39 protein-coding genes (1 of these 39 only partly in view) are annotated in these 57,671 nt (G+C 72.7%); 24 read left to right on the top strand and 15 right to left on the bottom strand.

Going from position 1 to position 57,671, the window contains the following annotated elements:
* Window positions 1-48 precede the first annotated feature (48 nt).
* The 4 genes from DQ384_RS31525 (at window position 49) to DQ384_RS31510 (ending at window position 4,238) form a co-directional block, all read left to right on the top strand.
* Window positions 49-1,575 (top strand): golvesin C-terminal-like domain-containing protein, encoded by a 1,527-nt coding sequence (locus tag DQ384_RS31525; RefSeq protein ID WP_114032524.1) that lies wholly within the window; start codon window positions 49-51, stop codon window positions 1,573-1,575.
* A gap of 322 nt (window positions 1,576-1,897) precedes the next feature.
* The gene (locus tag DQ384_RS31520; protein WP_114032523.1) at window positions 1,898-2,311 is read left to right on the top strand and encodes an enediyne antibiotic chromoprotein; all 414 of its coding nucleotides are present in this window, start codon (window positions 1,898-1,900) and stop codon (window positions 2,309-2,311) included.
* A 434-nt stretch (window positions 2,312-2,745) separates the two neighbouring features.
* The gene (locus DQ384_RS31515) at window positions 2,746-3,288 is read left to right on the top strand and encodes an RNA 2'-phosphotransferase (protein WP_114032586.1); all 543 of its coding nucleotides are present in this window, start codon (window positions 2,746-2,748) and stop codon (window positions 3,286-3,288) included.
* 215 nt (window positions 3,289-3,503) lie between these two features.
* Window positions 3,504-4,238, top strand: coding sequence for a ferritin-like domain-containing protein (locus tag DQ384_RS31510; RefSeq protein WP_114032522.1), 735 nt, complete (start codon window positions 3,504-3,506; stop codon window positions 4,236-4,238).
* Between the two features lie 55 nt (window positions 4,239-4,293).
* On the opposite strand, the gene DQ384_RS31505 is transcribed toward DQ384_RS31510, so the two are convergent.
* The 8 genes from DQ384_RS31505 to DQ384_RS31470 all read right to left on the bottom strand — a co-directional run bounded on the left by DQ384_RS31505 (window position 4,294) and on the right by DQ384_RS31470 (window position 19,609).
* Complete coding sequence (locus tag DQ384_RS31505; protein ID WP_114032521.1) at window positions 4,294-6,579, bottom strand: tetratricopeptide repeat protein; 2,286 nt, start codon at window positions 6,577-6,579, stop codon at window positions 4,294-4,296.
* Window positions 6,580-7,180: 601 nt separating this feature from the next.
* Window positions 7,181-7,666, bottom strand: a complete 486-nt coding sequence (locus DQ384_RS31500) for a hypothetical protein (RefSeq protein ID WP_220183245.1) — start codon at window positions 7,664-7,666, stop codon at window positions 7,181-7,183.
* A gap of 76 nt (window positions 7,667-7,742) precedes the next feature.
* On the bottom strand, window positions 7,743-10,289 hold the full coding sequence (locus tag DQ384_RS31495) for a lantibiotic dehydratase family protein (protein WP_114032520.1): 2,547 nt from the start codon (window positions 10,287-10,289) through the stop codon (window positions 7,743-7,745).
* 303 nt (window positions 10,290-10,592) lie between these two features.
* Window positions 10,593-11,957, bottom strand: coding sequence for a TldD/PmbA family protein (locus tag DQ384_RS31490; RefSeq protein ID WP_114032519.1), 1,365 nt, complete (start codon window positions 11,955-11,957; stop codon window positions 10,593-10,595).
* Window positions 11,954-13,354: a TldD/PmbA family protein gene (locus tag DQ384_RS31485; RefSeq protein ID WP_114032518.1), complete on the bottom strand. Its 1,401-nt coding sequence runs from the start codon at window positions 13,352-13,354 to the stop codon at window positions 11,954-11,956. Before DQ384_RS31485 ends, DQ384_RS31490 begins: the two co-directional genes overlap by 4 nt.
* Before the next feature lie 154 nt (window positions 13,355-13,508).
* Window positions 13,509-16,034, bottom strand: a complete 2,526-nt coding sequence (locus DQ384_RS31480) for a lantibiotic dehydratase (protein ID WP_147268963.1) — start codon at window positions 16,032-16,034, stop codon at window positions 13,509-13,511.
* On the bottom strand, window positions 16,031-17,125 hold the full coding sequence (locus DQ384_RS31475) for an NAD(P)/FAD-dependent oxidoreductase (protein WP_114032516.1): 1,095 nt from the start codon (window positions 17,123-17,125) through the stop codon (window positions 16,031-16,033). The genes DQ384_RS31480 and DQ384_RS31475 overlap by 4 nt, the downstream gene beginning before the upstream one ends.
* 24 nt (window positions 17,126-17,149) lie before the next feature.
* The gene (locus tag DQ384_RS31470; protein ID WP_114032515.1) at window positions 17,150-19,609 is read right to left on the bottom strand and encodes a lantibiotic dehydratase family protein; all 2,460 of its coding nucleotides are present in this window, start codon (window positions 19,607-19,609) and stop codon (window positions 17,150-17,152) included.
* Window positions 19,610-20,155: 546 nt separating this feature from the next.
* Here DQ384_RS31470 and DQ384_RS40585 point away from each other — a divergent pair.
* The 5 genes from DQ384_RS40585 (at window position 20,156) to DQ384_RS31450 (ending at window position 29,268) form a co-directional block, all read left to right on the top strand.
* The gene (locus tag DQ384_RS40585; protein ID WP_147268962.1) at window positions 20,156-20,290 is read left to right on the top strand and encodes an ammosamide/lymphostin RiPP family protein; all 135 of its coding nucleotides are present in this window, start codon (window positions 20,156-20,158) and stop codon (window positions 20,288-20,290) included.
* A 73-nt stretch (window positions 20,291-20,363) separates the two neighbouring features.
* On the top strand, window positions 20,364-22,256 hold the full coding sequence (locus tag DQ384_RS31465) for a hypothetical protein (RefSeq protein WP_114032514.1): 1,893 nt from the start codon (window positions 20,364-20,366) through the stop codon (window positions 22,254-22,256).
* Window positions 22,253-24,658: a lantibiotic dehydratase gene (locus tag DQ384_RS31460; protein ID WP_114032513.1), complete on the top strand. Its 2,406-nt coding sequence runs from the start codon at window positions 22,253-22,255 to the stop codon at window positions 24,656-24,658. Before DQ384_RS31465 ends, DQ384_RS31460 begins: the two co-directional genes overlap by 4 nt.
* A gap of 77 nt (window positions 24,659-24,735) precedes the next feature.
* Complete coding sequence (locus DQ384_RS31455; RefSeq protein WP_147268961.1) at window positions 24,736-26,859, top strand: hypothetical protein; 2,124 nt, start codon at window positions 24,736-24,738, stop codon at window positions 26,857-26,859.
* Window positions 26,860-26,928: 69 nt separating this feature from the next.
* Window positions 26,929-29,268, top strand: coding sequence for a lantibiotic dehydratase (locus DQ384_RS31450; protein ID WP_147268960.1), 2,340 nt, complete (start codon window positions 26,929-26,931; stop codon window positions 29,266-29,268).
* A 390-nt stretch (window positions 29,269-29,658) separates the two neighbouring features.
* On the opposite strand, the gene DQ384_RS41700 is transcribed toward DQ384_RS31450, so the two are convergent.
* The 3 genes from DQ384_RS41700 to DQ384_RS41690 form a co-directional block, all read right to left on the bottom strand.
* A complete protein-coding gene (locus DQ384_RS41700) occupies window positions 29,659-29,994 on the bottom strand; it encodes a hypothetical protein (protein ID WP_114032510.1) in 336 nt (111 codons plus the stop codon).
* Between the two features lie 621 nt (window positions 29,995-30,615).
* Window positions 30,616-30,837, bottom strand: coding sequence for a hypothetical protein (locus DQ384_RS41695; RefSeq protein ID WP_181871532.1), 222 nt, complete (start codon window positions 30,835-30,837; stop codon window positions 30,616-30,618).
* 336 nt (window positions 30,838-31,173) lie between these two features.
* Entirely contained in the window at window positions 31,174-31,773 is a 600-nt protein-coding gene (locus tag DQ384_RS41690; RefSeq protein ID WP_181871531.1) for a hypothetical protein, read from the bottom strand.
* Between the two features lie 125 nt (window positions 31,774-31,898).
* Between DQ384_RS41690 and DQ384_RS31425 the strand changes: the two genes are divergently transcribed.
* Both DQ384_RS31425 and DQ384_RS31420 read left to right on the top strand, forming a co-directional pair.
* Complete coding sequence (locus DQ384_RS31425; RefSeq protein ID WP_114032507.1) at window positions 31,899-33,149, top strand: MFS transporter; 1,251 nt, start codon at window positions 31,899-31,901, stop codon at window positions 33,147-33,149.
* Window positions 33,150-33,292: 143 nt separating this feature from the next.
* Window positions 33,293-34,453 carry a carboxylate-amine ligase gene (locus DQ384_RS31420; protein ID WP_114032506.1) on the top strand — a complete coding sequence of 387 codons (1,161 nt, stop codon included), beginning with the start codon at window positions 33,293-33,295 and terminating at the stop codon, window positions 34,451-34,453.
* 70 nt (window positions 34,454-34,523) lie between these two features.
* Here the strand turns inward: DQ384_RS31420 and DQ384_RS31415 are convergent, their stop codons facing one another.
* Window positions 34,524-36,119: an NAD(P)-binding domain-containing protein gene (locus tag DQ384_RS31415; protein WP_114032505.1), complete on the bottom strand. Its 1,596-nt coding sequence runs from the start codon at window positions 36,117-36,119 to the stop codon at window positions 34,524-34,526.
* 386 nt (window positions 36,120-36,505) lie between these two features.
* A complete protein-coding gene (locus tag DQ384_RS31410; RefSeq protein ID WP_114032504.1) occupies window positions 36,506-37,057 on the bottom strand; it encodes a carboxymuconolactone decarboxylase family protein in 552 nt (183 codons plus the stop codon).
* 288 nt (window positions 37,058-37,345) lie between these two features.
* Here DQ384_RS31410 and DQ384_RS31405 point away from each other — a divergent pair, with 288 nt between their 5' ends.
* Window positions 37,346-37,735 carry a nuclear transport factor 2 family protein gene (locus DQ384_RS31405; RefSeq protein ID WP_114032503.1) on the top strand — a complete coding sequence of 130 codons (390 nt, stop codon included), beginning with the start codon at window positions 37,346-37,348 and terminating at the stop codon, window positions 37,733-37,735.
* Window positions 37,736-37,971: 236 nt separating this feature from the next.
* On the opposite strand, the gene DQ384_RS31400 is transcribed toward DQ384_RS31405, so the two are convergent.
* On the bottom strand, window positions 37,972-38,664 hold the full coding sequence (locus tag DQ384_RS31400; protein WP_245966910.1) for a carboxymuconolactone decarboxylase family protein: 693 nt from the start codon (window positions 38,662-38,664) through the stop codon (window positions 37,972-37,974).
* Window positions 38,665-38,900: 236 nt separating this feature from the next.
* Here DQ384_RS31400 and DQ384_RS31395 point away from each other — a divergent pair, with 236 nt between their 5' ends.
* From DQ384_RS31395 to DQ384_RS31355, 9 genes are all read left to right on the top strand, one after another.
* Complete coding sequence (locus DQ384_RS31395) at window positions 38,901-39,113, top strand: acyl-CoA carboxylase subunit epsilon (protein ID WP_114032502.1); 213 nt, start codon at window positions 38,901-38,903, stop codon at window positions 39,111-39,113.
* 176 nt (window positions 39,114-39,289) lie between these two features.
* A complete protein-coding gene (locus DQ384_RS31390; protein WP_114032501.1) occupies window positions 39,290-40,282 on the top strand; it encodes a DUF1702 family protein in 993 nt (330 codons plus the stop codon).
* A 223-nt stretch (window positions 40,283-40,505) separates the two neighbouring features.
* A complete protein-coding gene (locus DQ384_RS31385; RefSeq protein ID WP_114032500.1) occupies window positions 40,506-41,489 on the top strand; it encodes a DUF1702 family protein in 984 nt (327 codons plus the stop codon).
* Window positions 41,486-43,450, top strand: coding sequence for a CRTAC1 family protein (locus tag DQ384_RS31380; protein WP_114032499.1), 1,965 nt, complete (start codon window positions 41,486-41,488; stop codon window positions 43,448-43,450). The genes DQ384_RS31385 and DQ384_RS31380 overlap by 4 nt, the downstream gene beginning before the upstream one ends.
* Window positions 43,451-43,455: 5 nt before the next feature.
* The gene (locus DQ384_RS31375) at window positions 43,456-44,442 is read left to right on the top strand and encodes an RnfABCDGE type electron transport complex subunit D (protein WP_220183244.1); all 987 of its coding nucleotides are present in this window, start codon (window positions 43,456-43,458) and stop codon (window positions 44,440-44,442) included.
* Window positions 44,439-50,249: a type I polyketide synthase gene (locus tag DQ384_RS31370; RefSeq protein ID WP_114032498.1), complete on the top strand. Its 5,811-nt coding sequence runs from the start codon at window positions 44,439-44,441 to the stop codon at window positions 50,247-50,249. Before DQ384_RS31375 ends, DQ384_RS31370 begins: the two co-directional genes overlap by 4 nt.
* Window positions 50,250-50,252: 3 nt before the next feature.
* Complete coding sequence (locus tag DQ384_RS31365; RefSeq protein WP_114032497.1) at window positions 50,253-50,681, top strand: acyl-CoA thioesterase; 429 nt, start codon at window positions 50,253-50,255, stop codon at window positions 50,679-50,681.
* A gap of 33 nt (window positions 50,682-50,714) precedes the next feature.
* The gene (locus DQ384_RS31360) at window positions 50,715-51,254 is read left to right on the top strand and encodes a flavin reductase family protein (RefSeq protein ID WP_114032496.1); all 540 of its coding nucleotides are present in this window, start codon (window positions 50,715-50,717) and stop codon (window positions 51,252-51,254) included.
* Window positions 51,251-52,660 carry a cytochrome P450 gene (locus DQ384_RS31355; protein WP_114032495.1) on the top strand — a complete coding sequence of 470 codons (1,410 nt, stop codon included), beginning with the start codon at window positions 51,251-51,253 and terminating at the stop codon, window positions 52,658-52,660. The genes DQ384_RS31360 and DQ384_RS31355 overlap by 4 nt, the downstream gene beginning before the upstream one ends.
* A 510-nt stretch (window positions 52,661-53,170) precedes the next feature.
* Here DQ384_RS31355 and DQ384_RS31350 read toward each other — a convergent pair.
* Window positions 53,171-53,935 (bottom strand): helix-turn-helix domain-containing protein, encoded by a 765-nt coding sequence (locus tag DQ384_RS31350; RefSeq protein ID WP_114032494.1) that lies wholly within the window; start codon window positions 53,933-53,935, stop codon window positions 53,171-53,173.
* 475 nt (window positions 53,936-54,410) lie between these two features.
* On the opposite strand from DQ384_RS31350, the gene DQ384_RS31345 reads away from it, so the two are divergent.
* The 3 genes in view from DQ384_RS31345 to DQ384_RS31335 are tightly spaced (at most 14 nt apart) and all read left to right on the top strand, a layout consistent with a single transcriptional unit that may run on beyond the window.
* Complete coding sequence (locus DQ384_RS31345) at window positions 54,411-54,980, top strand: DUF5987 family protein (protein WP_114032493.1); 570 nt, start codon at window positions 54,411-54,413, stop codon at window positions 54,978-54,980.
* A complete protein-coding gene (locus tag DQ384_RS31340; RefSeq protein ID WP_114032492.1) occupies window positions 54,977-56,632 on the top strand; it encodes a GMC family oxidoreductase N-terminal domain-containing protein in 1,656 nt (551 codons plus the stop codon). Before DQ384_RS31345 ends, DQ384_RS31340 begins: the two co-directional genes overlap by 4 nt.
* 14 nt (window positions 56,633-56,646) lie before the next feature.
* A protein-coding gene (locus DQ384_RS31335) for a carboxymuconolactone decarboxylase family protein (RefSeq protein WP_114032491.1) crosses the window boundary here: on the top strand, window positions 56,647-57,671 show its 5' portion. Its footprint extends 145 nt past the window's final position; only the first 1,025 of its 1,170 coding nucleotides appear in the window; its start codon is at window positions 56,647-56,649; the stop codon falls past the right edge of the window.

Genomic DNA, 57,671 nt, shown 5'->3' with positions numbered 1-57,671 from the left:
CAAAGTTCCTACTGTGCAGCCGTTGGCACCCTCTACCGAGGAGTTCCCATGACACCCCCCGTCGTCAGGCCGGCCACGGCCGCACACCGCCTGCTCACCGCCCTGCTCATCTCCTGCTCCGTCCTGGTCTTCGCCGTCCGCCCGGCCCACGCCACGGCGGCCGCGCCCCTGCCCGACGCGTTCGCCCGCGCCGCGGCCGCCCAGGAGGTGCCCCGCGACCTGCTCGTCGCGCTCGCCTACTCCGAGACCCACCTCGACGGCCACGGCGGCAAGCCGAGCGCCAGCGGCGGGTACGGCGTGATGCACCTCGTCAGCAACCCCACCACCCACACCCTCGAACGCGCGGCCGAGCTCACCGGCCTCTCGGTGGACGCGCTGCGCGCCGACACCGACGCCAACATCCTCGGCGGCGCCGCCGTGCTTCGCGCGTACGCCGACAAGGCCGGACTCGACGCCGAGGCACGGAAGGACGCCGGCCGGTGGTACCAGGCCGTCGCCGCGTACGCCAACGCGTCGTCGCCCGAGATCGCCCGGCTCTACGCCGACACCGTGTACCAGCTCCTCGGCACCGGGTTCCGGGCGGCCGGGGTGACGGTCGCCCCGCAGGAGGTCACCGCCGACCGCGGCTCCTACGCCCGCACGCGGGACCTCAACGCGTCCCTCGCCGCCAGCCCCGACTACCCGAACGGATCGTGGGTCGCGGCGAGCAGCAGCAACTACACCGCCTCCAGCCGCCCGTCGAGCTACGCCATCGACCGGGTCGTCATCCACGTCACCCAGGGCTCGTACGCCGGCACCATCTCGTGGTTCCAGAACCCGAGCGCCCAGGTGTCGGCGCACTACGTCGTCCGCTCCTCCGACGGCGCCGTCACGCAGATGGTGCGTGACAAGGACGTCGCCTGGCACGCCGGCAACTGGAGCTACAACACCCGGTCCATCGGCATCGAGCACGAGGGCTACGTCGACAACCCCTCGTGGTTCACCGACGCGATGTACCGCGGCTCGGCGGCGCTGACCCGCTACATCTGCGACAAGTACGGCATCCCCAAGGACCGCGCCCACATCATCGGGCACGTCGAGGTGCCGGGCGCGACGCACACCGACCCGGGCCCGCACTGGAACTGGACCACCTACATGTCGTACGTGACCGGCGGCGGCACCCCGTCCTGGTCCACGACCCTCGACAACACCACCGCCGGGCGGTTCACCGCGAGCGCGAACTGGGGCACGTCCACCTACTCCGCCCAGCGGTACGGCGCCGACTACCGGTTCGCCAACCCCGTCGCGTCGAGCGACCCCGCCTGGTACAAGGCGGCCATCCCCAGCGCCGGCAACTACAGGGTGGAGGTCTGGTACGCCTCCGACCCCGGCTACAACAGCTCGGCGCCCTACATCGTCGCCACATCGAGCGGCAACCAGACCGTGTACGTCGACCAGCGATCGGGCGGCGGAGGCTGGCGCAACATCGGCACCTTCGCGCTCAACGCCGGCGACTACAACGCGGTCGCCGTGAGCCGCTGGACCTCGGGCGTCGGCTACGTCATCGCCGACGCGATCCGCATCTCGCGCGTCTGACGGGCACGTCCGCCGGCGCCGCGTCCGGCGGCGCCTGACGGTACGCCCGTAGCTCCACCCCTGTGGCCCGCGCCTCCGCCCGGAGGCGCGGGCCACGCGCGTTCCGCCGGGCGTCCGGCGCCGTCCGTCCAGGCCCAGTGAGCGCTCCGGCACCCTCAGTAGCTCATACACCATCACCACCAATGTCCGCCACCCCGTTCTTGACAATTAGTTGCCGTGCGCCTGACAACATGATGACTTCGATTCCCCTGTACCCGGACAGGCGAAATGACTCGGAGTTTGCTGTGCAGTCAGCAATCCCAACCAGGAAAAGGAGTTAGTAATGAGGAACAAGGCCGGAATTCTCGCCAAGCTCGGTGTCGGCGCCGCCCTGGTGTTCGGAGTGGCCGCCGCCGTGCAGCCCGGCGCCCACGCGGCCGCCGCGCCGTCGTTCACCGCGGCGCCCACCACGGGGCTCAGCGACGGCTCCGTGGTCACCGTGACCGTCACCGGCGCGGCCGCCAACACGGCCTACAGCATCGCCGAGTACGCCCACCTGGCCGCCGGTGTGCTCGCCTGTGACGCCGGGACCGGCACCACTTTCACCACCGACGCCGGTGGCGCCGCGACGTTCCCGTTGACCGTGCGCGCCTCCTTCGACGCGGTGACCTACGAGGGCGTGCCCGTGGGCAAGGTGAACTGCAAGGTTGACGGCTGCTACCTCGGGGCCGGCAACAACGACCTGGTCCTCGGGTAGGTCGCGCTCTCCTTCGCCTGACCCGCGAGGAGTCCGCCCGCCGCCGGCCGCCCCAGCGCGGCCGGCGGTGACCTGGTCCGGCCGTGCCGGGCGCGCCATCCCTCATAGTGGCGGGGGAGGCGGCGCGCCCGGCACGGCCTCGTCATGTCCGGGGGCGGGCCGGAGCCGGGAACCCAGGAACCCAGGAATATGGAATGCGCCGGGGAATCCCCGCGTTTATGCTGGTGTACGGTGATCTTTCGGCGGGCGTCGTGGGGGGCGGGTGCGGGGGCCATTTCACAGTCTCGGACAATCCACTGTGAATATACCTGTCAACCTCTTGTCAAGACCCACCGGAAAGACGGTCACGCGCCTGGGGAGCACACTCCGCCGGGCGGACGGGCGTGGCCGCCGGGAACCGCACCCGCGCGGCGGCGGCTTCGAGGGAGGCCCTGATGGACGAGCGGCGGCTGGTGAGGGTCTCCAAATACCTGTCCAAACACCTGCGGCACGCGCCCGAGCGCATCGGGATCGAGCTGGACGCCCACGGCTGGGTGCCCGTCGACACGCTGCTCGCGGCCGCCGCCGCCCACGGCTTCCCGATCTCGCGCGACGAACTGGAACGGGTCGTCGCCGCCAACGACAAGTGGCGGTACGCCATCGACGGGGACCGCATCCGCGCCAGCCAGGGCCACTCCGTGCTGGTCGACCTCGCCCTTCCCGTCACGACGCCGCCCGCGCTGCTGTACCACGGCACCGTCGCGGGCAGCCTCGACGCGATCCGCACCGAGGGACTCAAGCCGATGAGCCGCCACGACGTCCACCTGTCGCCGGACCGCGAGACCGCCACCCGCGTGGGAGCCCGGCGCGGCAGGCCCGTGGTGCTGGTCGTGGACTCGGGGGCGATGCACGCGGCGGGACACGAGTTCCGGGTCAGCGCCAACGGGGTGTGGCTGGCCGGGCACGTCCCGGCCGAGTACATCCGCTTCCCCGGCTGACGGGTCCTCCGCGCCATGGCCGTTTCTCCGCTCGCGGCCGTTTCTCCTCGGCGGGGCCTCTTCTCCGCGGCGCGGCCGTCGGGACCGTGCCGTCGCGGGCCGGTGAGCGTCGCGGGCCGGTGAGCGTCGCGGCGCGGCGTACTCGCACAAGGCTCCGGCAAAGCCCCCACAACGGCTGCGCTGTTTCTGCACAGGCGCCCCGTACGTTCGCTGACATGGCGGACAGGCATGATTTCGACGACTGGCTGCGCGACTTCGAGGCCGAGGCGCGGCGGCGCGAACTGCGCGGCGATCCTGACTGGACGGCGGGCGCGCGCCTGCACGGCTCGGTGCTGCGCAGCCTGCAACGCTTCCAGGTCGGCGAGGACGGCGACGGCGCCAACCTAGTCGCCAAGGCGGTCGCGGCCGGCGACGACCGCTACACGCGGGCGGTGCGCCTGTTCGTCGCCGAGGAGCGTGATCACGCGCGGCTGCTCGCGCGCCTGCTGGCCGCCGCCGGCGCGCCGATCATCAGCGGGCACTGGAGCGACGCGGTCTTCGTCCGGTTGCGCCGCATGCTGGGGCTCCGGCTCGAACTGATGGTGCTCATGATCGCCGAGGTCGTCGCCCTGCGCTACTACCGGGCGCTGCGCGACGGGAGCGGCGATCGGCTCACCGCGGAGGTCGCGGGCCGGATCTTCGACGACGAGCGGCGGCACGTCCCCTTCCACTGCGACCGGCTGCGCGACGGCTTCCGTGACCTGCCCCGGCCGGCGCGGGCGGTCGTCCGCTACGGTTGGTGGGTGCTCACGCTCGGCGTCTGCGCGGTCGTCGCCCTCGACCACGGCCCCGCGCTGCGCCGCCTCGGCGTCCCGGCGAAGGTCTTCGTCACCGATGTGACCGCCCTCTTCACGACTGTGACCCACAAAGTCTTCTCCGCGGCACCACGCCACCTGGCTAATCGCATGTGACCATGCGGCCAGAGGGCGGTGGCAACCAGAACAGCGCGTCGCCCTCGCCTCACGCTCATGGCGCCGGCCCCTCCTCGGAGGCCTCACGCGCTGTGGCCGTCGCCAGCAGGCCGTTTCTCGCGGCCTTCGCGGTGGGACTGTCGCTGCCCACATACCGCGAGGACAACTCCAGCGAGAGGCCGTACAGCCGTTCCGCCTCCGTCACGTCGCCTTGCTGGAGCAATATGCGGGCCAGGTTGTTCGTCGAGATCAACGTTGCCGGATGCGTGGCGCCCAGGACGCGGGTTCGCCGCTCCAGGTTGTCCTCATGAATGCTCCGCCCGGTGGCGAGATCACCGAGGAGCCGGTGGACTTCTCCCAGATTGTTCGTCCATACGAACACATCGGGATGGTCGGGACCCAGGGCAGCGGTTCCCAACCGCACGGACTTCTCGGCCAGGCGAAGCGCGCCTTCGAGATCTCCCCTTCTGCGCAGGACCTTTCCCAGGTTGTTCGTGGCGATGATCGTGGATATGTGACGTTCGCCGAGGACTCGGGTGTATACGGCGAGTACATGCTCGTACAGTTCCTGAGCCCGCCCGAGTCCGGCTTCGAGGTCCATCATGACGCCGCCGAGGTCGTTCATCGCCTTCAGCGTGTCGGGGTGGTCGGGCCCGAGCTTGGCCGTCCTGAGGGGCACGATCTCGTCGTAGAGGTCCCGTGCCTCTTCGAGACGTCCCAAACCGTGCAGCGTCATCGCCAGATAGTTCATGATGAGCTGCGTGTGCGCGTCGTCTTTGGCGAGCTTCTGGCGGCACATGTCGAACGCGTGCCGGCACAAATGCTCGCCGACCAGGTAATCACCTCTGCGGAACATGCGTATGCCGATCTCGGCCTCGACTCCCGAGAAGGTCCTGATCTCTGCCGCGTTCAGGGGAGCATCGAGTTCGTCGAGCCCTTCGAGCAGGGCCTGCAGGTGTGGAAGCAGGGATGACGCTCTGGTCCAGCTCTCGTGATCACGGGGATCTTCCAAAGGGAGATTGCGTGCTAGGACGGCCAGGCCGGTCTTGGTCCAGCGGCCCGGCGACCAATGGGCGGCCGGATCCGCCCTCGGCCAGCGGACCACGCCGAGCAGTAGGCGCGTCGTCCGCCGCCACACGTCGCGACGGCGTGCCACATGGTCTCGCATGATGTCGGAGACGAGCTGGTGGATGCGCAGGTGACTTGGCGCCGCTGAGGTGATGAGCGAGGTCTGGCGCAACGCCGAGACGACCTCGTCGAAGGCGAGGTCGTCGAGGACGGCTCGCGCGAGCGGGCGAGGTAGCAGGTCGGATGAACCGGCCAGCAGATCCCGGGGTATGTCCGCCGGCGCCATGAACGAGCACAGTCGCAACCACTGGGACGCGGCGAGGTTCAGCTCCGCGGCTCGGTCGAAGGACAGCCTGAACGTCGCCTCGACTCCGAGCCGATCGCCCGAGGTTCCCCGGTCCAGAAGTTTCCCCTTGTTCACCTGGAAGCGGTGGAGGTACTCGTCCAGGCCAATGCCCGTATCCCGACAGTAGGCTCCGGCCTGCTCCAGTGCCAGAGGCAGCCCCGCCAGGTTCGTGGCCAGCCGCCGCGCGAAGAGGTCACTGAAGTCGCCGCTGCGGCCCTTCAGGAACTTGGCCGCGTCCTCGTCCGGAAACGGCTCCAGGAGCAGTGCCTCGGCGAGTTGCTCGAACTGGGGGTTCCTGGACGTGATCAGGACCTTGCCCTTCTCGGTGATGGGGAGCAGCCCGGAGAGGTCCTTGACGTCGTGGGCGTCATCGAAGACAAGGAGCCAGCCCGTATGCTCGTTGAGGTACTCGACCACCAGCATCGACGTGGCCTCCTGGTTGGAGGTGTCGATTCCGAGGCGCCTGCCGAGATCCGTCAGGGCCGTCATGATGGCCACGCGGCTCCGGGACGGGACGAACCAGCCCATGGTCGCGTCTGGGCGTTGCCGCCGGGCGTACTCCAGGGCCATCTGTGTCTTGCCGATTCCCCCCATCCCGTGGATGAGCAGCGTTCTTCCGGCGCCACGCATCAGCAGGCTTCCGATCCGCTCGAAGTCCTGTTTCCTGTTGCTGAAATGCCGCACCGGCGATGGAATGTTCCATATTTCCTTCTCGATCTCCTTGGGGGGAGCGGCATGGTAGGGGACGGCGCTGTCGGAGGAGCGGCGACGCGCTTTCATCTCCAGCGCGAACACCGGGACGGCCAGGAGCAGCGAGATCGGCCAGGAAATCCAGAGAATGGACCGCCATGCGTCGGGAAGGCTGTTCGCCGCCACGTTCGTCGTGATGGGAAGAAGGAGGATCGCTATGACGGAGGCGAAGGTCACCCATGTGTGACGCCGACGCACCTGTTCGCCTTTCGACGTATGGAATGGTGACCGAGCACCGTGGTCGGGAGCATCAACCCTACTGCCATCTCCTGCGGAGTCTCCAGTATAGGTAAGCGGCTCCCGTTCGATATGTGCGCCTTCCTAACTGCAATATAGGACGGCCGGTTTCGGGGTGAACAGATAGCGTCTTGGCGGCGTTGGCGTAGTAATCGGTGGAGCGCCGGGTGTCATCCCCTCATTGAGGGGATGATTGGGGCTATTTGCCCCAAAAAGGATTGTTGATCCGGCTCTCGGCCATGCCACCCACGGTGCAGGTGCGTACCGCGAGGGCGTAGGAGGGCGGGCACACTAGAAGCGGCCGGGAACACGCGGACATCCTCGGTGAACAGGTGCGGTTCCTCCGTCGCAAGGTGGTGAGGTGGAGGCCGGCGACATGCCCGCCATCATTGACGTCGAGCTCCCGGTGATCACGTGCCCTCGGTCGTCGTCCTGGGCGCCGTACGTCGGTTTTCAGGCGCCGCAATGTCGACGCGGAAGGGGCGCGATCGTCGACCGTCTTCGATTACGATGCCTCCTCCCGAAGGGTCTTCCTTCGTGGCTATTCCTCGCGGTCGGTGTCGCGGTGTGGGGCGTGGGCATGGCGACCGTTCAGGTCCACGTTGGAGTCGGTTTCGGGCTTGCCGGCGAGGACGCGCGCGGCCGCGGTGTACCGCTCGTCCATGCCGGAGTAGCCGTCACGGCGATGGCGTTCGGCCTGGTCGTCGATCCATCGGCTGTGCGCCTCCCAGGCGGCCTGCTTGCTCGTCCCGAGGGCCGCCCCGATCTGTGACCAGGACGCTCCCGCCGCCCGTGCCGACCGCACGGCGAGCTGCCGCCCGTACGCGGCCTTCCGCGCGATCACCTCTCCGAGCGCGAGCGCCTCCAGTGCCTCCTCCTTCGTGAGGGGAGGTGGCGCGTACGGATCGGCTTCGCCGGACTCGTCCCGCGCCCAGGACGCGAGCGCCTCGCGGGCGCGGAGGTTGTCGTACCGCGCGGTGGCTGTCAGGAGCGTGAATCGCTTCTCAAGGTCGTCAGGAGTAGCCATGTCCCGAGTGTCGCGTCAGGCCACCTTGACGTCAAGGTGGCCTGACGCGAGACGTTTCCGCCTAGGGAGGAACCGGTCAGCGAGGGGCGTGGCCGCGGTCGATCCGCCAGCCGGGGCCGGAGGGCGTCGTCGCCTTCTCGCCCGGGTGGATGGCGAAGGCGCGGAGTTCGAAGGTGTGGCGGCCGTCGGGGGCCGGGAGCCAGATGCCGTCGGGGGACGGGAGCATTTCGGTGACCGTCACGGGGCCCGTGCTGCGGGCGACGTGGCGGTGGAACACCTCGATCAGATGGCGGCTGGTGAAGTCCAGAAGCAGCGGCTTGGGCTCCTCGGGAGTCCGGTAGTAGACCTGCTCGGGCATCCCGGCGCGGTGCCGCCACTCGCGTGCCGCCCTCAGCAAGGGCCAGCCGCTGAGCGACGCGTCCCACGGCAGGCCCGGCTCCTGCCAGCGTTCCCGCTGGTAAACGACGCCGTCCACGGTAAGCCGGGGCGTGTGGCCCGGCAGCAGGAACGGGTGGTCCTCGACGGCGGGCAGCGTGAACGCGGCCAGCGGGTCGAACCCGGGGGCGCGCTTGAGCTGCGGGTGCAGCAGCAGCGGGCCGTCGTCGTCGTGCAGCGCCACCCCCGCGCCGTCGCGGAGCACGCGGAGCGCGGCGGCCGGGACCGCCTCGCCCGCCCGGGGCAGGTGCGGGCGCAGCTCGACCAGGATGTCCGCCACCCGGTACGGGAAGATCTTCGTACCGCGCCCGATCACCACCTGGGCCACGCGTACGCCCGCGTCGGCGAACACGTTGTCCATCAGCGCGGCGATGCGGTCAGGCCTGCCCTCCTCGCGGCGGAAGTGGTCGGTCGGGAACACCGACAGCAGCGCCGGGGCGTGCCCCTCGCCGACGACGATCTGGAAGTCGCCCTCGGCCGGCGCGTGCTCGTCGCGTGCCGCGATGAGCAGGTCGACGGAGGTGAACGCGGGGGAGTCGGCGCCGGGCACGGCGACGTCCACGAACTCCGTACGCGCGCGGGCGGCCAGGGCGGCGACCTCCTCGCCGCGCAGGTCCACCCGGGCCTCGCTCTCGCGGCCCTCAAGCAGCCCGCGGACCAGGCCCTCGAAGCGGGCCAGCGCCGTGCCCTCGTCCGCGGACGTCTGGGCGGCGGGCCGGTGCTCCGCCGACGCGCGCAGGTAGGTGAGCAGCGGGACCGACGCCTCCGCGGCGACGGCGTCGAGGACGGTCCGGGCGCGTACCTGCTGGTCGTGGCGGCGCAGCAGCGCGGCCGTGCGCCACAGGTCGAGGACGGGGACGAGGCCGTCGCCCACCCGGGCGGCCACGGGTCCGCCCAGCTCGAACCGGGTCAGGTCGCCGCGGCACTCCTCGAAGACGAGCGTGCGGTCCACGTACATGCGGCCCGCGCCGCGCCGCGCGGCCTCGCCGGTGAGCGCCTCGTAGCGCTCCTCCAGCAGCTTCGTCGCCGTCACCCCGTCCGCGCGCGAGCCGGCGCCGCACGCCTCGACCAGCGCCGTGAGCTCGGCGGTCGTCGCCCGCCACACGCGGACGGCGTCGTCGGGGTCCGGCAGCGCGTCCAGCCAGGCGGCGACGGCGTCCAGCGGCCGGGCGGTGTCCGGGGCCGCGAGCGGGGCGTAGGCGAGCAGGCGCCTGCGGACCAGGGCGTCCACGCGGCCGGCGACGGCCTGCCCGTCGTCCTCGGGGGTGACCGTATCGGCCAGTTCGCGGGCCAGCTCCCTGACGGTCAGGCCGGTCTCGGACAGGGCGATCAGCCGCGCGTCCGTGGCGTCCAGGGCGACCGGCTTTCCGGTAAGGGCGCTGACCGCCCGCCCGTCGGTGAACCGGTGGGCGACCGAGGGGCGGGGGCGCAGGTGGGCGCGCATCCTCGGGTCGGCGCGCACGCCGTCGGACACGGCCTCGGCCAGGCGCGCGGAGGCGAAGACGGTGCGGGTGACTACCGACGGATCGCGCTCGATCCGGACGGCGGCGGGCAGGTCCGGGTCCAGCGTGCCGTAGTTGACCGGGCCGAAATGGCTGTTGGTCTCGTTCTTGGCGGCGAGCCGTTGCAGGTAGGTGACGAGCCTGCGCTCGATCTGGCGGCTCTCGCGGCCACCCCTGCCGTCGGGGCTCTCGGCGTAGCGGCGCAGCCCCTCGTGGAAGGCGGGGCTGAGCAGGAGCACCGCGTCCCGCAGCACGGGGTCCTTCGCGCGCTCCCCGAGGCGCTTGCGGCACAGCTCCAGCTCGGCGGGATGCTCGGCCGACGCCCCCGCGGCCAGCTCGGCGGCCTCGGCCAGGAGCCGGTTCCAATCCTGGAGAAGGCCTACGAGGGCCGGGTCGGGGGCGGCCTCGGGCCGGGGCGCCGGGACGCGGCGGCCCACCGCGGCGCGCTGCTTGCTCAGCAGCCGTCCCGTCGCCGGGTCGCCGTCACCGGAGGCGTCACGGGCCGCGCGCACGGCCTCGGGGAACACCTCGCGCAGCAGCCGGTCCCGGTGCGCCTCGGCGGCGCGTTCGGCGGCCAGGACCGCGTCTATGTCGGCGGCGGTACGGGGGAGCCGGATCTCCTCGAGCACCTCGTAGGGGAATCCTGTCGTGCGTACCACGAGCTGGTCGTGCAGAAGCCAGCTCATCGGAGCGCTCCCCGGACGCGCGGGGTGGATGACGCCATTGCGTTCGCCATTTCTCCGGCCTCTTCGTCGTGCCGTGGATTACTCGGGTCGCACGAGAAACTCGCTGCTTTCCGTGTCCTCCGAACCAGGGAAACGCGATGCGGCGAGTTGCCGGGGGCATCCGCTTCTCCCGTACGCTCACCGGGGCCGGGCGCCGCACAGGGCGAACATGGCATGCGAAGGGGCCTTTCTGACAGGAGGGCGGGCGCTTCGTCGTCGTGGGTGTGCCGCCGGCTTTGCCGGCAGACGGGTGAGGTTCCGCGGTCAGCCGGTTCGCATGTGGCTGAGCAAGATGCTGGGGGATCGGGCGCCCGCGGCGAGGTAGGAGTGGGCCGGGTCGTCGGCGGTGGCCTGGATCGAGCGGAGAAGTTCGAAGACGCCGAGGGAGACGCGCACGGGCCCGAGGGCCTCGGTGCGGCGGCCGTCCCGTACCCTCCAGCCGAGCACGACCGTGGTGAACGTGCCGCGCCGCCCCCGGATACGGCCGGGCTGGACGACGCCGACCGCCTCGATGCCGTCGCCGAGCCGGGCGCGCAGCGCGTCGCGCGAGTCCTCACCGGCCGCGAGTGAGATGTGGGACGGGCTTTCGACGGCGGGCTGGTCGGGCGCGGAGCGGCGGGCGGCGCCCGAGGGGGTCACGCCCAGCTCGGACGCGTTCGCGCGGCCGGTCAGGAAGCCTTTCAGCACCCCGCGCTCCAGCAACACCTGACGGCGCGCCGGGGTGCCCTCGGCGTCCACGGGGCTGACGGGGTCGTCGGCGAGCGTGACGGCGGGGGAGGCGATGCGGCGTCCGACGCGCTCCAGCAGCGGCCGCATGCCCGACAGCACGTTCCCCGCGCAGAGCAGGAACCCCAGGCTGCGGACGAGGTGCGCGGCGACGTCCGGGTGCAGCAGGACCGGCAGTGCCCCGTCGTGGTCCAGGGGGCGAGGCCCCGCCAGGTGCACCGCGCGGAACTCGCGGGCGCGCGCCGCCAGCGCGTCCCAGCGCAGCTCGTCGAACCGGGAGGCGGCCAGGCCGTCGACCATGTGGCCGCCGAGACCTTCGAGCCAGTGCCAGGCGTGATGCCCCGCCTGCTCGTAGGCCACGGCCGAGCCCACGCCGTCGGCGACCACGGTCCAGCTCCGCGTGTGGACGTGCTCCGCGCCGAGGGCCACGGGCCCGGCCTCGGGCGGGGTCAGCAGCTCGGCGAGGAACCGGCGGGAGACCTCGAACGGAGCTTCGGGCTCCGGCACGGCGGGATGGACGGCCGCGCCCACCCCGATGGGGGCCAGGGGCCGGTCGCCTTCGCCGTGCGAGCGGCGGGCCAGCGCCACCGCGAGACGCGCGACGTCTCCGGGCGACGCGGGCGGGGCGCCCAGCAGCAGCGTGGCGGCCCCCTCTCCGGCGCGAACCCGCAGGCCGGTGGTGACGGTCACGCCCTGGCGTCCGGCATGGGCGCCGTCGGCGAAGGCCTGGACCGCGCGCACGGACGTGGACACGCACTGCACGTCGGCGGCGTCCCCGCCCTCCGCCGCGACGGCGTCCAGCAACGCCCGGCAGCCGTGGAGCAGCTCCTCGGCCCCCACCGAGGCCGTGGTGCCAGAGGACTCCGGGGCGGCGGGCGGGGTCGTGAGGGCAGGGGGGTTCACGGGCCGGTCACCGTCATTCGCGCTACTCGCAGGGTGGGCTGGCCGACCGACACCGTCACCGGGAACTGGCCCAGCTTGTTGCACTGGTAGCCGTAGGGCATGAAGCGCAGGTCGTCGCCGATCAGGTCGATGTCGCGCAGCACTCCGAGGCCGGTGCCCGCGAGGGTGGCCTCGCGTACGGGCGCGGTGAGCCTGCCGTTCTCGATCAGCCGGCCGGACGTCATCCGCACGCTGAACCGGCCCGAGCTCATGTCCGTCTCGCCGGACACGATGGACTCGACGTACAGCCCGAACGCCGTGGCCGCGATGATCTCCTCGGGCGGCGTCGTGCCGGGGGCGACGTAGGTGCAGCTCATGCGGGGCAGCGCCGGGTAGGCGTAGCCGAGCCGCCGCCCGTGGCCGTGCGGCGGGAGCCCCGCGGCCCCCGAGGTGCGCCGGTCGTGCAGGTAGGAGCGCAGGACGCCGTCCTCGAGCAGCGCGACCTCCCCGGCGGGCTCGCCCTCGTCGTCGAAGTGGTAGAGGCCCGCGCCGTGCGGGGCCCGAGGCGAGTCCAGCAGGGTGAGCCGTGCGGGGGACAAGGCGTGGCCGAGCAGGCGCCCGTACGCGGCGCCGGGCTGGAGGGCGACGTCCGCCTCCAGCCCGTGCCCGCACACCTCGTGCAGCAGCGCGCCGGGGCCGCCCGCCGCGAGGACGACGGGGATCTCGCCGACCGGCGGATCGACCGCGTCCAGGTCACGGACGGCGTGCTCGGCGGCGGCGCGGGCGGCGGCGCGGATGGCGTCCTCACCGGGCGCGTCGCCGAGCGGGCCGTCCACCTCGGCTCCGGCCACGCGCAGGGTACGGGCCATGGCGCCGTCGCGCCGCGCCGTGGCGTGGATCCGCAGCTCCAGGTGCCGGTGCAGGCCGTGGCGCAGCAGGCCGTCCTCGCGGGCGACCAGCGTGGCGCGCTCGACGAACTCGCCGGTCACCCGGGGGGTCACGAGGCCGGGGAAGGCGGCGCCGACCTCGTCGGCGGCGAGCGCGACCATCCGGGACAGTACCTCGGCGGTGGCGAGGCCGGCGTCCCCGGGCGTGCCCTGGGCCGCGCCGGAGAGCGTCGGGTCCGCCGGCGCCGTGGGCGGGAGTGGACGGCCGGGCGCGTCGCCGGCGAGCAGCGTGCGCAGGTGGTCCGCGTCCAGGTAGGGCAGGTGGCGGTGACGGACGCCGTCCGCCGTGACCAGCGACAGCCCGACGCCCTCGCGGCGGCGCTGCGCGAGCCGCAGCCCGAGCGGGTCGGCGACCGCCCGCGACAGCACCCACGACTCGGCGAAGACCTCGGCCCGCCGCCCCGGCCCGGCTCCGTCGGCCGCCGTCCGCAGCGCGGCGTCCGGGTCGATGAGGGGAGCGACGGTGGGCATCTCTTGTGCCGTGGCGGGACTCGTCCGTGGTGCCCGGTGTGTCGGGGGGGCGCTCATAGGTCTTCTCTCGGGTCGATCAGACGTACGCGGGTGCGGGAGGCCGCCTCGGGGAGGTGGCTCGTCCGCGGCCCGGGGTGAGGCGGGAAGGGCGGTTTCATGGGACGGGGTCCGTGGTGGTGCGGACGGCGCTCAGGCGCAGTTCGGTGCAGTGCGCGCCCTCGGGGCCTTCGAGCCAGAGGTGGCCCGGGCCGGGCAGCATCTCCGACAGGGTCAGGTCCGTGCCCGGCTCGCTGAGGTGGGCGAGCAGTTCGGCCAGGAACAGCCCCTCGGTGTCCAGGAGGACGGGCTTGCGCTCCCCCGGGATCTTCGCGAACACCCAGCGGGGCAGGCCGTGGCGGCGCGCGGCTCTGCGCAGCGCGACCAGGAGGGCGAAGGACGTGTCCTCGCCGGCGGCTCCCCGCGCGGGCTCGGGCGCCAGCTCGTCGCGTGCCACGACCCACCGCTCGCGCTGGACGACCGTACGGCCGATCGAGACGCGCGGGGTGTGGCGCGGGCCGCCCCGCCCGAACGCCACCGGCCGTACCCGCGGGGGGGCGAGGACGTTGTGCGCGGGGGAGTCCAGCTCGCCGTTGTATAGCAGGAAACCGTCGTGTCCCGGCGCCGACAGCATCAGCCGGCCGTCGCGGACGACGACGTCCACCTCGCCGACCGGGATGGTGCGCCCGCCGGCGCGGTGGCTCGGCTGGGACGCCTCGACGGTCGCGCCGGGGAACTCGAACGGGACGATCTTGGCCCGCTTGGAGGTGAGCATGTTCGCGAGGGGGTGTTCGCTGTCGACCCTGGTCAGCAGGGCTCCGATCTCGTCCTGCGCCGCGGCCGGGTCGTCCAGGAACTGCAGGGCCCAGCCCCACAGCAGCACCGTGTCGTGCGACTCGGCCAGCACGAGGGTGAAGTCTCCGGCGCGGACGGCGTCCAGGTCGCGGGCCACGATCATGACGTCGGGCGAGCAGATCAGCGCCCGGCCGGCCAGCGTGCCGGGATCCACGGCGACGTCGGCGGCGCCGAGCGCTACGGGCCGGCCGTCCCCGAGCAGCCGGTCCTCGATCTCGGCCCGCCAGAGGGGACGGGCCTCGACGGCGGTCCGGTCCGATGTGGTGGCGGGCCAGGGGCGGGTCAGGTAGGTCGGGAGGGGGAGGCGGTCGCCTTCCTTCAGGTTCAGTGACTTCAGCGCGGCGGCGGTGAGGTCGGCGTGTGTGGTGACGGCTTCGGCGGCGAGCAGGTCCAGCACCGGGCCCAGCTCGGCGGTCAGCAGGCGCAGCACGTCCTCGCCGAGCTGTAGGGGGGTGGCCGCGCCCAGGCACTCCTCGGTGATCACCAGCCGGTCGGCGTACAGCTGACCGCCCGCGCGGCGCGCCTCCAGGCCCGTGAGCTCACCGGTCTCCCGTTCGAGCACATCCAGCAGCTCGCGCCGCCTGCCGAAGTCCGCGGACGCGAACTCCTCCTGCAGGTCGCGCAGCCTGTCCAGCCGCCTCAGCCACGTCTCGCGCGCGGGGCAGTCGTCAGGAAGCTCGGCGACGCGGTCGCGCAGGGCTTCGAGCGCGCGGGGCTCGGTGACAGGCAGGTCGACGCCGTACGCCACGATCCGGGCGCGGGCCAGCCGTTCCAGCTCGGCGACCACCTCGCCGACCGGCGCGCCGACCTCCTGCGCGAGCGTGGTCGCGGTGCGCTTGCCGTCCACGAGCGGCAGCAGCTCGGCGGCGCGGCCCCTGAGCGCGACCTTGCGGGTACGGGCCAGCGTCACCGACGAGCCGTCGGCGGCCGGCCTGGCCAGCGTGGACACCCGCGGCCGCAGATGCGGCCGCACCTCCGCGTCCGCCCCCAACCTCGCCGCCAACGCCTGCACCACCCAATACGCGACGTACGCATGCCGCCGCGTCACGACCCCGGCCCTTGGCGCATCGGCCGTAGCGGGTTCTGTCCGCTGCGCCTCGGGCTCGGGGAGGTCCGCAGGGGGCACGGGTGAGCTGGCGGGGGTGGGGCGAGGGGTGAAGGTGCCGTAGTTGATGGGGCCGAAGAACGAGGCGGTCTCGTTCTTGGCGGCTACGCGTTGGAGGTAGCCGGCCAGTTGGCGTTCCAGCGAGCGGACGCGGCCCGTGCGCGTCTCTTCGAATCCCGCGGCCAGGTAGCCGCGCAGCCCGCGTTCGTACATCTGCGGGCTCGACAGCCACACGGCCTCCTGGAAGCGCTCGTCCGCCACGAGGTCGCGCAACGCCCTGCGCCGAACCGGGAGCTCGGCTCCGAACTCGGCGCGGGCGTCCCGCTCGGCCTCCGCCAGCCGCTCCAGCGTCCGCCCGTACCGGTCCAGCAGGGCCCGCGTCTCCGCCGGCAGCTCGCCGACGGAGACGGGCGACGCTTCGGCGGGGGTGGAGAGGGGGCGGTGGCGCGAGAGGATCTTCCAGAGTTTGCGGCGGAGGCGGCCGTCCGTGACGTGGTCGGAGTCCTTGAGGTGGGCGATGGCGGCGTCGGCGGCCGTTGTGAGCGCTTCCTCCGCGTCGAGCAGGGCGTCGATCCTGGCCGACGTCAGCGGGAAGGAGATCCGCTCCAGCAGTGCGAACGGGAATCCGGTGCTGCGGAGGATGAACTGGGGGTGCAGTTCCCAGCGCGCGGGCCGCGCGGTCATCGTGCCGGCTCGGCCTTCGGGGCGAACGCGGTGGCCCACTCGTCGTCCTCGCCGGCGACGAGGGCGGAGACGGCGAGGCCGGTGAGCCCGCCGGTGAGGATGCCCTGCCCGCCGTGCCCGGTGGCGACGACGACGCGGTCGTCGCCGGGCAGGACGCCGAGCAGCGGCCGTCCTCCGGGGGCGGCGGCGCGCAGCCCGCTCCAGACGTCGCGCAGGGCGCCGGCGCCGAGGCGGGGCAGCGTCCTGCTGAGGAACGCGGTCAGCACCATGAGCCCCTCGGGGGTGACGGTCTCGGTGAAGCCGGTCTTCTCCTCCGTCGCGCCTACGACGACGGTGCCGGACCTGCTGGGCGCCGCGTACAGCGAACCGGAGACGACGTGGCGCAGGGTCACGGGCGCGTCGACCCGGAGCATCTGGCCGCGCAGGGGCCGGATCGGCAGGGTGGGCAGCCCGGGGATGTTGCCCGACCACGCGCCCGCCGCCAGCACGACCCGATCGGCCGAGACGGGGCCGTCGTGGGTGGCCAGCTCGACGCCGTCGGCGGTCCGCTCGACGCCGAGCACGGGGGTGGCGAGGCGGATCCTGGCCCCGGCCGCGGTGGCGGCCTGCTGGAGCATGCTGACGTACCCGTCGGCGTCCATCACCAGGCCCGACGGGTCGAAGTACGCGCCGTGCAGCTTGTCGGTGGACAGCAGCGGCTCGACCGCGGCGAGCCCGGGGCCGTCGTACCAGGTGCCGAGGTACCCGGGGTGGGCCGTGGCGGCGGTCTCCAGCTCCTCGCGCTGCTGCGGGGTGCGGACGAGCCGGATGACGCCCGCCTCGGTGCGCAGCCGTCCCGGGTCGCCGCCGGTGATCTCGTCGAGGTCGGCGAAGAGCTGCTTGCGCCCCGCCTCGGCGAAGGAGAGCATCAGCGGGTCGGCGAGCAGCCGCACCGACGGGACCCCCACGCCCGCCGCCGCGCGCGAGCCGCGGCCGCCGACCCCGTGGGCGTCCAGCGCCACGACGGAGGCGCCCTGCGCGGCGAGACGCCGGGCCGTGGAAGCGCCGACGACTCCGGCGCCGATGACGGCGATGTCGTATCGAGGTGCCATGGGTGTTCCTTCCGGTGCTGCGCCCTAGGGGCCGGTGATGTAGGTCATCCGTAACTCGGAGCTGTAGGTGCCGCGGTCGTCGGCCAGCCACCATCCGGCCGGGCCGGGCAGCAGCTCGCTCAGCCGCAGCGGCCCGCCGGTCGACGCCCGGACCATGTGCGTCAGGTGTTCGAGGCTCAGCGGCTCGGCGAGGTCCGCGTAGAAGGGCTTGCGCTCGCCGGGCACACGGGCGAAGACCCGGGACGGCAGCCCGTGCGCCGCGCGCAGCCGGTCGGCGGCGAGGACGGCCTCGGACGGGCCTTCGGCGCGCAGCAGGGCGTCGAAGGCGTCCCGGGGGAGTTCCCAGGTCCGGCGCCAGACGACGGCGTCGCCGAGACGCACGCGCGGGTGCCCGCCGGGCAGCCGCAGCGGCGGCAGAACGACCGGTGGCGGGCCGAACAGCCAGCTGGACGCGGCGCGCGGGTCGCGGGGGCGCAGGAACAGCTCTCCGGCCTCGGGGTGGCGCAGCCGCAGCCGCCCGTCCGCGCCGAGGACGACGGACAGGTCGGCGGCGCGCAGCCGGTGGTCGTCCGGCTTGGCCGAGCGGCCGAGCACCTCGATGTCATAGCCGGGAAGGTCCCGCTCGAACGCCTTGCCCTGGGTGCGGCGGTGCACGAGGGCGGCGGGCGGGCGTCCGTCCAGCTCCAGCAGCGCGGACAGCTTCGCGGCGTAGGCGTCGCGGCCGGGGGCGAGCGCGGTCAGGTGGGTCCAGACCTGGACGCCGTGGTGGATCTCCCCGACGATCAGCTCGAAGTCGCCCCGGCGCAGCGCGTCCTCGTCCGGCGCGGACAGGAAGAGGTCGGGGGAGACGCTCAGCCCGGACGGAAGCGGCCGCAGCAGCGGCGCCAGGTCGCCGGCGTCGAGGCCGACGCCGTCCCCGTGGCCGTGGTGCTGGTCGTGGACGAGGCTCGCCAGGCGGTCGAGGAAGCCGGTTACGGCGGGGGCGGTGGACGTGAGCTCGTCCACCTGGACGCGCCGGTCAAGCTCGGCGATGAACGCCAGGAAACCGGCGGGGCCCTTCCCGGACAGCTCGGCGTGCAGCGCGAGGGCCCGTTCGCGGACGGCCTCGGCGACCGTCAGCCCGTAGCTCGCCGACAGCCGTAGCACGGGGTCGAGCCGTTGGGACAGGTCGGCGAGCAGCGGCCCGCCGACGGCCGCGTCCACGATGTCGCCCCGGCAGTCCTCGGTGGCGATCAGCCGGTCGGCGTAGATCGTGCCGGCCGCGCGCCGGGCCTCGACGCCGCCGATCTGGCTGAAGCACCGCTCGGCCTCCTGGAGCGCGTGCGCGCGCTCGCCCGGGGCGGCCTCCGCGAACGCCGTCAGAGCCCGCTCGAACCGCTCGACCTCGGCCATACCCCCGGCAGCCTCCTCGGAAGGGTCGAAGAGCGCCGTGACGGCGTCCTTCAGCCGTCCGAGCGGGTCGTCCACGGCGGTCGGGATCGGCAGGTCGCGCCGGATCACACCCCGCGCGAGCAGCCGCCCCGCCGCGGCGGCCTCCTCCGGGGGCGCCTTCTCCTCGAACCGGGCCAGGGTCAGCCCGGCCTCGCAGGCGCGTAACGCGGCCCCGGACGCGGCGTCCAGGCGGGCGCGGCGGCCGTCGGGCAGGCTGAGCACGCGCCCGTCCTTCGACGCCGAGAAGCCGGGGGCCAGCCGCAGCGGCAGCCGGGCCGCGATCTCCGGGTCGGCGGCGAGCCGCGCCGCCAGCGTCTCGGCCGCCCAGTGCGCCGCGCGCAGCCACCGTCCTTGCAGCGTGCCGGGACGGCGTTCCAGCCTCAGCGGCTCGGGGGAGTCCGGCTCGATCCGGATCGGGTCGACGGGGCCGAAGAAGCTGACGGACTCGTTCTTGGCGCAGAACCGCTGCAGGTACGCGTACAGCAGCCCTTCCTCGCGCCGCGCCTTGGCGTTGCGGGAGGGGGGAGGTGCGCCGGTCGCGCGGTGCAGCACCCGCTCGTACGCGCCGGGGTTGGACAGCAGGACGGCCTCGCGGAACGCCGGACCGGCGGCGGCCTCCCACAGCGACGCGCGGGCGTGTGCGAGGGCGCGACCGGTGGCGTCGTCCAGCTCGGCGCGGCGCGTGGCGAGCGCGGACGCGGCGGCGCGCAGGCGTGCGGCCCAGGAAGCCGTGCCCGGGTCGAGCGCCTCGACGGCCGACAGCGCCTGCTCGGGCGGCACCTCGCCGCGCGCGGCCGCCCTGCGCACCCGGTACAGGGCCTTGAACACCGCGGCCGGAGCCCCCGCGGCCTCCTGCTCGGCCACCGCGCGCGGAAACACGTCGTCGGCGAACTCGGCGCAGAGCCCGGCCACCCCGTTTTCGGCCACCCGATACGGAGCCAGCGCCGCCGCCACCTCGGGCCGGGTGAGCCCTCCGAGCAGCTCGAACGGAAACCCGGTACGTCGCAGCAGCGCCAGCGGCGCGGCCCGCCAGCGGCTCGCCGCCCCCGTCATGAGACCGCGCGTCGGCACGGGACAGGGGCGGTGACCTGGGCGGAGGAAAGGGGCACTGCGAGGGTGGCGATGCGCATCGACGTGCGTCCCTTCCCGAACCGGCACAGGATCGACGCTCAAGGTAATCACCGGAACCGGATCGGCCATCTTCCAGAATGCCGAGTATGCGGCGGACCGGTTCCCGCGGGGCAGGGCCGCCGGCGGGGTGAGGACGGCCCCGGCGGGCGTCCCCGGGAGTAGCCCCTGATCAGATGCCTTCCCACGCGCCGCGCGGCCGTTCACGAGGCGGGCGCGGATTTCTCCCAGCGTGCGCGCGGGGCCCGCGAAGTTCAGCACGTCCGAAGAAGACAACCGGTTTCGTGCTGTTGCAGGATCGGTGCGCGACAGCAGGGCCGAAACCTCTGTGATCACCGGCGCGTGTCCGTCGTGCCTCCCGGTTCGGCGCGGACGTTCCAGGTCGCCGAGTGTACGGCACGGCGGAGACGAGGAAAGCGCGCGTGACACGTTCTCGCGTGTCATCGGGTGCCTTTCGAGAGGAGAACCTGGATGGCCGACGAAGAGATCGTCGCGGAGCCCGCGGCGGAGGAGAACGAGTACGACGACGGCGAGGAGCTCGGCGACCTCGACGACATGGAGTTCCTGCTCGAAGAGATCGAGAACCGCATCGCCCCCCTCGCCTGACGCCCGTCAGCCGGGCGGCAGCGGATTCCCTTAACACAACCAATCCGACGGGATCGATGGGAGCTTGGTGCGAATGGCCGCGAACACACTGGTGGAGTTGCCGCAGGACACGGTAGTGATCCATGCCGATGACCCGTCGTCTCCGCCGGCCGGCCCGGCGCCCGTCGCCGTGGACGTCGGCACCCGGCTTCCCGTCGCGTTCTCGTCCCTGCGGGCCGTGATCGCCGCGCTGGCCGACCTCGTCCCCGAAACGGTGGACGAGGTCGCGCGGCGCCGCAGGCCCGAGTGGAACTGGCTGTTCCCCGGCACCTTCCCGGACGCGCCGCTGCTGGCCGACCTCGCCGGCACCCCGTCCGAGCGGCGCCTGCACGCCGAGTCCGAGCAGGTGTTCCGGGTGCTGGACACCGCCGCGGAGGCGATCGCCGCCGCGCTGGTCGCCACCGGGCGTCCCCTGCTGCTGCGCGGCGTCGGGCACGCCGACATCGTCAGCCTGCGCGCCCTGCCCCGCCTGGTCGAGCGGCTCACGTTGAGCGCGCCGCCCGCCGGGGTGCGGGTGATGCTCGCCGACCTCGCCCCCGACTCGACGCGGCCGTCCGCGCTGGCCGGCGACATCCGCCGCCGCACGCTGGCCGCCGTCCTGGACAGGCTCGGCCTGGACGCGGCCCCCGCCGCCCGTCCGGGCGCCTACACCCCCGGCACGCTCGCCGGGCCCGTCGCACAGGACGTCGCCGAGCACCGCCAGCTCACCGAGGCATTCGAGGCCCCCGACGTCGAGCACGAGCGGGCCGTCGCCGCCGCGCTGCTGGCGATCCGCTCCTGCTTCTTCAACGCCAACTACGAGGGGGGAATCCTCGCCGCCGAGCTGCTTCTGGAGCGGCTCGACGCGGCCCCGGCCCTCGACACCGCGCGGGTCGCCGAGCACTTCGCCGCCATGGACCCCGGCGACGGCACCCCCGCCATCGGCATCTACGCCGAGGTCGCCGAGTCCCCCGCGCACCTGCGCGCGCTCGCGCTGCGCTGCGTCGGCGTCGTCCGCGCGCTCGTCCAGGACCTCGAAGGCGCCCGCGAGGAGTTCGGCCGCGCGCTCGCCGAGGCCCCCGACGCGGTCAGCGAGGCCCGCATCCTGCTGCTGCGCGCGCTGCTCGCCGTCAAGAGGACGGGCACGCTGGAGGAGGGCATCGCCGACATCGAGCACGGCCTCGCCGAGCTGGCCAAGGTGCCCAGCCCGGTCTCGTCCGTGGAGCAGGCCTGGCTGCGCAACGTGCGGGCGCTCGCCCACGTGCGCGCCAAAGAGTACCCGCAGGCCATGCGCGAGGAGAAGCTGGCCGTGGGGCTCATCTCCAAGCTGCACTCCGCCGACGCCACCCACCTCAAGATCAACCTGATCTCCAACATCAGCGTGCTGCAGGAGATGGGCAAGAAGTACGAGCTGGCGTCCGCGACCTGGGACCACTTCGCGAAGATCAGCTCGAACTGGGGCGACAGCTTCTTCAAGCACCACCACTACCGCGCGGCCGGGCTCAGCTACCTGTCCGGGGACGCCGACCACGCGCTCATCGGCTTCCACTCGGTGTACGACCTGGCGTGCAAGCTGGACGACCATTTCCATCAGCAGATCGTCGCCACCGAGGTGGGCGGCATGCTGCTCGGCCAGGGCGAGCTCGACCGCGCCGCCGAGTGGTACGAGCGCGCCGAGGCCGCGGCGGTCGTCATGGGCGACCCGTACTACCTGGCGCTGGCCAAGACGGGACGCGCGCTCGCGGCCGGCGAGGCGCCCGGCGCGGACGTCAAGGAGCTCGCCTCCCGCAGCCTCGCCTTCCGCCCGGAGGCCGCCAAGCTGATCGCCGCGCTGGACGCGGCCGCGGGGGGCGACGACGCCGCCCTGCCGGCCGCTCTGCCCAAGCCCACATCCAAACTGAACCGTCCGTTCCGGCTCATCGCGCTCGACCTGGCCCCGTCGGCATGACCGTGTTCCGGATGCTGGACTCCTTCGTGCTGCGGCGCGCGGGGTTCGCCTTGAGCCTGATCGCCGGCCTCGGCTGCCCCCGCACCGCGGCCGCGCTGCGTGAGGCCCACAAGTGGGACGAATGCGCCGAGGCGGTCCGCTCCGAACTGCTGGGACAGGCGATCCCGGCCGAGGTGACCCGGCTCCGCGAGGCCGGTGACAAGGCGTCTCTGCGCGCCCTGTCCCGGCTGCGGAGCCGGCTCGGCCGGCGTACCCGCGCCGAGCTGCCGGTGGGCGACTGGTCGCCGGCGCTCGCGGCCGCGCACATGGCCTGGACGGCCGCGCTGGACGCCGCCGACCGCGAGACCGCCCTCGCCGGGAAGCTCCTCGGCGAGGAGGAGCCCGAGGCGGCGGCCCGGCTGCTCGCCCTCACCGGACGCGCCGACGTCCGGGAGGCGATCTTCCTCCTCTCGCCCGACTTCCTGGAAACCCTGCTGCGCAGGGACCTGCGCGGAGACGGGAACTCCGACGGCGCCCGCACGGCGCGGGACCGCGCGCTGGAACGCCGCGTCTACGCGTTCCTCCAGCGGCTCGCCGCCAAGAACGAGACCACCAGCTTCTTCGGCCCCATCTGCTTCGGCCGCGTGGACGCCGAGGCGGACGCCGTCGGCCGCGGCCCCGAGACGCCTGCCGGGGTCGTCCACCGGGAGGCGTTCTTCGCGTTCTGGGCGGCCGCGGCCTGGGGCAAGGCGGCCGCGGCCGTCCCCGCCATCCGCCGCCACCTGCCGCCGCGACGCCTGCCCGTCGCGGTGATCGAGGACACGCGGGCGACCATCCCCGGCCGCCCGCCCGTCGAGCTGGACGCCACCGCGGTCGCGCTGCTACGCGCCGCCGACGGCACCCGCGCCCCGGCACAGCTCGCCGCCGAGCTCGGCCTCTCGCCCGAGGAGACCGCGCGCCGGATCGGCGCCCTGGAACGCGCGCTGCTGCTGCGCCGCGACCTCGAACCCAGCTCCACCACCGTCCACCCGCTGCGCGACGTCGTGTCCCGCCTGCCCGACGTGCCCGAGGCGCGGCGCTTCACGTCCGCCGCCGCCGACATGGGCACGCTGCTGGAGCGCTTCGCCGAGGAGACCGCCGTCCCGCGGCGCACCAAGCTCCTCGCCGCCGCCGAGGAGCTGTTCGAGTCCGTCACGGGGGTGCCCGCCCGGCGCAACCAGGGCCGCACCTACGCCGACCGCTTCATCCTGTTCGAGGACTGCCGCGCCGACGACGAGCCGCTGATCTGGCCCGCCGCCGTCGCCCGGCGCGTCGAGAACGCCCTGGACCCGGTGCTGCGGCTCGGCCTCACCGGAGGCCGGATCCAGCGCGACGGGCTGCGCGCCATCGCCGCCGAGGTGCTGGCCGAGGGCGGCGGCTCGATGCCGTTCCTGGACTTCGCCGACGCCCTCGCCGCCCGCCTCAGCCAGGGGGCGTTCGAGCCGGTGCTCGACGTCTGGGGCCGGTGGCGCACCACGCTGCTCGACCGCTTCCTCACCGCCTCCGACGGGCGCGTGGCCCACCTCGCGCCCTACGAGATCGAGGACCTCGCCGACCCGCCCGAGGGCTCCTTCTTCGTCAGCCCGGACGTCATGGTCCAGGGGGACGACGACGCGCCGCTCGTGCTCGGCGAGATCCACCCGTACGTCTTCGCCTGGGGCCTCCAGGGCGTCTTCGCGCCCGACCCCGCCCGGCTCGCCGCCGACATCGCCCCCGTCCTGGACGTGTGGGGCGGGACCGCGCGCGCCGCGACCGTCCTGCACCGCCGCCAGCACAAGGGCCTGGTCGGCGAGGCCTACCCCGGCCGCTTCATCGAGGTCGCCGGGCGCGCGGGCGTCGGCTCCGAGCGGCGGCTGGCCGTGGGCGACCTGCGGGCGGTGCTTCGCGACGGCGAGCCCGAGCTCGTCTCGCCGCACGGGCCGATCTCGCTGTACGTCGGCGAGGACGACCACCCTCACCTGCGCGTCTTCGCCCCCGTCCCGGTGGACTTCCCCCGGCTGCGCACCGGCGGGCACACCCCGCGGCTGGTGCTCGGCGACCTCGTCGTCCAGCGGGAGCGCTGGGACCTGCCCGCCGGGGCGCTGGCCGGGATCATCGCGGCCGAGGGACGGCTGGAGCTGTTCCGCGCGGTCGTCACCGAGCGCGAGCGCCGCGGCTGGCCGAGGCACGTCTTCGCGCTCAGCCCCACCGAGACCAAGCCGGTGTACCTCGACCTCGACGTTCCCCAGGCCCAGGAGCAGCTGCGCCTGCTCGCGGCGGCCGGCCCGCTGGCGGTGTCCGAGATGCTCCCCGGCCCTGGCCGGCTCTGGCTCCACCGCTCGGACGGCCACCACACCAGCGAGTTCCGCGTGGCCCTCGTCGGCCGCGTCCAGGCCCGACCATGACAGACGACCAGACACCCCCGACGTCACCGGACGACCCGCACCCCGGGAGCCGCCCCTCACCCGCACGCCCGGCCACCATGGCGGAGCGCCCGGCCGTGGACGTCGGCGCAGGGCTGGAGAGCGCGGAACCGGACGTCAGCGCCGCAGCGCTGGAGAGCGCGGAATCGGACGAAAGTGGGACGGGGGCGAGCGCGGGACCGGATGTGCCGCGGTCGTGCGCGGGCTCGGACGCCGTCCCGGACGAACAGACCGCCGGTTCTGGCGGCATCGTGACGCCGGCGACGGTGGTCATCGTGCCACCGCTCGGGGACGTCACGCTGGTCCCCGAGTGGACGGCGGGCCCGCACCGCGTGCTCGACCCGGGTCGCCGCTTTGTCGCGCGCGTACTCGCCACGGCCCCTGTCCTGGCGTCCGGCGAGCCCACGAGCACCCCCGACGGCTCCGCCCATGCCGGTCACGTCGAGGGCACCTCCCGCACAGGCGATGGTGGTGGGTCCGCCGGGTCCGCGGGTGACGGCGAGCGCGTCGTGCGGTTGCGGGCCGGGGTGGCGGTGCTGGCCGATCCGGCCGGGCCGATGGCGCGGCTGCGCGCCGCCGCGCTGCTGGTCCCGGCCGTCACCGAGGGGCACCCGGGCTCGGCGGTCGACCTCGTCCTCGACGACCTGGAGCTCCGGGACGGGACCACGGAGGACTCCGCCTCGGCGCTGCGCGCGGCTCTCGGCCCGGCCCCGTACGACGCGGAGCTGGAGGAGACCCTGGCCTCCGTCACCCCCGGCGACGACGTCTGGCTGATCCTCGAACGCGACCAGCAGCTTCCCGCCGTGCTCACCCTCGCCGCCCGCCTCCCCGGCCCGATCCGCGTGACCGGCCGCTACGCCCGCCAGAACTGGCCCGTACTGAGCCGCCTGGAGCCCCTGCGCCACGCCCACCTGGCGAACCCTCCGGCGCCTCTCTACTGGAGGGTCGTCGGCCTGCCGGAGGCCGCCGCCCTGACGGAAACCGGCCTGAGACAAGGAGTGCGGGCGGGCGCCGGGAGTTCCGGGCCGCCACGGACCTCGTCCCAGGCCACAGATTCCCAGGTCGTGGGGTCCCAGCTCACGGGGTCCCAGGTCGCGGAGTTCCGGGCCGAGGAGCCGAGGGTCCGCTGGCGGGAGCGGGCGGGGGATCCCGTGCCGCCGGGGCCATGGGCGGGCCGGGTGAGCCTGCGCGCGGCCGTGGAGGCGCCCGGCGAGCTGATCGCCTCCGGTTGCCTGACGGCCGTGCTCGGACTGTGCGCCGCCGACGAGGAGTTCGTCGGCCGCGGGGGGTCGGTGTGGCCCGCGGAGAAGGCGCGCGCCGCCCTCGGCACCCTGCGCGCGGCCGGGATCACGGTGCTCGCCGAGCTGTGGCTGGGCGCGCCGGGCATCTCGGCGGACCGTTCGCGCGCCGCCGTCGCCGCCCTCGCGGCTCCTGACGCTCCCGTCGACCGCATCGCCGGGCTGCGTCCGTTCGACTGGCCCGCGCACTGGCTCGACCCCCGGTGGGGAGGCACGGGAGTGGACCGGCTTCCGTCCGCCCTCGACCTCGCGCGCCACCGCGCCTTCCGCGCGGACGGCACACTGAGCCGCGAGCAGGTCCAGGATCTGGTGGCCGAGATCGGCCCCGCCCTCGCCCGCGACGGCGTGCTCATCCCGGCCCGCGTGGCGGCGGCGTACCTGGTCGCGGACCCGCCCCTGGAGGCGACCGTGCCCGGTGCGGCGAACGGCACCAACGACGTCGACGTCGTGAGCGCCTCGAATGGAGGCAGCGGCCCTAACGGCACGAACGACGCGGAAGGTGCGCACGGCGTCAATGGCGTCAACGCCGCGACGGCCACGGCGGACCCCGAGGTAGTGACCGCCACGGCTCGCCCCGGGGCCGCGACCGCCCCGGCGGGCACTGAGGTCGTGACCGCCCCGGCGGGCACTGAGGCGCCGGCCGGTACGACGGTCGCGCTCGCGCCGGACACCGTGCTCGTGGCCGGGCCGGTCGAAGGCGGGCAGTGGTACGCGGTCGATCTGCGCGCCGGTCGGATCGTCCGGCTCGACCCGCGCATCGCGAGCCGGCTGCGCGCCGGACGCAGGCCCGTCCCCGAGGCCGAGGCGCTGCCCGGGGTCGCGGCCGCGACCCGCACGCGCGTCCTTGAGGCCCTCGCCGGCAGCGGCCTGCTGGTCCGGCGGTGACGGGGCGATGACCGACCGATGACGATCACCGGCGCCGACCGGGCGCGGGACTCGGAAGGAGCCGAACAGGTGAACCAACCCGGCGGCGCGTCCCCGTGGACGCTCGCGCCCGTCTTCGTGCTCAGGCACGCGGGCCTGCCCTTCGACTGGGTGGAGTCGCTCGGCGCCGCGCCGGCGGTCCTCGCGGCCTGCGAGGAGGTCCTGGACGTCGAGGACGAGCTCGAAGCCCTGCTCGGGGAGGCGGCGGCCGGAGCCGTCGCCACCCTGGCCGCCGGGGGCGCGCCGCCGGTGCCGCAGCGCGCCCGCGAGACCGTCAGGCGCTGGCGCGCCGCGTTCGACCGGCTGGCAGCCGCGCACGGGGCGGACCTGCCCGGCCTGCGCGCCCGGCTGCGCGAGCACGCCGCCACGCCGTCCTACAGGGACGCGGTGTTCACCTCCAATCCCGGCATGTACGAGGGCATGGTGACCGGCTACCTGGCTCTCGGCGAGGTGCCCGACACCGCCAAGCACCGCCGCGTGGAGCGCCAGCTCTACACCTACCTCCAGCGCTTCTGCGGCAAGAACGAGACCGCCAGCGCGTACGGGCCCATGGGGTACGGGCAGGTCACCGAGGGCGACGGCTTCGCCGTCGAGCGGGTGGAGAACCCCGTGCGCCGCGCCTTCCTCGCCCACTGGGCCGTCACCGAGCTCGCCCGCGCGGCGGCCCGCGACAAGGCCCTCGCCCCGCACGTCCCCGTCCGCCTGAGCCTGCTGGCCCGGCGCGCCGGCGACGGCATCGAGGTGGACGGCCGCGACGAGGTCCTGCGCCCCGGCCCCGAGGCGCTGCGGCTGGTGGACCTCCTCCAGGACGGCCCGGCCGGGTTCGCCGGGCTGGCGAAGGCCGCGAAGGTCCCCGCCCGCGCCGTCGTCGAGGCGCTGCGCCCGCTGCTGGCCGCGGGCGCGCTGGTGAGGTCGCTGGACGTGCCCGGCGAGCAGGTGGACCCGCTGCCGGGGCTGCGCGCGTCGCTGTGCGCGCTGCCCGCCTCCGAATCCCGCGACGGATGGCTGCGCCGCCTCGACAGGCTGGCGTCCCTGTGCGGGCGGTTCGCCGCGGCCGGGGGCGACGTCGACGCCCGGCGCGGCGTGCTCGCCGAGCTGGAGTCCGCGTTCACCGAGATCACCGGCGTGCCCGCCCGGCGCGGCGCGGGCGCGGTGTACGCCGACCGGCTGGTGCTGTTCGAGGAGGCCGCGTCCCCGTTCCGGCTCGTGGTCGGACGCGACGCCGCCGCCCGGCTCGAAGCGGCCCTCACCCCGGCGCTGGAGCTGTCCGCCGCCTTCGGCGACCAGGTGCAGCGGGGCCACCGGGCGGAGATGGCGAAGATCGTCGAGGAGGCGGGCGGCGCGCTCGGCTTCGCGGCGTACGCGGCGAAGGCCCGTCCCGAGCACCAGGAAGGCAGCCGGTTCTCACCGGTACGGCCCGTGCTCGTCCCGGCCGGGGACGGCGAGCCCGTGCGGCTCGGCGCGGACGCGCTGGGGGAGGCCGAACCCGGCCCCCGGTACGCGCTGCCCGACGTCTGCCTCGCCATGGCCGGGCCGGAGGAGGCCGCCGACGGGACGTGGCGGGTGCTGCTCGCCCGGGTGCACCACCACCTGCTCCTCAGCAGCTGGCTGGCCACCTTCCACCCCGACGCCGGGGCGTTCGACCGCGCCGCCGCCGACTGGCTGGACCGCGACGGCCGCGACCTGGTCGCCCTCGCCACCAGCCGCCGCAACAAGGGCTTCTACCGGTTCCCCGGCCCCCGGCTCGTCTTCAACGCCGCCGACCCGGACGGGCGCGACGACAACCTGTCCGCCACCGACTGCACGGTCGAGCTGGAGGACGGCAGGCCGGTGCTGCGGGACTCCACCGGACGGGTCCGCGAGCTGTATCCGGTGCTCAACGACCTCACCACCTATCCGCCGTTCGCGGCGCTGTCGCCGCCGTCCGTGCTGCACGCGCCGGTGCGCGGGGCGTACGGGCACCTTGGCCGTGTGACCATCGGTGACGCCTGCTACCAGCGCGAACGCTGGATCCTCGACCCGGCGGCGCTGCCCTCGGGCGGGCGCGGGCCCGCGGCGCTGCTCGCCCTGCGCCGCCTCGCCCGCCGCCACGGGCTGCCCCGGTTCGTGTTCGCGCGGGTCGAGGCCGAGCGCAAGCCCATCCTCGTCGACATGGCCTCACCGTTCGCCGCCGAACTGCTCGGACACCTGCGCGGCGACGACCCCGAGGCCCGCGAGGTGCTGGTGGAGGAGATGTACCCCGGCCCCGGAGAACTGTGGCTCCGCGACGGCTCGGGCCGCTACACCTGCGAACTCCGCATGCAACTGACCCGCTCCACCCCTGCCGGCGCCGCGTCCGTCCAGTCTCCGACTTACGCGGACGCTCGATGAACGGGCCCCCCTCGCTTCAGCCGCCCGCGATCCCGCCCACCCTCGGAGGCGAGACGGCAGGGGTGGTCGGTTCCGGACCTGCTTTTCGCGCAGCTGGCACTGTTGAGACCCCGCCTACTGTCGGAGGCGAGTCGGCAGGGGTGGTCGGTTCCGGTGTGGTGGTGGTCTTCTCGCGGCGGGGGATCTACTGCTCCGGGTGGGTGGGGGGTCGTATCAGGCGCCGGGTCGGTGGGAAGGGGCGGCGGCGGTTTCGGCGCCTTCTTACGGCGAGGCCCCCGGTGCGCGTTCGGAAGCACGGTCTCAGGGACGTGTTCGATCTGGTGGAGGCCGGGTGACCACGTCCATGGATCCGATGGAGACCGTCGACGTGCCCGAGGCGGCCACGGCGTCCTACCCGGGCCGGCCGTTGCCGCAGGTCCGCATCGACGGTGATGTCGCGTTCGGCGACGGACGGCTGCGGTGGGACCTGATCCCCTGGACGCTGTTGCGCACCCCCGGCTTCGGCGTCGAAGGTCTCGCCGGGCTCGCCGCGCCCGAGCTGCTCGACGCCACGGACCAGGCGGCCAGGCTGCGCGACGAGCACGAGACGCTGCGCCGCGAGTTCACGGCTTCGATCTGGCCGACCGTGACGGCCATCGACGGGCCCGCCGGGTTGCGGGCCGTCCGGCGGGCGGTCGCGGCGGGGCGCGTCCTCGGCGACAAGGAACTCGGCGCCTGGACGGCCATCGGCGCGTTCCCCGACTTCCCCGCGCGCTGGAACGCGTTGCTGGACGCCCTCGCCGCCGCCGATCAGCGCGTCGCCGACCTGTACGCGCAGGCCCGGCACCGCGCCGACCTAAGGCTCGCGGCCCTGTTCTCCGACCCCCGCCTGCGACACGCCGTCTTCCTGTCCAGCCAAAGCTTCTTCGAACACGGCCTCCCCCGCGTCACGACCACGGCCGCTCCCGAGCACGGCGGCTCCCGGGACGTTTCCGGGGACGCTCACCGTACAGCGGCGCCGGATTCACCGTCCCCCCTCCTCACCGCCACGGCGCCGAATGGGAGCGCCCCGTCGGCGGCGGTGGGAGGGCGCTCGGAGGGGGAGGTGGAAGGACCTCCGGCGGGGATGGAGCTGGGAGGGCGCTCGACGGGGGTGGCCCTGGGATTCGCCACGCCGGAAGAAGACGGACACGTCGCGGTGGGTCACGATGGACGGGTGGCGGCGACTGGGGACGGACGTGCCGCGGCGGCTGATCACGTGGCGGCGAGGTCGCCGGAGCGTCGGGTGGCGTTCGAGCGGGCCGAGGCGATCGCCAAGGGGCTCGGCGCCGAGGCGCGGCGGGGTGAGGGACGCCATTACATGGACCGCTACGTGCTGCACGAGGAGCGGGCACACCCGCTGAGCGGCCGTACGGTGCTCGGCGGCCCGGCCGTCGCGGGGATGGCGTCCGCGCTGGAGGCGATCCTGCCGCTGTCGTACCTCGCCGCGCTGGTCGCCCGCGAGGACGCCCGGGAGGCCCTGCGCGCGGCCACCGGCGGCCGTCCGATCCCGCTGGCCCGCGCGGGAACGCTGGAGATCCCCCTGGTCACCCGCCGCTCTGACGCCCTGCGCGCCGACCTCGCCGCCCTGGTCGCAAGGCGTATGGCCGCCCACGGCGCCGCCGCCGGCACGGCCTCCGAGGGGGTAGCCGCCCCGACCGCCGCCGATACGGCCTCCGCGGGCATCGCCGCCCCGGCCGGCGCAGGTGCGGCGCTCGGGGGTGTCGCTGCTCTGACCAGTGCCGACATCGCCGCTCTGGTGGCCGCGCACGCCCCCGAGCCACAGGCCGGTGATCACCTGGCGGCCATCGCGGGGCCCGACCTGATGGCGGCGGGGTCGCTGGAAGACGCCACCTGGGTGCTGAGCGAGTTGCACGACGACGGCGGTTACAACGCGGGCGCGGTGACCCGCCTGCATCCGGACGGTGAGACGCTGCGCGCCGACTTCGAGCGCCGTCTGGTCGAGGTGTTCGACCCGGCGGGCATGGCGGCCGTGGTGTCCCGGCGGCGCAACAAGTTCCTGCTGCCGGAGATGCCGGGCGTGGGCGTCGAGGTCGGCGGGTACTCGCTCAAGCCGCGTTCCCGCACGGTGCCGATCGCCGAGGTCACCATCGACGCCGACGGCACGGCCGTGACGGTCGCCGGCCGCAGGCTGCGCCTGTACAGCGGCGAGCTGCCCTCGCAGGTGCACCGGGCGCTGGCGGTCCCCGCGCTGAACCCTGTGACGGTCGAGACCGGCGGCCGTACCCCGAGGATCACCGTGGACGGCGTGGTCGTGCAGCGGGCCCGCTGGCGGCTGAGCACCCCCGGCGACCTGCGAGGACTCGCGGCATGGACGCAGGCCCAGCGGCTCCGGCGCGACGCCGGCCTGCCGCGCCGGGTGTTCGCGCGCCACCCGGCCGAGCCCAAGCCGCTGTTCGTGGACTTCGCCGACGTGCACGCCGTCGCCGACCTGATGCGGCTGCCGGCGGCCGAGGTGATCGTCACCGAGATGCTGCCCGACTACGAAGACCTGTGGTGGAGACCCGACGGCGATCCCGTCTGCGCGGAGCTGCGCACCAGTTGCCTGGTGTGGTGGAGCGCGCGTCCGTCACGCGACCAGGAGGAGCCCCATGAGCACCGACGCCGAAACCGGAGCACGGCCCGAGGAGGCCCCCGTCACCGGCATGGCGCGCTACCTGAGGCTCGCCGCGACCCCCGGTGCCGTGCCGATGTCGCTCGCCGCGCTGGTGGGCCGGCTGCCGAGCGGCATGGCGGGCCTGCTGCTCGTCACCGGCTTCGTCCAGAACAACGGCTCCTACGCCCAGGCGGGCGTGGCGGCCGCCTGTTACGCGGTCGGCGTGGGCGTGTCCGGCCCGCTGCGGGGACGCGCGGTGGACCGGCGGGGCGCCCGCGGCGTGCTGCTGGTCTCGGGCATCGGCCAGGCCGTGGTGTTCCTCGGGTTGCTGGCGGCGCTGTCGGGCGGCGCGCCGACGATCGTGCCGCTGGTGCTGTCCTTCCTGGTGGGCGCGGTGCTGCCGCCGATCGGCCCCATCATGCGCACGATGTGGAGCCGCACGCTGACCGACCCTGGTCTGCGCTCGGCGGCCTTCGCGCTGGAGTCGATCATCGTGGACGCGGTGTTCATCGTCGGCCCGTCGATCGTCGCGCTGCTGCTGGCGGTGGCGAACTCCAGCGTCGCGATCGCGGTCACGGCGGCGTTCACGGCGGTGGGCTGCGTGGCCCTGGCGGGCGCGCCGGCGATCGGCGCCCTGAGGCCGACGGAGGGCGCGGCCCGTGACTGGCGCGGCCCGTTGCGCGCCGCCCCCGTGCGCTGGATGCTGCCGGTCGGGCTGCTGGCCACCGGCAGCATCACCGGCGTCGAGGTCGCCCTGCTGGCCACGGCCGACGCGCAGGGCCACGCGGACGTCGGCGGCCTGCTGATCGCCGCGTTCTCGGTGGGCAGCGTGTTCGGCGGGTTCGCCTACGGCGCGGTGAAGCTGCGCGGCACGAGCGCCCAGCACCTCGGCCTGTTCCTCGCCGTGCTGGCCGCCGGGTACGCGGTGGCGGTCGCCGTCTCGAACCTGTGGGGCCTGGCGCTGGTGTTCGCGGTGGCCGGCGTGGCGCTGGCGCCGATGATCACGGCGCAGTACACGGCGATGGAGGAGGTCGCGCCGGAGGACTCGATGACCGAGTCGTTCGCGTGGCTGAACGCCCTCGGGCAGGGCGGGGGCGCCCTGGCCGCGACGGCCGCGGGGGCGCTGGCCTCCGGCGGCCACCCGGGCGGGGGGTTCCTGGTCGCGGCCGGGATGTCCGTCGTCGCGGCGCTGCTGACGACGGCGTTGCGCCGTCCGGCCGCCCCCGCGCCCCAGGCCGCGGCCTAGAGATCTCGTTCCGGTCTCGTCCTGATTCGTCCGCCGGTCGGTTCGGCCGGTGGCCCGTGCGGCCAAGGCACGGCTCGGTAGCGTGGCCTGGTCCGTGCGCGGGCCGCGGGTCCCGTGTGATCGTTTGTTAGGTGGGGAGAAAGATGACGGCGACCGCAGAGTCGGCGGATACATTGCCACATGACCCGATCTGCCCCCTGATGGGGGTCGAGGAGGAGTACTTCGTCGTCGATCCGGCGACGCGCGAGGTGGCGCCGCGCGGGGCGGAGGTGGTCCGGCGCGCGGCGGACCGGCTGCACGACCGGGTCGGCCTGGAGATCACCATGTACCAGGTCGAGGCCAAGACGCCGCCCTGCGCCCGGCTGCCCGAGCTGGAGCACGAGCTGCGCCGCATGCGCGCCGAGGTCGCCGACGCGGCCCGCGCGGAGGGCCTGGCGCCGGTCGCGACGGGCACCCCCGTGCTCGGCGACTACGTGCCGCCGCTCATCCACGACGACCCGCGGTACGCGGTGGGCATCGGCAACTACCGGTCGCTGCACGACGAGCAGGCCATCTGCGCGGCCCACGTCCACGTCCACCTGCCCGACCGCGAGCGCGCCGTGCTGGTGAGCAACCACCTGCGGCCGTGGCTGCCCGTGCTCATCGCCCTGATGGCCAACTCGCCCTACTGGCAGGGCCGCGACACCGAGTACGCCTCGTGGCGCACCCTGAGCTGGGGCAAGTGGCCGGTGGCCGGACCGCCGCCGTACTTCTCCTCGCTCGCCGAGTACGAGGAGCTCGCCGCCGCGCTCGGCGAGTCGGGCGCGCTGGTCGACCCGGGGACGATCTTCTGGGACGTGCGGCCCTCGGCGCGCCTGCCCACGCTGGAGGTGCGGGTGACCGACGTCGCCGGCACGGCGGAGGAGTCCGCGCTGCTGGCGGCGATCGTCCGCGCGCTCGTCGTGGTCTCGCTGGAGCGGGTCGAGCGGGGCGACCCGGGCCCGCGCCTGTCGGGCGAGCGGCTGCGCGTCGCGTACTGGCGCGCCGCCCGCGACGGCCTGGCCGGGCACGGCATCGACCCGCTGACCGGCCGCCTGCGCCCCGCGGAGGACCTGGTCGACACGCTGCTCGCGCACATCAGGCCGTCACTCGTCCGCACCGGCGACCTGTCCGTGGTGAGCCGGCGGCTGGAGCGGCTGCTCGCGGGCGGCACCGGCGCGGCCCGTCAGCGCGCCGCCCACGCCGTGCACGGGCGTCCGTCCGACGTGGTGGACCATCTGATCGCCCACTTCACCGGCCCTGGCGAATCCGAAAGGCCCGCCTGACGAAGCCCGAGGACGGCGGACGCCGAGGCCGGTCACCAAGGCGCGCCCGGGTGACCGGCCTCGGCGACCGTCAGGAGTGGCCGGCCGGGAGCCGGTCGTCGCCGGGCCGCAGTTGTTCCCCCAGGAACCGGCACAGCGGCTCCACGTGCCGGACGGGGTCGAGCCAGCGCGCCTGCAGGTCCTCCAGCAGGTGTCGCTCGGCGACCTGCTCGCCGTTGCGCCACACCCGGATCACCGGGTGCAGGAACGCGCTCTCCTCCGCCCGGTCCGGGGTCGGGTGCCGCTCGATCGCGAACACGTCGCCGTAGTCCTGGCGGCCCCACCGCAGGGTGACGGTGAACATGAGCGCCTCGCCGGCGAAGCGCTCGGCCGCGTAGTCCTCCGGCAGGTCCTCGTACCGCTGGAAGTTCCCGGACGCCTTCTCCAGCACGTACGCGTCGGCGAGGTACTCGAACTGCGTCCACAGCGCCGAGCTGTGGTTCGCCCGCTCCAGCATGGTGGCGGCCAGCGCGTCGGGGTTGGCCGGGACGACGTGCCGGGCGAGCGGGGCGTCCTCGTAGCGCTCGGCGAGCAGGGCGGCCAGCGTGCGCAGGTTGTAGCGGAACCCGTCGATGAACGCCGAGGACGCCTTCTTGAAGTCGCGGGCCTGCATCAGCGTGCCGGCGAAGTACAGCCCGTCGACGTTGGCCGACTGGAAGTCCGGGCGGATCGCGGGGATGCGGCCGCCGGGGGCCCGCTCGGGCGCGCAGGACTCGTCGAAGATGCCGCCGTCCATGGTGAAGCCGGTGCAGCGGATCACCGCGTCGTACTCCAGCAGCGCCTGCTCGCCCTGGGCGAGGGTGTAGGTGATGGACGTCTTGAAGACGTCGCCCTCCCGCCAGATGCGGTCGATCTGGCACTCCAGCACGGCGTGCAGGGTCTTGAACCAGTAGCTGTCCAGCAGGGACCCGTACTGGCCGCGCACGTGGCCCGGGTGCTTGCTCGTCCACGCCAGCTTGACGGGGCTCGGGCTCGCCATGTGGATGATCGCGGCGTGCGGCAGCAGGGCCTGGGCCGTCTCGAACGCCGAGTTGCCCTTGCCGATGATCAGCACCCGCTTGCCCGTGAACTCCTCGCCCGAGGTGGTCACGTCCTCGTAGCCGGACGCCAGCTCGATGCCTGGGATGTCCGGGATGTGCGGCCCGCCCCAGCCGGTCGCCACGATGAGGCACTCGGCGCGGAACACCTCGTCCCCCGAGTGGACGACGAAGCGCCCGTCCACCTTCTCCACGCGGTCGACGGCGGTGGAGTAGCGCACGTTGAGGGCGTGCTCGCGCTGGAAATCGGCCAGGTAGCGCAGCAGGTCGTCGGCGGCGGGGAAGTACTCGCGCGAGTAGTTGGGGAACAGCAGGCCGGGGGAGTCGTTGAGCAGGGAGTTCCAGTCCCAGCGCAGCAGGATCTCCGGGTCCTTCTCGGTCGTGTTGACCTTGTTGAGCGAGATCAGCCGGCGATGGCGGGGGAAACGCCGGAAGAAGCCCCCCGGGGCGTCCTCGCGTTCGAGGGTGAGATAGTCGGCGCCTGCGCGGTCGAGGAAGTAACTGAGCTGCAGTCCGGCGGGGCCGGCTCCGATGATGAGGTAGCGGTGCGTGTGCTCGCGTGAATCCGTCGCCGGGCTGTTCTCGGGCATGAACGGTCCTCCTGCGGGGGGACGTGGACGCCGCGCTCGCGGCATGGGCATGCCCCGCCGGTGGCCGGCACCGGGGGCGGGGCGGTCGTCGCGTGCCGGGGCGCACCGGCGAGCTCCACGTCACGGGCCGCCGCGTCCGCGACCCGGCGTCCTCGGTGCCGTTGCCTGCGCGGGGCGACGGCGCGACGGCAGGTCATCGCGGCGCGCTCGGCGGCGTTCGGCCTGCGGCGCGGCCCCGTTGCCACCGCCGTGGGCGCGAACACGATCGAATTCTAGGTCGGCGCCATTCCACCCGAGTGGTGATCAGTCGCAAGATACCGGCTCGATAGGGGTGCCCCCTAGCAGGGACGATCCGGTCGGATCCCGGCCACGCCCACGGGTCACCCCTACTGCGAATCGGCCAGCAGGGCGAGATAGCCGTCCGCGGCGATGCGCTCGGCGCGCGAGGCGTAGGACGCGGGGTCGTCGGGCGCGAACGTCGCCAGTCCGTCGACGTAGCGGTTGTACATGCAGAACGCCGCCGCGATCAGGACGGCGTCGTGGATCTCCCGGTCGGTCGCGCCGGTCGCGCGGGCGGCGGCGACGTCGTCCTCGGTGACCCGCCTGCCGCTCTGCTGGACGTGACCCGCGATGCCGAGCAGAGCGCGGAGCTTGTCGGACACGGGAGCGGCGCCGAGGTCGTCGCGGACCCGCTCGACCAGGTCCATGCCTTCGGGCAGCTGCGCCGCGGCGTAGGCGGCGTGGGCGGAGTAGCAGTACTTGCACTCGTTGAGCGCCGAGACGTACGCGGCGATCAGCTCGCGCTCGCCCCGGGTGAGGGTGCTGTCGTCGCGCAGCAGCACTTCCACCAGCTCGTTCAGGGGACGTGCCGTCTCCGGACGGAAGCGGAACAGCCCGCGGATCCCCGGCTCGTCGGAATCGAGGGTGATGTGGGGCATGACGCTCCTTACCGTGCCGTGCCTTGCCGGGTGGAGGCGGACTCCGCCTCGCGGCCCCCTGACGAAAACGCATCTCCGACGCGCTCATGTTCGCCAGTGGACGACGACGTGTCAATGGCCGGGATTTTCGGTGTGGGATGTCTGAAATAGGGGTTAATCGGCTCCTCCGTTAGGCCCCCATGGCGGGTTGGTAAGTCTGTCGTAACTCCCTTTTGTCCTGTGCGATCTTCTCGCGTAGCTTCGCCGTCGCGCCCTCGGAAAGATCCGCACCGTCATGACGAGGCCGTCATGTCCGCACAACCTGACATCACCGCCATGGCCGGCTACGAGGCCATCACCAAGGGGGACCTCGACCAGGTCCGCGACCTGCTCGCGGACGACGTGGTCTTCCACGTGCCCGGCCAGGGCAAGCCGGCGGGAGAGTACCGCGGCAAGGCCGACGTGGTCGGCTATCTCACGCGGCTGATCGACATCACGGGCAGCAGCATGCGGTACGAGCCGGACATGTTCCTCACCGCCGAGGACCGCGTCGCGGTGATGCTGCGCATCACGGGAGAGCGCGGGGGGAAGGCGCCCGACGAGCGCGGCGTGCACGTGTTCCGCGTCGTCGACGGGAAGATCGCGGAGCGCTGGAGCTTCCCGCAGGACTCCTACGTCATCGACGAGTTCTTCAGCTGAGCCGCGTGCCCGCGCGGCCGGCGATCCCGTGCCGGGGCCGACGGCGTCCCCGCGTCGTGGCGGGATGACCGCGCCGCCGGGCCCCGTCCCCTGAAGGTTCCATGAGGGTCACCCGGCCCGTCGCGCGGAAACACGCGGGCCGGGTTCCCGATCAATGCGGTGAATCCATCAATGCGGTGAATCTATTGACACGCGGCCTTTCCGGCCGTGGAACTCCGGGCGCCACCGGCTCCCGATCAGGACGCCAGGCGCTCCGGCGTGCCGTTCACCGCGACGTATCCGTCGCTCATTTCCGCCCGCGCCATATAAACGGCGGGGTCCTCCGGCGTGAACGTCGCGAGCCCGTCGACGTACCGGTTGTACATGCAGAACGCCGCCGCGATGAGGACGGTGTCGTGGACCTCCACGTCCGTCGCCCCCGCCGCCCTCGCCGCGTCCACCTGCTCGGAGGTGACCTGTCGCGCGTCCTCCTGGACCGTTCCGGCGATGCGCAGGAGCGCCCGGAGTTTCTCCGGGACCGGGGCCGTGTCCAGGTCCTCGCAGACCTGTTCCACCAGCGACATCCCCTCGGGCGCGCGGACCGCCGCGAACGCCGCGTGGGTGTAGAAGCAGAACCGGCACTTGTTGCGCGCGGACACGTACGCCGCGATCAGCTCGCGCTCGCCGCGCGTGAGCGTGCTCTCCCCGCACAGCAGCACCTCCGACAAGAGGATCAGCGGGTGCGCCGTTTCCGGGCGGTACCGGAAAAGCGCGCGAATCCCGGGTTCGTTGCTGTCAAGGGGAATGTGCGGCCCCGAGGTCCTGCGTTCGCCGAGCGGCACCGCCGGGAGGCGTTGCGGCAACTTCAGGTGGGTCTTCACGTCCTTGGTCTCGGGCGTCGCCGAGGCGGTCGCTTCCGGCCGCTCCGGGTATGTCACCGAGTTCGTCATGTCGAAACCCTTCTCGTCTTCTCACCGTGTCGGCGCATTTGCAACTCTGCGTCGCCGGGAAGCGGGAAAACGAGGTTCCGCGGGCTCATGAAGCTGCGGGGCGATGCCCGCTAGCTGCCACGTCAGAGCCTTGACCGGAGTTTCACCGCGGCCCTGACAGGGCTGCGCAAGCGAGAAGATGCCGACGGCGGCCGGCGCCGGAGACGATCGGGAGAGACATCGATCGGGGGTATGCCATGGCGAGCGACTCGAAGCTCGAAGTCGTCCGCGGCAACCCGTCTCCGGAGGAGCTCGCGGCGTTAATCGTAGCGCTTGTCGTGCGCGCCGGCCAGGAGGTCCCAGCGGATCCGCCGCCCGCGACCTCGGAGTGGACGGAGCGCACGCGCACCGGGCGGCCGGGCCAGGAGGCCGGCGGCAGCGCCTGGCGTCTCAGCGGCTGGGCCCGTTAGCGGCCCCCGTATATTCCCCTGCCCCGTTCCGGGCATCGCTCCCGCACGTTATTACGGATCACCACATAGCACCCGCAATACGGGAGATGTATCTCTCCTAGAGCTTATATGACCATGAAATGGTCCAGCTGATGTGAGTAACCGTCATCGGCTGACGGTGAAACGTGAGGAGCATTATGCCTACCCTGTTCGGTTCGCTGCGCAGACTCTTGTTGACGCCGTCGCTGGCCGAGGTGACTTTCGGCGAGCGCGGCTTTCCCGTGACCCCCACGGATGCCACACGGCGGCTGGAGGCCATTCCACAGTCGGTGATCTGTGGTTTCGAGTGGGGAATCGACGCGCGTGACCAGTGGGAGGTCGAGCGCCGCCTCAGCCTGGTGGACCCGGAGTACCGGGGGTTCGCCTACGAGGGCGCGACGATGGCCTTCACGGTCGTGGACGCGATGGGGGGCGGTCGCGGTCACCGCACCCGTGACCTTTTGATGGGCCCCGGGCAGCCGCATATTTTCCTCACCTATATCGGCATCGGTTTCGCCATGGCCCGCCTGCCGAGGCCGCTGTGGAAGAAGGTCATGCCCGACCTGACCGGCTCGGCGTACTACCCGACGATGAGCTGGCTCGCCGTCGACGGGTACGGGTTCGACCGCGCCTACTTCGAGACCAGGCGCTGGGTGGACGAGCAGCGGGTGCCGGTCGCGTACCCCTGGGAGGGCTCGCCGGACTACTTCCTGCGCGCGGTGGACCAGGGGATCGGCCGGGCGCTGTGGTTCATCCACGGCGGCCAGGCAGCCGACGTCGCCGCCCACGTGCGCGCGTTCGCCTCGCACCGGCAGGCCGACCTGTGGAGCGGCGTCGGGCTCGCCGCCACCTTCGCCGGCGGCGCCGAGGCCGAGGTCCTCGCCGTCCTGCGCGCCGAGGCGGGCGAGTATCGCCCCGAGCTGGCCCAGGGCGTCGTCTTCGCGGCCAAGGCCCGCGACTTCGCGGGATTCGTACCACCCCACACCGAACTGGCCACCTCGGTCCTCGCCGGGCTCACCGTCGGCGGCGCCGTCGCGCTCGCGGACGACGCGGCCGTGAGCGCCCCGTCCTCGGACGTCCCGGCATATGAATTGTGGCGGCGCGGCGTGCGCGCGCGTTTCGCTTCCACGGACGCCGCCGTCGCGGGCTGATTCCTCCCTTCCCGAAAACCTTCCGGGAAAAGGTCACCCGGCCTGCGGTATCGCGCGGGCCGGAGATATTAATTCGCCGTACGGCCTGCTCAGGCATGCCCTGAAACGCGCTCGAACGGCCGAATGAGCACATTTGAAGTGGACCCGATATCAACCCGTACGTCTACAGTTAACCAGACATCGCCCCCTGGAGAAGGGGAACTCCAGCGGGAGGGAGAGGTAATTGGCCAGCCTTCTAAGGTCATTGAGGCGTCGAATTCTCACGCCGAACGTCTCGGAGACGAAACTCTCGACGCGTGGTTTCCACGTGAAGGACTCGCAATCTCGGGAGCTGCTGGAGACGGTCGGTGAGATGTTCCTCACCGGCTTCGCCTACGCCGCCGAGGCGCGCACCCCGGCCGACGCCGTGGAGCGCCTGGAGATGCTCCCGCTGCGCTTCCGCGGGTTCGCCTACGAGGGCGCGGGCATGGGCTTCGCGATCCTCGACGCCATGCCGTTCTCCGGCGGGCGCAAGGTCGCCGACTTCCTGGCCGACCCGCAGGGCCAGAACCAGACCGACCTGATCTACGTCGGCGTCGGGTGGGCCATGGCCCGCCTGCCGAAGTTCCTGTGGTCGAAGATCCACGCGCCCGACCCGCTGCTGAAGTGGCTGGCGCTCGACGGATACGGCTTTCACCAGGCGTACTTCCACACCGACAAGTACGTGCGCGGGCAGTACCAGGATCCCGCGTTCCCGTGGCCCGCCGGCAGCCCTCGCGGTTACGCCAACCGCGTCATCGACCAGGGCATCGGACGGGCCATGTGGTTCGTCGGGGGCACCGACGTCGACGTCGTGGCCGACCTCATCGAGACCTTCCCCGAGCACCGCCGCGGCGACCTGTTCGCCGGCTCCGGCCTCGCGGCGACCTACGCCTGCGGTGTCGAGGAGGGCGAGCTGCGCAGGTTCCGCGAGCGGGCCGGCCAGTACCGTCCCCAGCTCGCCCAGGGCTCGGCCTTCGCCGCCGAGGCCCGTTTCAGGCCGGGTCTCGTCGTGCCCTCCACGGAGCTCGCGACCAGCGTTTTCTGCGGGGCCACGGCGGAGCAGGCGGCGATGGTCTGCTACGAGACCATTCCCGACCAGCCGGACCAGGGCGATGTGCCCGCCTACGAAGTGTGGCGCACGCGCATCGCCGATCAACTTGTAACCCTTGGAGGTGTTAGCCCGTGACTGCGACCTTTGGCTGGCTTCGCAGACAGCTGCCGGGAATCGTCGCTCTCGTGCTGGTCGCGAGCGTCTTCTTGATCGCCCGCCTGCCCAGCTACTCCGCCGCCGAAGCGGCGACCGTCGCGAGCAAGTTCTCGTTCAAGCCCTTGTCCATCGCGCTGCCAAGCGGATACACCCAGAAGTCGATCCGCCAGGTGAACAAGGACTACAAGCACATCGACGCGTGGATCTCCTCGGTCGGTGCGGCCGTCGCGATGAACGACCTCGACGGCGACGGCCTGTCCAACGACCTGTGCCTCGTGGACACGCGCATCGACCAGGTCGTCATCACCCCGACCCCGGGCGTGAAGGCGAACCGGTACGAGCCGTTCGCGCTGAAGAGCACGCTGCCGATGAACGACGTCATGGCGCCCATGGGCTGCGTCCCCGGTGACTACAACGAGGACGGCCACATCGACCTGCTGGTCTACATGTGGGGCCGCACGCCGATCATCTACCTGGCCCAGCCGGGCGCGACCAAGCTCACCGCGGACGCGTACAAGTCCGTCGAGCTGGTGCCGGGCCCGAACGCGGCCGGCGGCAAGTACACCGGCCCGCAGTGGAACACCAACGCCGCCACCGTCGCGGACTTCGACGGCGACGGGCACGACGACATCTTCATCGGCAACTACTTCGCCGACGGCCCCGTCCTGGACCCGAAGGTCGCGGGCGGCGTGCACATGAACCACTCGATGTCGGCCGCGCACAACGGCGGTGAGGACTACTTCTTCCGCTGGACGGGCGTCATCGGGGGCACACCCGCCTACCAGTGCCAGGACGACGTCCTGCCCAAGGACGAGGCCAAGGGCTGGGAGCTCGCCGCCGCCGCCACCGACCTGGACGGCGACCTGCTGCCCGAGCTGTACCTCGGCAACGACTTCGGCCCGGACCGCATGTACTACAACCGGTCCACCCCCGGCCAGATCAAGCTCTCCCTCGTCGAGGGCGTCCGCTCGCCGATCATCCCCAAGTCCAAGACCCTCGGGCACGACTCCTTCAAGGGCATGGGCATCGACTTCGGCGACCTGAACCACGACGGCATCTACGACATGTTCGTCAGCAACATCACCACCTCGTGGGGCATCGAGGAGAGCAACTTCCAGTTCGTCTCCACGGCCAAGAACCAGGAGGACCTGCGCGCCAAGCTGCGTGACGGCGTCGCCCCCTGGGAGGACAAGAGCGGTCCGTCGGGCACGGCCTGGTCCGGCTGGGGCTGGGACGTCAAGATCGACGACTTCAACAACGGTGGCGAGATGCAGATCGCCCAGGCCACCGGCTTCGTCAAGGGCCAGACCGACCGCTGGCCGCAGTTGCAGGAACTCGCCACGGCGAACGACGAAATGCTGCAGAACCCGTTCTGGTGGCCGAACGCGACCGCCGGCGACGACATCGGCGGCAACCAGACCCTGCACTTCTTCGTGAAGGGCCCCTCGGGCCGCTACGTCGACCTCGCCAAGGAGCTCGGCCTCGCCATCCCGATCCCGACCCGCGGCATCGCCACCGGTGACGCCGACGGCGACGGCCGCCTCGACTTCGCGGTCGCCCGCCAGTGGGAGGCCCCGATCTTCTACCAGAACCAGAGCCCGGACGCCGGCGCGTTCGTCGGCCTGCGTCTCACCCACGCCGCCGCGCCCGCCAAGGCGGAGAAGGGCACCCTGGCCGCCGCGGGCTCGCCGGTCACCGGCGCCCAGGTCTGCGTGATGACCCCGGACGGCAAGAAGTTCATCGCCCGCGTCGACGGCAGCAGCGGCCACTCCGGCCGTCGCAGCACCGACGTCCACATCGGCCTCGGCCCGAACATCACCGGCCCGCTGAAGGCGGAGATCCAGTGGCGTGACCGCGCGGGCGCGAAGCACAAGCAGGAACTCCAGCTGACCACCGGCTGGCACTCGCTCGAGCTCGGCCAGCAGGCCAAGGAGAAGTGATCGAAATGGTAGACACGAAGCCCGCCGCGCCACCGCGTCACGATCCCAAGGTCGTCATCGCCCTGCGCAACTTCGCGATGTCGATCACCGTCTTCAACATCATCGGTTACACGATCCTCGGGTTCGAGCAGCCGTGGACCTGGCCCTTCCTCGCCATCGGGGTCGGTTACGCGACCGAGATCGGGCTTGAGTACATCAGCGCGCGGGTCGAGGGCCGCACGCCGCGCTACATGGGCAACGGCATCCGTGGCCTGCGCGAGTTCCTGTACCCCGCGCACATCACCAGCCTTGCCATGAACATGCTGACCTACGTCAACGACCAGGTCTGGGTCCTGATCTTCGGCGTGGTCGTGGCCGTCGGCGCCAAGTGGGTGCTGCGGGCCCCGGTGAAGGGCCGCATGCGGCACTTCATGAACCCGTCGAACTTCGGCATCGCCGTCATCCTGCTGGTGTTCCCCTGGGCGAGCATCGCTCCGCCGTACCACTTCACGGAGAACATCGACACGTGGGCCGACTGGCTGATCCCCGGCCTGATCATCGTCGGCGGCACGATGCTGAACGGCAAGCTCACCGGCCGTATGCCGCTGATCATGAGCTGGATCGGCGTCTTCGCCCTCCAGGCCGTCCTTCGTGGAATCTTCTTCGGCACCTCCATCTCGGCGGGTCTCGCCATGATGACCGGTGTCGCGTTCGTCCTGTTCAGCAACTACATGATCACCGACCCGGGTACGAGCCCGTCCAGGCCGGCCTCGCAGGTCGCGTTCGGCGGCGGCGTCGCCCTCCTGTACGGCCTGCTGACGGCCGTGCACATCTCGTACGCGCTCTTCTTCGCCACGGCCGGCGTCTGCGCCATCCGCGGCGGGTTCTTCTGGGCGCTCCACTTCGTCAACAAGGCTCGCGAGCAGCGTGAGGCGGTTCAGGCTCCGACGCCGCTTCCGCCGATGCCCGTCGACACGGGTTCGGTCAACGGTAAAGAGGTTGCCACCGTATGACCAGGATCGCGATCGTTGGCATGGCGTGCCGATATCCGGACGCCACGTCGCCGAGAGAGCTCTGGGAGAACGCTCTCGCCGGTCGCCGCGCCTTTCGAAGACTGCCCGACGTGCGCATGCGTCTCGAAGACTACTGGGATCCCGATCCGGCGACCCCGGACACCTTCTACGCGCGCACGGCGGCGGTCATCGAGGGCTACGAGTTCGACCGGGTCCGCTACAAGATCGCCGGCAGCACGTACCGCTCCACAGATCTGACCCACTGGCTCGCCCTCGACATGGCGGGCCAGGCACTGGCGGACGCGGGATTCCCCGGGGCGGAAGGCCTGAACCGGGAACGCACCGGCGTGGTGGTGGGCAACACCCTCACAGGCGAGTTCACCCGGGCGAACGTCATGCGGCTGCGCTGGCCGTACGTCCGCCGCACCGTGGCCGCGGTCCTCAAGGAGCAGGGCTGGGACGACGACCGTCTCGCCACGTTCCTCGCCGACCTGGAGACCACGTACAAGAACCCGTTCCCGCCCGTCGACGAGGACACCCTGGCGGGTGGCCTGTCCAACACCATCGCCGGGCGCATCTGCAACCACTTCGACCTGCACGGCGGCGGCTACACCGTCGACGGCGCGTGCTCCTCGTCGCTGCTGTCGGTGACCAACGCCTGCAAGAGCCTGATCGACGGCGACATCGACGTCGCCATCGCGGGCGGCGTCGACCTGTCCATCGACCCGTTCGAGATCATCGGGTTCGCCAAGACCGGCGCCCTGGCCAAGGGCGAGTTCCGCCTGTACGACCGGCACTCCAACGGCTTCTGGCCGGGCGAGGGCTGTGGCATGGTCGTGCTGATGCGCGAGGAGGACGCCCTCGCGGCGCGCCACCGTGTCTACGCGACCATCGCCGGCTTCGGGATCTCCTCCGACGGCAAGGGCGGCATCACCCGGCCCGAGGTCAGCGGCTACAAGCTGGCGCTCAAGCGGGCCTACGAGCGGGCCGGGTTCGGCATCGAGACCGTCGAGCTGTTCGAGGGTCACGGCACCGGCACGGCGGTCGGCGACAAGACCGAGCTGACCGCCCTGTCGGAGGCGCGCGCCGAGGCGGACGCCTCGGCCAGGCCCGCCGTGGTCACCTCCATCAAGGGCATGATCGGCCACGCCAAGGCGGCGGCCGGCGTCGCCGGGCTCATCAAGGCCGCGATGGCCGTGCACGAGCAGGTGCTGCCGCCGACCATCGGCTGCGTCGACCCGCACGACATCCTGACCTCCGACTCGGCCACCCTGCGCGCGCTGCGCAAGGCCGAGCCGTGGCCCGCCGGCGCGCCCGTGCGCGCCGGCATCACGGCCATGGGCTTCGGCGGCATCAACACCCACGTCGTGCTGGAGAAGACCGGCCCGCGCAAGCGGCTGCTGTCCACGCGCACCCGGCAGCTCGCCGCGTCCTCGCAGGACGCGGAACTGCTGCTGGCGGACGCCGCGACGCCGCAGGCGCTGCGCGACCGGCTCGCCGAGCTGGCCGGCTTCGTCACCCAGGTCTCCTACGGCCAGGTGGGCGACCTCGCCGCGACGCTCCAGCGCGAGCTGCGCGACCTGCCCTTCCGCGCCGCCATCGTGGCGACCTCCCCGGAGGACGCCGAGCGGCAGCTCCAGCGGGCGATCGACGCGCTGGACGCGGGCGAGACCAGCCTGTTCACGCCGGACGGCCGGGCGTTCCTCGGCCACGCCGACGGCCCGGGCCGGGTCGGCTTCCTGTTCCCCGGCCAGGGTTCGGGACGCGGGACGAGCGGGGGCGCGCTGCGCCGCCGCTTCCCCGAGGTCGAGGAGATCTACGTCCAGGCAGGCCTGCCCACGGCCGGTGACATGGTGGCGACGGCCGTCGCCCAGCCGCGCATCGTCACCGGCTCGATGGCGGGCCTGCGTGCCTTGTCCCTGATCGGCGTGGACGCCGAGGTCGCCGTCGGGCACAGCCTCGGCGAGATCTCGGCGCTGCACTGGGCCGGCGCGATGGACGAGGACGTCCTGCTGCGCGTGGCCACCGTCCGGGGCAGGGCGATGACCGAGCACAGCAGCGCCACGGGCACCATGGCCGGCGTCCGCGCGACGCCGGACGCGGTGATCGAGCTGCTCGGCGACCTGCCCGTCGTCATCGCCGGGTACAACGGGCCCGAGCAGACCGTGGTCGCCGGCACCGTCGAGGCGATCGAGGCGTTCGGGGCCAAGGCCACGGCCGCGGGCCTGAAGTGGACCCGCCTCGCGGTGTCCCACGCCTTCCACTCGCCGCTGGTGGCCCCGGCCGCCGACGAGCTCGGCGCGGCGCTGGAGCACGAGGAGTTCGGCGCCATCGAACGGCAGGTCGTCTCCACGGTCACCGGGGAGACGCTGCGGTCGGGGACCGACCTCCGGGCGCTGCTGCGCACGCAGATCACCGACCCGGTGCTGTTCACGCAGGCGGTCGAGCGCGCGGCCAAGGACATCGACCTGTTCGTCGAGGTCGGCCCCGGCCGGGTGCTCAGCGGGCTGGCGGCGTCGGTGACCGACGTCCCGGCCGTGCCGCTGGACACCGACGACGAGTCGCTGACCGGGCTGCTCCGCGTGGCCGGCGCCGCGTACGTCGTCGGCGTCCCGGTCGTGCACGAGGAGCTGTTCCACGGGCGGCTGCTGCGGCCGCTGGAGGTCGGCGCCGAGTTCTCGTTCTTCCAGAGTCCCGTCGAGCAGGCGCCGAAGGTCGAGATCACCGGCACCGTCCGCAGGGACGCCGTCGCGGCGAAGCCCGCGGTCGCCGAGGCCGCCGCGCCGGCGGCCACGGAGGCCGGGGAGACCACGGAGTCGAGCATCGACCTGCTGCGCCGCCTCGCGGCGGAGCGGGCCGAGCTTCCGCTGGAGATGGTCAGCGAGGACGCGCGGCCGCTGGACGAGCTGCACCTCAGCTCGGTCACGGTCATGCACATCATCGACCAGGCCAGCCAGCGGCTCGGCGTCCCGGCCTCGCACGCGCCGACCAACCTCGCCACGGCGAGCCTGCGCGAGCTGTCGGAGGCGCTCGACGAGCTGGCGCAGAGCGCCAAGACCGCCGCGCCCGCCGGGCCGGCGATCGTCGCCGGCGCGGCCCCGTGGTCGCGGCCGTTCGCGGTCGACCTGGACGAGCTGCCGCTGCCCGCGCGCGCTTCTCCCCAGGAGAACGGCCCGTGGCAGCTCTACGCGCCGGGGGACTCCCCGCTGGCCGCGCCGCTGCGCGACGCCCTGGAGAAGGGCAAGGTGGGCTCCGGCCTGCTGGTCGTCCTTCCCGAGGAGCGCGCCGAGGCTCATCTGGAGCAGGCGCTGCGTGCCGCGCAGGCGGCCGTCGCGGCCGCTCCGGGCACGCGGTTCGTCGCCGTCCAGCACGGCGCCGGGGCCGCGGGCCTGGCCAAGACCCTCCAACTGGAGGCGCCGCACCTGCGCACCACCGTCGTCCACATCCCCCCGGGCCCCGAAGCCGTCGCCCGGATCGTGGACGAGGTCGCCGCGACGACCCGGTTCTCCGAGGTCTTCTACGACGACCAGGGTGTGCGCCGCGTGCCGACGCTGCGCGCGCTGCCGACCCGTCCGGCCCGCACCGAGCTCCCGCTGGGCGAGGGCGACGTGCTGCTGGTCACCGGCGGCGGCAAGGGCATCACCGCCGAGTGCGCCCTGGCCGTGGCCACCGACACCGGAGCCAAGCTGGCCGTCCTCGGCCGCTCGGCCCCGGAGGACGACAAGGAACTGGCCGACAACCTGAAGCGGATGGCGGACTCCGGCGTGACGGTGCGGTACGCCCGCGCCGACGTCACCGACGCCGCCAAGGTCGCCGCCGCCGTGGCCGAACTGTCGGCCGCGCTCGGGCCGGTCACCGCCGTGCTGCACGGCGCCGGCCGCAACGAGCCGGCCGCGATCACCGGCCTGGACGCCGCCGCGTTCCGCCGCACCTTCGCCCCGAAGGTCGACGGCCTGCGCAACGTCCTCGACGCGATCGAGCCCGGGAAGCTGCGCCTGCTGGTGTCGTTCGGCAGCATCATCGGCCGGGCCGGTCTGCAGGGCGAGGCGCACTACTCCACCGCGAACGACTGGATGGCCGAGCTCACCCGCGAAGTGGGCGAGACGCACCCCGGCTGCCGGGCGATCTGCATGGAGTGGTCGGTCTGGTCCGACGTCGGCATGGGCGAGAAGCTCTCGGTGGTCGACTCGCTCGGCCGCATGGGCGTCACCGCCATCACCCCCGAGCAGGGCGTGGAGATCATGCGCCGGCTCGTGTCCGACCCCGACGTGCCCGCCACCGTGGTCATCAGCGGCCGCACGCAGGGAATCGACACCGCGCGCTACGACCTGCCGGAGCTCCCGCTCCTGCGGTTCGTCGACAAGCCCCTCGTCCACTACCACGGTGTCGAGCTCGTCACCGAGGTGGAGATGAACGCGGGCACCGACCTGTACCTCGCCGACCACCTGCTCGACGGCAACCTGCTGTTCCCTGCCGTCTTCGGCATGGAGGCGATGGCTCAGGTCGCCCAGGCGGTTACCGGCCGCACGACCGCGCCGGTCATCGAGGGCGCGGAGTTCAGCCGTCCGATCATCGTGCCGCCGGAGGGCAGCACGACGATCCGTGTCGCCGCGGTCGTCACCGACAGCGGCGACGACGGCGAGGCGACGGTCGAGGTCGCGATCCGCAGCGCGGAGACCGGCTTCGAGGTCGACCACTTCCGCGCGAAGGTGAAGTTCACCGGCGAGCCGGTGCCGGACGGCCCGCCCGTCCAGATCGGCGAGGGCCTGCCGGTCGTCCCGCTCGACCCGCCCACGGAGATGTACGGCGACACGCTGTTCCAGGGCGGCCGCTTCCACCGCCTGCGCCGCTACCATCGGGCCGCCGCGCGCCACGTCGACGCCGACGTCGCCGCGATCTCCGCGCCCGACTGGTTCGCCGGCTACCTGCCCGGCGAGCTGCTGCTCGGCGACCCGGGCATGCGCGACGCGCTCATGCATGGCAACCAGGTCTGCGTCCCGGACGCCACCCTGCTGCCGACCGGCATCGAGCGGGTGTACGCGGGCGGGGCCGCTCTCGCGCAGGCCGGCGAGCTGCGGTACTGCGCCACCGAGCGGCTGCGCGACGGCGACACCTATATATACGACATCGCCGTCCGCACCGCGGCCGGTGAGGTCGTCGAGCGGTGGGAGGGTTTGCGCCTGCAGGCCGTCCGCAAGAAGGACGGCCGCGGCCCGTGGGTCACCCCGCTGCTCGGCTCCTACGTCGAGCGCACGGTGGAGGACCTGGTCGGCACCCGCGTGGCCGTCGCCGTCGAGCCGTACGCGGAGGGCGCCGACGACGACGCCACCCGCGAGGCCCGCACGGTGGTGGCGGCGGGACGCGCCGCCGGCCGTCCGGTCACGCTGACCGCCGGACCCGGCGGCAAGCCGGTCGCCGACGGCGGCCCGGCGGTGTCGGCCGCGCACGGGGCGGGAGTCACGCTCTGCGTCGTCGCGGACGGGACTACCGGAACCGGCGTCACCGAGGTCACCCACCACACCGCGACCCAGTGGAAGAAGCTGCTGGGCAAGCACCTGCCGCTGGCCAAGCAGGTCTCGGCCGAAACGGGGGAGGAGCTCGACACGGCCGGGGCCCGCGTGCTCGCCGCCGTCCAGAGCCTGCGCGACGCCGGTCTCGCGGACGCCCCGCTCACCCTCGCCTCCGGGCGCGGGGAGGCGTGGGCGGTGCTCGCCTCGGACGGGGTGCGCGTCGCGACGCTGGTCACGACGCTGCGGGACGCGGCGAAGCCGGTGGCGCTCGCGGTTCTCACCGAAGGGAGGCCGTAGGCCATGAGCAAGTACTTCGAGTACCAGCACACGGTCGGCTTCGAGGAGACCAACCTCGTCGGCAACGTGTACTACGTGAACTACCTGCGGTGGCAGGGACGCTGCCGCGAGTTGTTCCTCTACCAGAGGGCGCCGGAGGTGCTCAAGGACCTGCAGGACGACCTGAAGCTGTTCACGCTGAAGGTCGACTGCGAGTTCTTCGCCGAGATCACCGCCTTCGACGAGCTTTCGATCCGGATGCGGCTGGTGGAGCTCGCGCAGACACAGGTCGAGTTCAGCTTCGACTACGTCCGCCTGGACGGGGGCGACGGCGAGACGCTCGTCGCCCGCGGCCGGCAGCGGGTGGCGTGCATGCGCGGGCCCAACACCCGCACGGTCCCGGCCAGGGTTCCCGACGCTCTGGCGCAGGCGCTCGAACCGTATGCGTCCTAGGCGCGGATTCTAGAGATTGAGCAGGAGGAAAGCGTGAACGTCGACAACTCCGCGCCAACCCGCCCGGCGACCGAGGCGAAGACACTGCGGCGAGCGTTCGGGGCGTTCGCCACCGGCGTCACCGTGGTGACGACCGGCGGTGAGGTCCCGCACGCCATGACCGCCAACTCCTTCACCTCGGTGTCGCTCGATCCGCCGCTCCTGCTGGTCTGCGTCGACCGCGGCGCGCTGATGCACCAGTACCTCAGCGCGTCGCGGTACTTCGGGGTGTCGGTGCTCGCCTCGCACCAGGAGGCGGAGGCCCTGCACTTCGCGGACCGCCACCGGACGCTCGGGGCCGCCCAGTTCGAACGCGTCGACTGGCACCCGGGGCATCTGAGCGGCGTCCCGCTGCTCAGTGGCACCCTCGCCGGCTTCGAGTGCGAGATGTGGCGGGCGTACGACGGCGGGGACCACACGATCTTCATCGGCGAGGTCCTGAACCTGCACCAGCCGACCGACAGAGAGGCGCTGCTCGTGTTCAAGGCCAAGTTCCGACAACTGAGTCCCGATTGGAGCGAGGTACCGGCGTGACGCTTACCGGACCCAAGGCCACGGCATCCGAGCGGCCGTCTTCGGACGGCCGCCGGGTGCCGCCCGGCCCGCCTTTGTGGGCCGGGCCCGGCCTTTTCAAGAAACTGGCGAAGGACCGGCTGGCGCTGATGGAGCAGGCCGCCACGTACGGCGACGCGGCGAAGCTGTCCATCGGCCCGAAGACCCTCTATTTCTTCAACCATCCCGACCACGCCAAGCACGTCCTGGCGGACAACAGCGGGAACTACCACAAGGGAGTCGGCCTGGTCCAGGCGCGCCGGGCCATCGGCGACGGCCTGCTGACCAGCGAGGGCGAGCTGTGGCGCAAGCAGCGCAGGATGATCCAGCCGGTCTTCCAGAACAAGCGCATCTCCCAGCAGGCCGGGGTCATCGCCAAGGAGGCGGCCGGCCTGGTGGAACGGCTCCGCGCCAAGGGGGCCGAGGGGCCGGTCGACGTCGTCCAGGAGATGACGTGGCTCAGCCTCGGCGTGCTCGGCCGCACGCTGCTCGACGCCGACCTCGGGGAGTTCACCTCGATCGGGCAGGACTTCGAGGCCGTGCAGGACCAGGCGATGTTCGAGCTGGTGACGCTGAGCAAGGTGCCGATGTGGGTGCCGCTGCCCAAGCAGATCAGGTTCCGCCGGGCCCGCGAGGACCTCCAGCGCATCGTCGACCATCTGGAGGCCGAGCGGCTGAAGTCGGGCGAGCTCGGGGACGACGTCGTCTCCCGGCTGATCGCCTCGACCCGCGAGGAGGCCGACCCCCGCGTGGGACGGCTGCGCATGCGGGACGAGCTGGTCACGCTGCTGCTCGCCGGGCACGAGACCACGGCGAGCACGCTGTCGTGGACGTTCCACCTGCTGGACGGCCACCCCGAGGTGCGCGAGCGGCTGCACGCGGAGGCGGTGGAGGTGCTCGGCGACCGGCTTCCGGTCTACGAGGACCTGCACCGGCTGAAGTACACCGCGATGGTGGTGGAGGAGGTCATGCGCCTCTACCCGCCGGTGTGGATGCTTCCCCGGGAGGCCCAGGGTGACGACGAGGTCGGCGGCTACCACGTGCCGGCCGGCGCCGACGTCCTGATCAGCCCCTACACGCTGCACCGGCACCCCGACTTCTGGGACCGGCCCGAGGCCTTCGACCCGGAGCGCTTCGACCCCGACCGGCCGAGCGGCCGGCCGCGGTACGCCTACATCCCCTTCGGCGCGGGGCCCCGGTTCTGCGTCGGCAACCACCTCGGCATGATGGAGGCCACGTTCGTGATCGCCATGGTCGCGCGTGACCTGCGCCTGGCCAAGGTGCGGGGGTACAAGGTGGTCCCCGAGCCCATGCTGTCGCTGCGGGTGCGCGGCGGTCTGCCGATGACCGTCCACCCCGTCCGCGACGCCGGGGGCGCCGGGGCCTGATCCACGTCTCGCGGCCCGAGCCGCCGCACGGTTCAGGCGGGCATTCGCTTCCCGAGTCTGCCAGCCTGTTCCGGCCGGCTTCCGCCGTCTGTTCGCGCTTTCCAGGGAACGTCGCCCCTTTTCCACGGCGGCTTCAGGGGGCGCATTGCCGCGCGCTTCGCGGCCGATTACGCATTCACGCCGCGGCGCCGTCCCGATTCATATGGGACGGCGCCGTTTCGCGCGGGAAGCCCATTAACCGACGGGGACGCCGTGCGCGCGCGAAAGCGGGGCTCGGCACGCCTGAATAAGGGTGAAGGTGGAATTGTTGGGGGGCCGGCCCATGAAATGAGGGGTGGCCTCTGGGTGTCGCCCGCGTTACCCGGAATGGCAGGGATATGAGCTGCCCTGCTGGGACCGGCTTCCCGCACGGTCCGTCTCACGGATAAGCGTTGAACCCTCGTCTCATGGAAGAGGACGGGCCCGGCCGCGGCCCGTCCGGCCGCCGTGCGCCGCGCGCGCGGCGACGGCTCAGTGGGTGAGCTGGGGAACGTCGAGCAGGTCGCGCAGCGCGAGCAGCACCGGAGGGTCGAGGGGACGCATCGGACGAAGCTGCAGGTGAGCCAGCTTGGTGTCCGTGCCGGGCCGTACACTGATCGGCCCGTGGCGCCCGATGCACAGTCCCTCGTCCGAGCCGGCGGGGTGGAGGACGGCGTCCTCCCTGCCGGGGGCGACGGACTGGGCCATCAGGTGCCATTCCCCCTGGGGGACGTCCTCCAGCACGAAGGGCCCCGGCCTGCGGAGGATCGTGTACCGGATGGGCTTGCCCTCGAGGATCCTGTCGGGGAACAGCCCGGCGAAGATGGGCTGGTCCTTGAGCGGGGAGGAGATGTCGCCCCTGATGGTCGTCATCGGCCTGTCCCGCTCGGAAGCCCGCTCCGTTTCGGTGCTGATCTGCGGCGTGATGCTCTTTAGCTGCCGGTATTTCGTGGGGGAGAGCCCGACGCTCGCGGTGAACCGCGTGCTGAAGGTTCCCACGCTCGAATAACCGACCATGTGGCTGATGTCGGTAACCGTCAGCGACGTTGTCGTGAGCAGCCGCTTGGCCTCCTGGAGTCGCACGGCCGACAGGAACCGGCCGGGCGACAGCCCGGTGACCCGCTGGAACACCCGGGAGAAGTGGAACTTGCTGAACATGGCCGTACGGGCCATGTCGTTGATGGTGAGCTGCTCACCGAGGTTCTCGTGCATACTCTTGACGACCCGGAGGACGGCTTGCTCAATCGCGTTTTCCATGGCTCCTCCCGTGCGCTGGAGGCGCTGTGAGAATTGACCCCGATTTGACACGGGAGAACTCGTCATCGTGAGCCTCTGTCATCTGCTCGCACTCCAAGGCTGCGAATGGAATCCATTCGGCTGCGGTGTGATATCCGGAACAAACGACGCCCGACGACGACACATCGACGGCACTTGGCCATGGCATCAGAATTGGGCGGCGCACCTTCTGCGACAACCCCTAGCCGCCCCCTGCCTGCCCATATCCGCTTCGGGTGGCCCGGGAATCCCCCGGATCCTTTCCGTCGAATGACCGTTACGCCGGGCAACGCGCATGCGCGTTCACCGGGGGCTATCCGCGCGTCGATGTCGCGGATGCCGGGCGTTAGGGGGCGTTCGTCCGGAATGCGAAAGCAACTCAGGAGATGCACCTCTTCGGGCGATGCCGTTCCATGAACTGGTCAGCAGCCCGACCTGGACGAGCGAGGAAACGCGTATGCGACCGCCATCCACAGACATAGACGAAGCCAGGACGATGACGCTGGAGGCGTTCGCGGACACGATCGTCCCGGGCGAGAAACGCTCACCCGACGACCGGGCCATCGCCGGCGCCGCCACTGGCGGCGGCGCGGTGCAGGCCGGTGCCCTTGAGCTGCTCGGATGGGACGCGACCGGCCTCACCGAGGGTCTCGACAACTTCGCGAACGCGCTCAACGACCACGCCACGGCGTACGCCTTCGAGCACGGGACCGACCTGGACGAGACCGTCCCGCCGTTCGTCTCCCTGCCGTTCGAGCACAGGACCGCGCTCGTGCTACGGCTCACCAAGCCCGGCCACCCCGAGAAGGAGCTCTGGGTCAGCCTCGCCCTGTTCTGCAACATGGCCTTCGACTCGGCGGCGCACATGCACACCGCCGACGCGATCGCCGAGGGACACCCGGGACTGATGGCGATGGGCATCGAGAAGCCCGACGCCGACGGCCGCTGGAGGTTCCCGAACTTCTCCTACGGCCGGCCGCTGGCCCGCCTGCACCCGGACACGACCCCTTCAGGGAGTCCCAAATGACCAGCACGGAACGCACCGACGTCCTCGTGGTCGGAAGTGGCTTCGGCGGCGCGATCGCGGCCTACCACCTCGCGGCCGGAGGCGCGAAGGTCATCGTGCTCGAACGCGGCCCGTGGCTCACGGGCAAGGACTTCGACCACGACTTCAAGCTCGGCTCGTCCTACACGCGGGCCTTCGACTTCACCGTCGGCGACGGAATGAGCATCCTCGGCGGCAACTGCGTCGGCGGCGGCAGCGTCGTCTACTTCGCCGCGATGCCCCGCGCGCCCCGGTTCGTCTTCGAACGGCACGGCAGCATCGGCCGCCGCATGTGGCCGGCGTCCGTCAACCGTGACACCCTCGACCCGTGGTACGACCGGGTGGCCGAGTCCATCCCGATCACCCAGCAGAGCTGGGACGACGTCACCTACGCCGGCGGGCTGTGGGCCGCGGCCTGTAACCACGCCGGGCGTACCGCCAACCCGGTCCCGGCGGCCATCGACCGCAGCCTGTGCACCAACTGCAACTGGATGATGGCCGGGTGCCACTTCGACGCCAAGCAGTCGCTGCTGCTCAACTACCTGCCCGCGGCCATCGCGCACGGCGCCGAGATCCGCCCGCTGCACGAGGTGCAGCACATCTCGCGCACCGACGACGGCGGCTACCGCGTGCACTACGACATCATGGACGACGAGGACTACCGCCTCCGCGGCGAGGGCGGCACGATCGACGCCAAGATCATCGTGCTTGCGGCCGGCGCCGGCGCCACCCCTGTCATCCTCCAGCGCAGCGAGGCCACGCTCGGCACCATGCCGCACGCCGTCGGCCGCTACTTCTCCGGCAACGGCGAGCGTCTCAACACCGCGATCCTCAACGAGGACAAGGTGCGCGAGGTGCTCGGCCTGGAGCGTGAGAACGGCCTGGCCTACGAGGCCAACCAGATCGGCAAGGGCCCGGTCGTCGCCAACTGGGACCGGCTCGACGGCTCGCTGCCGGAGTTCGAGCGGTTCTCGCTGGAGCAGCTCTACTTCCCGCCCGGCCTCGGGACGATCCTCGCCCAGGTGCCCGGCGCGCTCGGCCCGAGCTGGTTCGGGGTCGACAAGAAGGAGGTCCTCAGGCGCTGGCGCTCCTGGCTGATCATCTTCCAGATGATCGAGGACAACAATGAGGGCGTCTTCGGCCCGCCGCCCGCCAAGGGCAACGCCGACCGCCTCAGCCAGCAGATGCTCGGCGTCGGCCGCCTCAAGTACGACCCGACCCCGCAGACCCTGCGGGCGTGGGCGCTGGCGGACGCCGAGGTCAAGGACATCCTGGAGCGCGACGGCCTCGCCGAGGTCGCCGCCTGGACCAACGACGTGGTCGGCGCGTACACCGTCCACCCGCTGGCCTCGTGCCGCATCGGCGACGACCCGCACACCTCGGCGCTGGACGACCGCAACGAGCTGCGCGGGCACCCGGGCATCTTCGTCACCGACGGGTCCGCCGTCCCGGGCGCGCTCACCGTCAACCCGGCGATGACCATCTCGGCGCTGGCCGAGCGCGCGATCCCCGGCATCGTCGCGGCCGCCCAGGAGCGGGGCGTCGAGGTCACCTACGGAGCTCCGGCCCCTGACGGCTCGACCAGCGGACGACGTGGCGTCGCCCCGCTGATCCCGAGCCTGTCACGCCGGTAAGGAGGGAGCGGGCGATGGGCAGGATGCTCAGCCGTGCGACGCTGCCGGGGACGCTGTCCCACGTCCGGCACGTATCCGTGGTACGTCCCCGTACCGCGCCGGACCTCGTCGCGAAGGTATACGCGCATGTGGAGCGAGACTTCGGCATGCTGGCGCCGCCGATGCTCCTGCACTCGCCCGCTCCCGTCACCCTCGCGGCATCGTGGATGATGCTGCGGGAATCCCTCCTCGCGGCCGGGCTCGCCGGCAGGCCGCTGAAGGAGGCGGTCGCGACCGCCGTGTCGCGCGGCAACGCCTGCCCCTACTGCGTCGACGTGCACCAGGCCACGATGGACGGCCTCGTGCGCGGCGGCCACGCCGCGCTGATCGCGGCGGGCCGCGTCGACGACATCGACGACCCGGCGGTGCGCCGGGTGGCGTCGTGGGCGCTGGCGAGTGGGACGCGCGACGCGGCGGCGCGGCACGAGCCGCCGCTGCCGCCCGAGGGGCTCCGCGAGCTTGCGGCGGTGGCCGTCACCTTCCAGTACCTCAACCGCATGGTCAACATATTCCTCACCGAGTCGCCGCTGCCCGCCGAGGTGCCCGCCGGCGCGCGCGGCCTGCTGCTGCGGCTGTTCGGCCGGATCATGCGGACGTACGCCCGCCGCGGCGGCGAGCCGGGCGCCTCGCTCGGCCTGCTGCCCGAGGCGCCGCTGCCTGCGGACCTGGCGTGGGCGGACGGGTCGGCGAACCTCGCCGCCGCGTTCGCCCGGGCCGCCGCCGCCATCGACGCGGCGGGCGTCCGCACGGTTCCGGCGCCGGTGCGCGAGCTGGTCACCGCGCGGCTGGCCGCCTGGGACGGCGAGCCGACCGGGCCGAGCCGCGCCTGGGTCGCGGAGGCCGCGTCCGCGCTCCCCGAGGCCCTGCGCCCGGCGGGACGGCTGGCGCTGCTGACCGCGATGGCGTCGTACCAGATCGACGACGCGCTGATCGCCGACTTCCGCGCCGGGACGCCCGGCGACCTGGCACTGGTCGAGCTCACCTCGTGGGCGAGCATGGC

This window comes from Sphaerisporangium album (assembly GCF_003323745.1).
GTDB lineage: Bacteria > Actinomycetota > Actinomycetes > Streptosporangiales > Streptosporangiaceae > Sphaerisporangium > Sphaerisporangium album.
The sequence above is the reverse complement of the archived record's forward strand: the minus strand, read 5'-3'. Positions and strand labels throughout refer to the sequence as shown.

What these genes read in the sequence shown, in the direction of transcription:
- DQ384_RS31425 (WP_114032507.1), top strand. Translation starts at nt 31,899, where the DNA reads ATGAGCACCGACGCCGAAACCGGAGCACGGCCCGAGGAGGCCCCCGTC.
- DQ384_RS31525 (WP_114032524.1), top strand. Translation starts at nt 49, where the DNA reads ATGACACCCCCCGTCGTCAGGCCGGCCACGGCCGCACACCGCCTGCTC.
- DQ384_RS31500 (WP_220183245.1), bottom strand. Translation starts at nt 7,666, where the DNA reads ATGGCTACTCCTGACGACCTTGAGAAGCGATTCACGCTCCTGACAGCC.
- DQ384_RS31475 (WP_114032516.1), bottom strand. Translation starts at nt 17,125, where the DNA reads ATGGCACCTCGATACGACATCGCCGTCATCGGCGCCGGAGTCGTCGGC.
- DQ384_RS40585 (WP_147268962.1), top strand. Translation starts at nt 20,156, where the DNA reads ATGGCCGACGAAGAGATCGTCGCGGAGCCCGCGGCGGAGGAGAACGAG.
- DQ384_RS31420 (WP_114032506.1), top strand. Translation starts at nt 33,293, where the DNA reads ATGACGGCGACCGCAGAGTCGGCGGATACATTGCCACATGACCCGATC.
- DQ384_RS31455 (WP_147268961.1), top strand. Translation starts at nt 24,736, where the DNA reads ATGGCGGAGCGCCCGGCCGTGGACGTCGGCGCAGGGCTGGAGAGCGCG.
- DQ384_RS31495 (WP_114032520.1), bottom strand. Translation starts at nt 10,289, where the DNA reads ATGAGCTGGCTTCTGCACGACCAGCTCGTGGTACGCACGACAGGATTC.
- DQ384_RS31370 (WP_114032498.1), top strand. Translation starts at nt 44,439, where the DNA reads ATGACCAGGATCGCGATCGTTGGCATGGCGTGCCGATATCCGGACGCC.
- DQ384_RS41700 (WP_114032510.1), bottom strand. Translation starts at nt 29,994, where the DNA reads ATGGCCGTCCAGGCGCCGAGTTCCTTGTCGCCGAGGACGCGCCCCGCC.
- DQ384_RS31485 (WP_114032518.1), bottom strand. Translation starts at nt 13,354, where the DNA reads ATGCCCACCGTCGCTCCCCTCATCGACCCGGACGCCGCGCTGCGGACG.
- DQ384_RS31340 (WP_114032492.1), top strand. Translation starts at nt 54,977, where the DNA reads ATGACCAGCACGGAACGCACCGACGTCCTCGTGGTCGGAAGTGGCTTC.
- DQ384_RS31515 (WP_114032586.1), top strand. Translation starts at nt 2,746, where the DNA reads ATGGACGAGCGGCGGCTGGTGAGGGTCTCCAAATACCTGTCCAAACAC.
- DQ384_RS31405 (WP_114032503.1), top strand. Translation starts at nt 37,346, where the DNA reads ATGTCCGCACAACCTGACATCACCGCCATGGCCGGCTACGAGGCCATC.
- DQ384_RS31345 (WP_114032493.1), top strand. Translation starts at nt 54,411, where the DNA reads ATGCGACCGCCATCCACAGACATAGACGAAGCCAGGACGATGACGCTG.
- DQ384_RS31415 (WP_114032505.1), bottom strand. Translation starts at nt 36,119, where the DNA reads ATGCCCGAGAACAGCCCGGCGACGGATTCACGCGAGCACACGCACCGC.
- DQ384_RS31410 (WP_114032504.1), bottom strand. Translation starts at nt 37,057, where the DNA reads ATGCCCCACATCACCCTCGATTCCGACGAGCCGGGGATCCGCGGGCTG.
- DQ384_RS31350 (WP_114032494.1), bottom strand. Translation starts at nt 53,935, where the DNA reads ATGGAAAACGCGATTGAGCAAGCCGTCCTCCGGGTCGTCAAGAGTATG.
- DQ384_RS31375 (WP_220183244.1), top strand. Translation starts at nt 43,456, where the DNA reads ATGGTAGACACGAAGCCCGCCGCGCCACCGCGTCACGATCCCAAGGTC.
- DQ384_RS31395 (WP_114032502.1), top strand. Translation starts at nt 38,901, where the DNA reads ATGGCGAGCGACTCGAAGCTCGAAGTCGTCCGCGGCAACCCGTCTCCG.
- DQ384_RS31520 (WP_114032523.1), top strand. Translation starts at nt 1,898, where the DNA reads ATGAGGAACAAGGCCGGAATTCTCGCCAAGCTCGGTGTCGGCGCCGCC.
- DQ384_RS31460 (WP_114032513.1), top strand. Translation starts at nt 22,253, where the DNA reads ATGACCGTGTTCCGGATGCTGGACTCCTTCGTGCTGCGGCGCGCGGGG.
- DQ384_RS31365 (WP_114032497.1), top strand. Translation starts at nt 50,253, where the DNA reads ATGAGCAAGTACTTCGAGTACCAGCACACGGTCGGCTTCGAGGAGACC.
- DQ384_RS31510 (WP_114032522.1), top strand. Translation starts at nt 3,504, where the DNA reads ATGGCGGACAGGCATGATTTCGACGACTGGCTGCGCGACTTCGAGGCC.
- DQ384_RS31465 (WP_114032514.1), top strand. Translation starts at nt 20,364, where the DNA reads ATGGCCGCGAACACACTGGTGGAGTTGCCGCAGGACACGGTAGTGATC.
- DQ384_RS31390 (WP_114032501.1), top strand. Translation starts at nt 39,290, where the DNA reads ATGCCTACCCTGTTCGGTTCGCTGCGCAGACTCTTGTTGACGCCGTCG.
- DQ384_RS31480 (WP_147268963.1), bottom strand. Translation starts at nt 16,034, where the DNA reads ATGACCGCGCGGCCCGCGCGCTGGGAACTGCACCCCCAGTTCATCCTC.
- DQ384_RS31400 (WP_245966910.1), bottom strand. Translation starts at nt 38,664, where the DNA reads ATGACGAACTCGGTGACATACCCGGAGCGGCCGGAAGCGACCGCCTCG.
- DQ384_RS31470 (WP_114032515.1), bottom strand. Translation starts at nt 19,609, where the DNA reads ATGACGGGGGCGGCGAGCCGCTGGCGGGCCGCGCCGCTGGCGCTGCTG.